Below are 57,671 nucleotides of genomic sequence, written 5' to 3'. Positions count from 1 at the left end.
AACTTGCATTTGTAGCCGCTGTCAATGTTGTGGTTAAACAGGCCGTTAAATTTCCAGTTATAGTCGCGGTCGGCAATGCATTTACGGTTACAATATGTGTAGTAGTCGCAGGTCCGTTACATCCCGCAGCACTTGCTGTGATTGTAGTTGTTCCTGACCAGTTTGCAGCGTACGTCACCACTCCCGTTGTAGCATTAATTGTATTACCCCCTGCGATACTTGCAGGATCCAGATTATAACTAATACTTGTTGAATTACTTGCAGTTGTGGTTCTTGTATCTGTTCCTGATCCTTGGCAACGAGAAGATGTTGTAGGAGAGAATGGTGAAATTGTCACATTTGGCGTTAAAGTTACAGTTCCTTGAATTGTTGCTTCTGTACAAGGTGCAGTATGTCCAACAGTTGTAATGGTGTAAGTGCCTCCTGCTGTTGGGTTTCCAGAAATTGTAATTGTTTTTGCATTAGTATCGACCGCAGCAGATAATCCTGCAGGCAAGTTAGATACTGTAGCATTTGTAGCACTTCCTCCAAAAGTGTAAACAGCACTAGGGACTGATGCTCCAGAACAAACCGTTGGATTTCGAGTGCCACTTGTAAATACAATGCTAGAAGGGGTATTTATAACCGCTGCAACAGCAATTCTTGATGTTGAAGTACAACCTGCAGCTGTTACTGCACCCACATAGTAAGTTGTAGTAGCTGATAAAGTTGGAGTGTTAAAAGTTGCTCCAGTTCCTAATACTGTCAAAGTCGTAGGATCTGCATACCAATTAATAGTTGCACCTGTTGAGGCGGTTGCTTTTAATTGTAATGATCCTGCACCACAATTTGAAGCCTCTGTTGTCGAATTTATTGTTGGTATTGTATTTATTGTTGCTTTAACTTCAGTTCTTGTTGACGTTGTACAGCCATTATCTGTTGCTTCAACATAATAAGAAGTTGTTGCAGATAAACTTGGCGTAGTAAAACTCTCTCCTGTCCCTAATGATACTCCTCCTGTTGATGCAGCATACCAATTGATAGTTCCTGCTGATGCTTCAGCGCCCAAAGTTACTTCTCCAGTTCCACATCTTGATGCAGGAGAAACTCCTGTTATTGTTGGTTTTGCATTAATAACGAAATTTACCGCTGCTCTACAATTTGAATTACCTGAACAAGCCGCATAATATGTTTTTGTTCCTTCAGTAGCAGTGTTTGTCAATCCTGATCCTGCAACTCCCACTGGGTTAAATGAAGAGCCAGTATAAATCGATGAACCTCCAGTTGATGTAGTATACCATTCAATTCCACCTATAGTATAATTTACAGTAATCTGCATATAATCTACATATGCAGTAATGTCATTACTTGATGTTCTAGTGATACTTGCAGATAGAGCAATTCCAAAATTTGAATTATTAATATCTGCAGGAGTCCAAGTGGTATTCCATAAATCTGATGATCCACCATAATTTGCTGCAGAAGTAGAACTTGTTGACCAATTAGATCCTGTGATACCTTTATTTTCACCAATAACATTTCCTGCTTTAATTAAACTAACAACATTATCTTTAACATTCACAGTAGAGCTGGCAGTACTACTATAACGACCAATTGTAACTTGAATTCCAGTAATTGCAGCATTCGTAGGAATATTAAAATCAAAATCTGTTCCTTGAAGAGACCTTGTCGCAACAGTGGTGTTCCCTCCACTATTAACAGTTGCAGATGCATAGCTTGAATCATTAGAAGTCACTCTCGAAGGATTAGACCAAGAAAGTGATGCCGTACCTACACTATTACCTAATCTTGCGATTTTTGCTCCTGAGCTATTAGACGTTCCACATGGAGAAGAAGCTGTTAATGACCCCGTTCCATCTTGACAAATAGCAACACCTGTAGCCGTTGGCGCTCCTGCAACAGCATTAACAACAATTCCTGCATTAGGTGCAGAAGTACATCCTTGCGCATTTGTTGTAGTTACAGAATAAGTTCCTGGTACCAATCCAGAAAAAATACCAGTTGTACTATTTACTGGAGCAGAAACAGGATTGGTTCCCGTTAATGTATAACTTATTCCTGAACCGTTTGCAGGTGTATTAACCGTTATAGTCCCAGTTGGAGATGCACAAGTTGTTTGCGTTACACTCACAGTTGGTGCTGCAGGCAAAGCTAAAATTGAGATATCATCAAGGGCAGTACTTGTTCCATTAAAATTTACACCAGGAACATTTGATTGCCCAGTTCCCTCATAAGTTTTATTTGCAGTGCCATAAGCATTTGTAAATGCGGTTATTCTTCTAGTAGAATTGGCAGTTGTACGTGTTGGGTCAAAGTACAATGCTTGAGCATTTGCACTATAAATTCCTGCCGCCATAGAAGCGGCAACTTTTCCAACTAAAGTTATAGTAACAACTGCATTTTGTGCAATATTAAATCCTCCAAAAACGGGATTATTAGCGGTAACTGTTGTCGAATTGGCTAAAGTTCCTGCTGGCCCCGAAGCTCCTGCAGAATAAGTTGCAATAGCCGAATCGAATTCAATACCTGTTGGAAAACTAAAATCCAACATCACTCCAGCCGCATTTCCAGCTCCCGTATTTTTTATTTCGATTTCATAAGAAACTTTTTCATCAATAGAATTACAAACTGCAGTGGTCGATAATGTTTTTACTTTTGTTTCAAGAACTGGAAAACAATTTGCATTAACCTGTAAATTTGGCGGTACGTCTGCTACTGTAAAAGTCGATACATAACCATCTGTTCCAGCTATAGCACCGTGAGTAATTCCTTTTCCTGCATTAGATTTACCAGCCGCTCCCCCAATTACTTTTGTTGTAATGGTTACTGAACTTGAAACATTGTGGCAGATAATTCCACCTCCTCCACCTCCACCTGGTCCGTGCTCGTTATTATTGTCGTTTTCAGTATTTCCTCCTGCTCCACCACTAGCTTGAATTTGAATGTTGGCAGTACTATTATTAGAAACATTCAATAAAACTGTTCCTCCTGCTCCTCCTCCTCCAGCACCATCTGGTGAGTTAGCATAAGTTCCTGGTGCTCCATTTCCCCCATTTGCATAAATAGTACCATTCCCTAAAACATTTCCAGCATTAATAAGGATAATTGCCCCTCCAACACCTCCTTTTACACCAGAAGAGGCATTATTTGCATCTCCGGCGCCACCGCCTCCCCCCATAATAAGCCTTGGAAATTTTTCAATTACAGTATACGATATTGATCCTGGTCTTCCTCCTCCTGTAAGATTATTAGAAAAGAGATCTCCTCCTCCTCCTTGCCATCCAGCTCCTCCAAGACCACCAAACCCGCCATTACCACCGCCACCTCCACCGGTGTTGTGGTCATTACCACCTCCTCCTGCATTGGCAGGAGCACCTCTTCCAGCAGAGCCTCCTGGCATTCCTTCCACTGTATTTGCTACCTGATTAAAGCCATCCCACATATACTTAGGCGTACCAGCTATTCCTTCCCCTTTTCCAGAAACATTACTTTTTGAAGAGTCATCAACATAAGTTTTAGAATCGTTAGTATTCGAATCTGCTTTTGGGCTATATCCTCCTCGAAACCCCCTTGCACTACCATCAATGCTAAAACCATTAAAATTGAATGTTCCAGAAACATTAAAAGCAATAATACCACCGGCAACTCCATTAAATGGTGGTGTAGTAATATTGGCTGTAAGGGTTAAATTAGAGTATTGAGGTACTCTCACTACTTGAAATGTTCTCTTTCCTCGTGTTGTTGTAGCATCTGCATTATAAAAACTATTCAGGACGCCATTGTTCGTGCCTGTGCCTTTAAATGTCAAATTCCCTCCAGTTAAGGGCACACTGTTTGTCGCAATTACATACTCAAAAACTCCAGTATTACCACGAGACGTAAATCCTGTACCCCCTTGACTATCTGGACCGCTATTTGTTGTTCCCGAACCATAACTATTTGTATTTGTATAATTTATGGTTGCATCCTGCATTTGAATAATTAAAATCAAGTCTCCAGCTGAAATCGGAATAGCTCCAAAATTATTCGAATATTGATCCGTTGCAGGCACTCCAGCTAACAAAATAGATTGAGCTCCCGCATTTAAAGTAATATTTCCTGAAATTGGATAATACGTATTTACAGATCTTGAAACGGCAACAGGTCCATCAACTCCAGGAGTTCCGCATACTTGTGCGAATGAAGTTATTGGTAATATGGCAAATAGGATAAAAAGAATTAGTCTAGAAAATCCAGACTTACAAAAAGTAGAGTTACGCATAGACGACTTGTGTTTGTGGAACAGAAATTTTGGATACTAAAAAACGGATGATCGTTTTTAGTATATGTGTGAGATACGTGAAAAAATATAAATTGGATTTTGAGAAACTTGAAAAAGTTTTCCCGAGACTTACACAAAAAAAGGACATTATGTAGACCATGACATTGTATAAAAAAGACTAAAAAAGTCTTTCTGGTTTTAAATTAAGTAGATTTGGAAAGTGCGAAAGTATATCGCGAAATCAAATCGAACCTTATTATTCCGACAAAGTGCACATAAAGTCGTCAAACAACAGTTTTTAACAATTGTTCATCGGTTGAAAATCAATTTTTTGTAAATATTTGACAACGAAATAGCTGAATTTTCTTAAATAATTATGACAATTTAGAATTCTTACAGAATTTATTGATAATTAAGTAAATTAACGTAAGAAATAAAAAAGACAAAGACAAAGCACACAACTAACAAAACAATTGACAATCAATACTTTAAAACAAAACCACAAATACCAAAATGCTATTTTAAAAAATTGATATTGCGTTTTAAACCTTCAAATTTGGTTCTTTTGATAGGGGAATTTTTAAAGACTGTTCGAAAAGTCTCCTCTGTAATTTCTAACCAGTCTTTTTTAGTAAAAGAAAGCAAGTCTGGATTCGGATTAAACAAAGGTTCTGAGTGCGGTTTTGAAAATCGATTCCATGGACAAACATCTTGGCAAGTGTCACAGCCAAACATCCATTCATCAAATTTTCCTTTCATTTCTTCTGGAAGATTTTCTTTTAATTCGATGGTATAATACGAAATACATTTACTGCCATCTACAATGTAAGGAGCTACAATTGCCTGCGTGGGGCAAGCATCGACACAAGCGGTGCAAGTGCCACAATGATCTGTTACAGCATGATCATATTCTAATTCTAAGTCAATAATAAGTTCGGCAATGAAGTAAAAAGAGCCTACTTTTTGAGTAATCAAATTACTGTTTTTTCCTATCCAACCCAAACCGCTTTTGGCTGCCCAAACTTTATCTAACACCGGTGCTGAATCGACAAAAGCACGTCCAGAAACTTCTCCAATGTTTTCTTGAATCGAGTGAAGAAACTCTTTTAGTTTATCTTTAATTACAAAATGATAATCCTGTCCGTAGGCATATTTAGAAATCTTAAAACTTTCATCATTTTGAAATGAATCTGGATAATAATTAAGCAAGAGGGATACGACACTTTTACCATCATCAACCAATAAAGTCGGATCTAAACGTTTGTCAAAATGGTTTTCCATATAAGCCATTTGACCATTTCGATTATTTTTTAGCCAATTTTCAAGTCGAGGCGCTTCTTCCTCCAAAAAACCAGCTTTAGAAATACCGCAAGAAAGAAAACCAAGTCTTTTGGCTTCTTCTTTTATAAATTTCGAATATTTTTCTTTAGAATTAATCATTATCTCTCAGAAAAAACAACTTCAATACCAACAGGTTTTAAGGTAATCAAAGGATTAAAATTGATCGTATTTCGTACTGAAACAACTTTATATTTTTTGATAATATGACAAATCGCTAAACACATTTCATAAATAGCAAAACCAGCACCAATGCACATTCTTGGTCCTGCTCCAAAGGGATAAAAATATTGCATAGACTGTTTTTTTTGTTCTCCTAAAAAGCGGTCTGGATTAAACTGATCTGGATTATCCCAATATTTTGGATTTCGATGTAATTCATAAAAAGAAACTCCAATCAAAGTATCTTTTTTGATAGTAAATTTTCCTAAAACGTCATCTTCTACGTTTTGTCGGTCTGTAATCCAAGCTGGCGGATATAAACGCATTGATTCATTCAAAACTGCATTTATATAAGTCATTTTTTGGAGCTGCTCTACAACATTCTCACTTTCCGATTCAACTTTAAGAATTTCTTCAAATACTTTTTGCTGTACATCTAAATGACTTCCTAACAATTGCAATGTAAAAGTCAAAGCATTTGCAGTTGTTTCATGTCCAGCAATAAATAGAATTTTTATTTCATCTATTAATTGTTCAACAGACATACCCTTGCCAGTATCTTCATAGCGAGTTTCCAAAAGCATGTTCAGTAAGTCATTCACTTCATTTTGAGAAGCAATTCTTTCTTCTATAATACCTCTAATAATTGCATCGTTTTCCTTTGCCAATTGAAGATGCTCTTTTACCTGTCCACTAATCGAAAACCACCATGTTTTATGTGGCAATCTAATTTCTTTAATTAGAAAATTCTGGACTGCTTCAATAATATATTTTATACGGTTAAGTTTTTCTTCTTCAATAGAAAATTGAAATAATGATTTAGCGACAACATTAAATGCTACCTCACTCATCATAGGAAAAAGATCAACTTTTTTATCAACAACAATTTCTTTTAGCTCAGAAACGATAGTTAGTTTCATATTATCAACTAACTGATTCATTTTTTGCTTATGAAAAGCAGGCTGAATAAGCCTTCTTTGTTTCAGCCAAAATTCTCCATCAACCGTTAAAAGACCTTTACCTAAATATTTAGAAAGATAAACAGACTGGAATTTAGATTTATAATAATTCTTCTGATTTTTCTGTAGTATATATTGAGCAACATCATTATCTCTTGATAAGATAATGTGTCTTGATTTTCCTATTCGTATAGAAAAAGAATCTCCAAAACGATCAAAATATTTTTCATGATAAGGTATAGGATTTCTACGGACTCCTTCTGCATCAACAAAAAATCTTAGAATAGAAAGTTTTGGCGGATAATTATATTTTTTACTTATAGACATTTCTATATGTGTTAAAATAATTCTCCCTGATTATTTGTATTTACTTTTCCAAGATGTTTATAAGCCTTATCCGTAACTTCTCTTCCACGAGGTGTTCTCATTATAAATCCTTCTTGTATTAAAAAAGGTTCGTACACTTCTTCAATAGTTTCACTACTTTCGCTAACCGCCGTAGCTAAAGTTGAAAGTCCAACCGGCCCTCCTTTAAACTTATTGATAATCGTAAGTAGTATTTTATTATCCATTTCGTCCAGACCGTGAGCATCTACATTAAGTGCTTTTAAGGCATATCTAGAAATTTCTATATCAATTCTTCCGTTCCCTTTTATCTGCGCAAAATCACGAACTCTCCTTAATAAAGCATTTGCGATACGAGGAGTTCCACGGCTTCTTCCTGCAATTTCAATAGCCGCCTCTAGATCAATAGGCATTTTTAATATAGAAGCGCTTCTTTCAACAATAGTAGTTAAAAGTTCAGTAGTATAATATTGTAATCGAGAAGATATTCCGAAACGGGCACGCATTGGAGCAGTCAATAATCCTGATCGCGTTGTCGCTCCAATCAAAGTAAAAGGATTCAAGTTAATTTGAACCGTTCTTGCATTTGGCCCCGATTCAATCATAATATCAATCTTGAAATCTTCCATCGCAGAATACAAGTATTCTTCAACAACAGGACTAAGTCTATGAATCTCATCAATGAACAAAACATCTCTTTCGTCTAAGTTTGTCAGCAAACCAGCCAAATCGCCAGGTTTATCCAATACTGGACCAGAAGTAATTTTAATACCAACTTGTAACTCATTGGCTAAAATATTTGCCAAAGTAGTTTTTCCTAGACCTGGAGGACCATGAAAAAGGGCATGGTCAAGCGCTTCTCCACGCTGGTTGGCGGCAGCAACAAAGACTTTCAAATTTTCCAAAACTTGATCTTGTCCGGCAAAATCATCAAATGACAGCGGACGCAATCTTTTTTCAAGATCTAACTCTTCTGAGTTATATCCTTTGGTAGTAGGATCTAGATTTTCATTCATCCCACAAAGATATATAAACTAATCAGTTTCTAAAATAGTTAAACTGAACGATTAAAACTTTAACTAAACAAAAAAGGCTGTCATTTCTGACAGCCTTTGATTATTTCTAGTGGTGTAAAACTTCTTCACCTTCTTTCATTGGTACATTTTGAGGAACAAAATCTACATCGTGATTAGGGTTACTGTAGTCATACGGCCAACGATATACGTGAGGAATTTCTCCTGGCCAGTTTCCGTGAATATGCTCAACTGGTGTAGTCCACTCTAAAGTTGTAGATTTCCATGGGTTTTGAGTTGCTTTCTTACCGTAGAAAATACTGCTAAAGAAGTTGTATAAGAATACTAATTGGAACGCACCTCCAACAAGAGCAAATGTTGTAATTAAAACATTCACATTTTGCAAATCATCAAATAATGGGAAGTTTGTATTAGTATAATAACGTCTTGGTAAACCAGCTAATCCGATAAAGTGCATTGGGAAGAAAACTCCATAAGCACAAACTGCAGTTACCCAGAAGTGGATGTAACCTAAGTTTTTGTTTAACATTCTTCCGTACATTTTAGGGAACCAGTGGTAAATACCAGCAAACATTCCGTAAAGTGCAGAGATACCCATTACTAAGTGAAAGTGAGCAATTACGAAGTAAGTATCGTGAACGTTAATGTCTAATGTACTATCTCCTAAAATGATTCCTGTTAAACCTCCAGTGATGAAAGTAGAAACCATTCCGATAGAGAATAACATCGCTGGGTTGAATTGTAAGTTACCTTTCCATAAAGTTGTAATCCAGTTAAATGCTTTTACAGCAGAAGGGATTGCAATCAATAAAGTTGTGAAAGTAAATACAGACCCTAAAAAAGGATTCATACCTGAAATAAACATGTGGTGACCCCAAACGATAGTTGACAAGAATGCAATTGCAAGAACTGACATAATCATCGCTCTGTAACCAAAAATTGGTTTACGAGCATTTGTTGCCATAATTTCTGAAACAAGACCCATCGCTGGTAAGATTACGATGTAAACCTCAGGGTGACCTAAGAACCAGAATAAGTGCTCGAACAATACAGGAGAACCTCCTTGGTAGTGTAAAACCTCTCCAGCAATATAGATATCAGATAAGAAGAATGAAGTACCAAAACTTCTATCAAAAATCAATAATAAAGCTGCAGATAATAAAACTGGGAATGAAATAACACCAATAATAGCTGTTACGAAAAATGTCCAGATTGTAAGAGGAAGTCTAGTCATAGACATTCCTTTAGTTCTTAAGTTAAGTACAGTAACTATGTAATTTAAAGATCCCATTAAAGAAGATGCAATGAAAATAGCCATAGATACTAACCATAAAGTCATACCAGTTCCAGATCCAGGAATTGCTTGAGGCAAAGCACTTAAAGGAGGGTAAATTGTCCATCCTGCAGAAGCTGGTCCAGCTTCAACAAATAAAGAACATAACATTACAACTGCTGATAAGAAAAACAACCAGTATGAAATCATATTCATAAATCCAGATGCCATATCTCTTGCTCCAATTTGAAGTGGAATCAATAAGTTACTGAATGTTCCACTCAAACCTGCCGTCAGTACAAAGAATACCATGATGGTACCGTGAATTGTAACTAAAGCCAGATAAATATCATTTGCCATTACACCATCAGGTGCAAATTTATCTCCTAATAAAACATTAAATATTTTGAAAGACTCTTCTGGCCACGCTAATTGCATTCTAAAAAGCAAGGACATTGCAATCCCAATTACTCCCATAACAATACCAGTAATCAAGTATTGTTTAGCAATCATTTTGTGATCAATACTAAAAATATATTTAGTAATGAACGTGTCCTTATGATGATGTTCGTGCTCGTGATCGTGTCCGTGATCGTGACCGTGCGCTTCTGCTGACATATATTTGTACTTTAAATTTTCTTAATAATATTATTTCATCGCAACTTTAGCTACAGCAGCTTTAACAGTATCAACAACTGTTTTAACAGTATCAATTACTTTTGCAGCAGTATCTGTAGTTGGTGCAGCTCCTTCAGCTGGTTTCTCAGCAGCAGCTGCCGCTTTAATATCTTGAGCTAAAGTAGTTTTCTCACTTAACCATTTTTTGTAATCCTCTGGAGTATCAACTACAACTTTCATTTGCATATTGTAGTGAGAAGCTCCACAAATTTTATTACATAATAATAAATAATCAAATGTGTAAGGATCTAAAGCTGTACCCCCTTTTGCAACTAATTCAGCGCTTTTTTCAGCTCTAAGTTTGTTGATGTGCGCAACTTTTTCAACCATAAATGGTAACTCTCTATATTCTGCAGTAGTATAAGTTGGAACGAAAGCAAATTCAGTAACCATACCTGGAACACAGTTCATTTGTGCTCTAAAGTGAGGAAAATAAGCAGAGTGCAATACATCCTGAGAACGCATTTTAAAGTGAACTTTTTTACCTTTAGGGATGTGTAATTCTGAAACTACAATATCATCTTGAGCATTAGGATCTGACATATCCACCCCTAATGTATTAACTCCTTCAATTAAACGTACGTTAGCTTTACCTAAAACATTGTCTTGTCCAGCATATCTAGCCGTCCATTTAAATTGTTGAGCATATAATTCGATTTCGATTACATCTTCATCTTTATCAACAAACATAATGTTATTCCAAGCATACAATCCGTAAAGGATCAAACAAGCTAAAACAACAGATGGAATAATACTCCAGATTGCTTCAAGTTTATTACTATCAGCAAAGAACAATGCTTTTCTATCTTTATTTCCTCTATTTTTAAAAGAAAACCAGTAAAGCAAACCTTGCGTAATAACTTGAACTGTAAAGATTAAAACCCAAGTAATATTCATTAAATTATCTACTAAACCACCGTGCTCAGAAGCAGGAGTATGAAGTACCAAATTACCCCATTTTAGTAAACCATAAATCGTAAATATATAAATGAAAGCTAAAAAGCCAAACATAATATATCCCTGAACGTTATTGTCATTATCTGATGCAACCTGAGAATCATCAGAAGACGATCCCACCTGAGTAAGATCAAATATCTTCGTCAATTGCCATAATGCAACCGCTAATAAAACTAAAACTATAATTACCAACAAACTTGTCATCTGTTTACTTCTTTAAATATTAATAATGAAAATGTTTACTTTCTTCGATGAAAGGATTTCTTTTTGCAAGCAAAGGAGATTTAGTTAATGCAGTAAATACAACAAATATAAATAAACCTAAGAAGAAAAGAATCGATGCAATTTCAGGAACTCCAATAAACCATTTGTCTCCTACTGTACCAGGCATAATCATATTAAAGAAATCAACATAATGACCTAATAATATTACAATACCTGCCATTACAACAACCCAGTTAAGACGTTTGAAGTCAGTATTGATTAATATTAATAATGGGAAAACAAAGTTCATAACAACCGCTCCAAAGAAAGGAAGGTTATATAATTGAATTCTTGTTACAAAATAAGTTACCTCTTCTGGAATGTTAGCATACCAAATCAACATGAATTGAGAGAACCATAAATAAGTCCAGAATACACTAATACCAAACATAAACTTAGCTAAATCATGGATATGACTTGTATTTACATACTCTAAATATCCTTTTGATTTTAAATAAATTGTTACTAATGCAATAGTTGTAATACCGCTTACAAAGAAAGAAGCAAATACATACCAAGCAAACAATGTACTAAACCAGTGTGGGTCAAATGACATAATCCAATCCCAAGCCATAATAGACTCAGATACAATGAAAAATACTAAGAATCCTGCAGAAGCTTTGAAGTTCTTTTTGTAGTAAAGATCATCATTTGCTTCGTCTTGAGCCAAACAGTTTTTTCTAGAAAAATAACGGTATAAATTCCAACCCCCTAAAAAGATGGCAGCTCTTACAATCCAGAAAGGAAAGTTCAAATACCCAGATTTTCCAGCAATAATAGCATCATAATTAGCGTTTTTAGGATCTGTTACCCCCTCGCCTAACCAAACAAAGATATGGTTGAAGTGCAATCCGCATAAAACTAAGATGATAAAGAAGATAACAGAACCAGCTGGTAAATAAGCTGTGATACCTTGCATAACTCTAAACAAAACTGGAGACCAACCTGCTTGAGCAACTTGTTGAATAGCATAAAAAGCTAAAACTCCCATTGAAAGCAGTAAAAAGAAAATACAAGCTACATATACAGCAGACCAAGGCTTATTTTGCAATTGGTGTAATACGTGCTCTAAATGTTTTTCGTGCTCATTTGCACCAGAAACTTCAGCATGTGCAGCTCCTTTGTGAGCGTCATGTCCAGCTTCAGCAGCTTCATGATGACCTGCTTCTTTGTGAGATGCCTCCGCTTTTTCTTCATGTGCAGCACCATGTGAACCATGTTCATCTGCAGCTAGTATTTTTTCAACTTCTTGAATATCTTTTGGTGCACTTAAAAAACCATACCCAATTCCTAATAAACCAACGGCCATTAAGATGATAGAAAAAGTTTTTAATTTACTTGAAAATGTATACATATCTATTACGATCAGTTTGTTCAACAATTATAATTGGCTTTTTAGTTTCAGAACATAGTCAGCAACTAACCAACGTTCGTGAGCACTTAATTGATTTGCATGTGAACCCATTGCATTTAAACCATAAGTCTCAACATGAAAAATACTTCCTTCAGTGATCTCTCTGTCTTTATAGCTAGGTACTCCAAGAAATTTTTCTCTTTCAACCAATTTACCTTTACCGTTACCAGCAGCACCATGGCAGCTAATACAGTAAATTTCGAAAAGTTCTTTCCCTTTTCCAGAGTTTTTCTCTTCTTCTGTCAATGGTGATTTTAAATTAGCTTTTGCTAATTCATAACCAGCCGTTGAATTTTCATATTCATAAGGTTCAAAACCTCTATTGATAGTTCCTGCAACAGGAAGCTGTCCTTCTTTTCCTCCCTTAAATATTTTTGCTTCTGAATATGGCTCGTAAGCAACAGACTCATACATATTTGGGAAATACTGATAGTTCGGTGCCGAATTATTGTGGCAAGATGAAACTAAAATAGTTATACCAACTAAAAGTGTTATTTTATATATCCTTTTCATAGCTACAATTAATTCTTTTCTATTACTTTAACTTCAACAGCTCCAGTTCCTTCAAAGAAAGAAACTAATTCAGCTTCGTTATCATTTACAGCAACCTCCATTAAAAAGTGGTCATCAGTTGTTCTTACATCCGGGTTTTCAGCTTCTTTAAAAGGCCATAATCTACTTCTCATGTAGAAAGTAATTACCATTAAGTGAGCTGCAAAAAACACAGTCATCTCAAACATAATCGGCACAAAAGATGGCATATTTTGGATAAAACTAAAACTTGGTTTACCTCCAATATCCTGTGGCCAGTCATGAATCATGATGTATCCCATCATTGTTGTTGCAACAGAAATACCAACACATCCATATAAAAAAGCACATATTGCTAATCTTGTTGGTGCTAATCCCATGGCTTTATCCAATCCGTGAACTGGGAATGGAGTAAAAACCTCTTCAATATGATGATGAGCAGCTCTAGTTTTCTTTACTGCATTCATCAAAACGTCATCGTCATTATAAATGGCGTATATAACTTTATTACTCATGATGTGAATCTTTACTGTTTGCTCTTTCTCTAATATAATTATCTCCTGTTCCTTTCAAAATTGTTTTAACCTCTGCCTGAGCAATTACAGGGAATGTTCTAGAGTATAATAAAAACAATACAAAGAAGAAACCAATTGTTCCAATGAAAATTCCAATATCAACAAATGTTGGTGAGAACATTGTCCAAGAAGATGGAAGGTAATCTCTATGTAAAGAAGTAACAATAATTACAAATCTTTCAAACCACATACCGATGTTTACTACAATCGAAATGATGAATGAGAACATGATACTTGTTCTTAATTTTTTGAACCACATGAACTGAGGAGAGAACACGTTACATGTCATCATTGACCAATATGCCCACCAGTAAGGTCCAGTAGCTCTATTTAAGAATGCATATTGCTCATATTCTACACCTGAATACCAAGCTACGAATAACTCAGTGATGTAAGCTACACCAACGATAGATCCAGTAATCATGATAATGATGTTCATTAATTCGATATGCTGTAATGTGATGTATGCTTCAAGGTTAGATACTTTTCTCATAATGATAAGCAATGTGTTTACCATCGCGAATCCAGAGAAAACCGCTCCTGCAACGAAGTATGGAGGGAAAATTGTTGTATGCCATCCAGGAATTACAGAAGTAGCAAAGTCCATAGATACAATTGTGTGTACAGAAAGTACAAGTGGAGTAGCTAAACCAGCCAATACTAAAGATACCTCTTCAAAACGTTGCCAGTCTTTTGCTCTACCGCTCCATCCAAAACTTAAGATAGAATAAACTCTTTTATTAAAAGGAGTAATTGCTCTATCACGAAGCATTGCAAAGTCAGGTAACAAACCAGTCCACCAGAAAACTAATGATACTGAAAGATACGTTGAAATCGCGAATACGTCCCAAAGTAAAGGTGAGTTAAAGTTTACCCATAAAGATCCAAATTGGTTTGGAATAGGTAATACCCAGTATGCTAACCATGGACGTCCCATGTGAATGATTGGAAATAAACCTGCTTGTACTACAGAGAAGATAGTCATAGCTTCTGCAGAACGGTTAATGGCCATTCTCCAACGTTGACGGAAAAGTAATAATACCGCAGAAATTAATGTTCCAGCGTGACCAATACCAACCCACCAAACGAAGTTAGTAATATCCCAAGCCCAGCCAACTGTTTTATTTAATCCCCATGTTCCGATACCGGTAGATACGGTGTAAATTATACAACCTAACCCCCAAAGGAAGGCTATTAATGCGATTGAAAATACAATCCACCATTGCTTGTTTGCAGGCCCCTCAACAGGTGCAGCTACATCTACAGTTACATCGTGATAAGATTTATCACCTATAACTAAAGGTTTTCTAATGGGTGCTTCGTAGTGAGACGACATAATCCTTTATATTGTTTCTTAATTAATAATTTTACTAAGTATTTCTAACTTTAACATGGTAAACCACATTAGGTTTTGTACCTACATGCTCTAATAAGTGGTATGATCTTTCATCAGCAGCTAATTTAGCCACTTTACTTTCTTTATCATTTACATCACCAAATATCATCGCTCCTGAAGAACAAGCACTAGAACAAGCTGTTTGGAATTCACCATCTCTTACTGGACGGCCTTCGTTTTTAGCTTTCAATTTAGTTGCTTGTGTCATTTGGATACACATAGAACATTTCTCCATAACACCACGAGAACGTACGTTAACGTCTGGATTAAGAACCATACGTCCTAAATCATCATTCATATGATAATCGAACTCGCTGTTTTTGTTGTATAAGAACCAGTTAAAACGACGTACTTTATATGGACAGTTGTTTGCACAGTAACGAGTACCAACACATCTGTTGTAAGCCATATGGTTTTGCCCCTCACGACCGTGAGAAGTTGCAGCAACAGGACAAACTGTTTCACAAGGTGCGTGGTTACAGTGTTGACACATTACAGGTTGGAATGCAACTTGAGGATTATCTCCTGCTTTTTCCATTTCATTAAATGTAGATAATGAACTAGATAAACCGGCAATTCCTTCTTTTCTTTCATTATCACCTTCAAAAGTACTTTCAGAAGAATAGTATCTATCGATACGTAACCAGTGCATATCACGGCTTCTTCTTACCTCTGCTTTACCTACAACAGGAACGTTGTTCTCAGCGTGACAAGCGATAACACAAGCTCCACATCCAGTACAAGCATTTAAGTCAATTGAAAGATTGAAGTGGTGACCAGTTGTACGATCAAATGATTCCCATAAATCTACAGTAGTAGCCTCAACCTCTTGGTGATCTAAAGATACCATTGGTTTTTCATTCCAATGTTCAGCATCTTTAGTATTGAATATTTCTAAAGTAGTTTCTTTAATAATATCTCCTCTACCCATTAAAGTTTTCTGACCTTGAACACAAGCAAACTCGTGTACTCCTCCAGCTTTTGCAATAGACACAGATTGAACATTATTGAAACCTTTATATAAAGCGTAAGCGTTTAAACCTACTTGCATTTCTTCTTTAAGAGCAGCTTTACGTCCGTAACCAAGAGCTAGACCTAAAGTCCCAACTGCTTGACCTGGCTGAACAATAACTGGAACGTTTTCCAATTTAGTTCCGTCTACTGTAATAGTAGCATAACTACCATTTAAACCTCCGTTTGCAACAATTTCGTTAGTCAAACCAAGTTTTTTAGCATCTGCATTAGAAACTGTTATATAGTTATCCCAAGAAACTCTTGTGATTGGATCTGGAAACTCTTGCAACCATGGGTTGTTAGCATGTTGTCCATCTCCTAATCCTGTTTTAGTATATAATACTAATTCAAAATCACCAGCAGATTTAGATTTTGCAACCGCATTTGCAGCAGTAGCAGCATCAATAGCTCCTCCTGATAATGCTGAAGCTCCTAAAACAGCAACACCATCGTGCAACACTTTATTCCAAGAAGCACCTGCAGTATAAGCTCCAGAATTTGCTTTTAAATAGTCATAATAAGTACCAGCAGTACCGTTAACTGACAATAAAACATCTTGAAATTGTTTTGTATTGAAGATAGGACGAATTGTAGGCTGAGTTAAGCTATATGTTCCGCTTGTAAGCTCAAGATCTCCCCAAGACTCTAAATAGTGAGGAGCTGGCGCAGCAATTGAAACAATTGATGCAGTCTCATCTTCTTTTAATGAAAATGCAACTGATGTTTTAACTTTTTTCAATCCAGATACAAAAGAAGCTGAATCAGCTAAAGTATAAACTGGGTTAACTCCACTCATAATTAAAGTATGAACACTTCCTGCATTCAAATCTTTAATTAATTGTGCAACTGCAGCATTAGAACCTTTTCTAATTTGTCTTGCTCCAGCAGTACTAAAAGCTTCACTAGCCAATACTTGATTGATAGCTAAAACTAATAATTGAGCATTTTTATCTTCAATTCCAGATACTAAAACTCCTTTTGAACCAGCAGCTTTAAGCTGTTGTGCAGCTTTTACTACTTCAGTTTTAAAGTTTCCTTCTAAAGTCACAGGAACAGAAGCACCTACAACAATATTATAAATTTGAACTAAAGCTTGCTTTTGAGCAGCTACAGTCATTGGAACACGCTTATCAGCAGCAGCTCCAGATAATGTCATGTTTGATTCAAACTGAAAGTGACGAGACATTTTTCCGTTTTGAGGAATACGTCCTTGTGCATATCCAGCATCATATCCTCCACCTTGCCAGTCTCCTAAGAAATCAGCTCCAACAGAAACGATTAAAGAAGCTTTTGAAAAATCGTAATCAACTAAAGCTCTTTGACCATAAACAGCTTCAAAAGCATCTAAAGCTTCAGATGAAGAAACTGCATCATATACAACGTGCTTAGCGTTTGGATTTTTTGCAATAAACTCGCCAATTAATTTTTCTGTAGATGGACTTGCTAAAGTATTAGTTAATAATACTACTTGACCGCCTTTAGCTTTAGCATCTGCTAAACTTGATTTGATTTTCAAATCAACAACTGACCAAGAAGAATTTTGACCGTCTACTTTTGGCTCTTTCAAACGAGCGCTATCATACAGACCTAAGATAGATGCATGAATTCTAGCATTCGCAGAAAATTTAGCTCCAGCAATTGTATTGTTTTCAATTTTAATTGGACGACCCTCACGAGTTTTCACCAAAAGATTCGCAAAATCAAATCCATCAAAAACTGTAGTTGCATAGTAATCTGCAACACCAGGAATGATTTGCTCTGGTTGTAATACATAAGGGATAGACTTGTGAACCGGACCTTCGCAAGCAGCTAATGTTACAGCCGCCGTACTAAACCCTACGTACTTTAAAAAGTCACGACGTGAAGTTCCTGAAGTAGATAAAGCCTCAGCATTACCTAAAAACTCATCAGTAGGAATTTCTTCAACAAATTCGTTATTTCTAAGCGCCTCAACAATAGAGCTATTTTCTAGCTCCTCAACACTTTTCCAGTATTTTTTGTTTGATGACATTGTATATATATATTAAAATCTTAATAAATCGATTAATAGTGGCATTTACCACACTCTAAACCTCCCATTTGCGCTGCAGTTAATTTCTCTACACCGTATTTTTTAGAAAGTTCAGCATGAATTTTGTCATAGTAAGCATTACCTTCCATCTTAACATCAGTTTTTCTATGGCAATCAACACACCATCCCATTGTTAATTTAGAATATTGCTTCATGATTTCAAATTCTTGAACTGGTCCATGACAAGTTTGACATTCAATACCAGCAACAGAAACGTGTTGAGAGTGGTTGAAGTAAACGAAGTCAGGCAAGTTGTGAATACGAACCCATTTTACAGGCATTGTTTTTCCAGTATAAGCTTGTTTAGTCTTATCCCATCCAACAGCATCATATAATTTTTGGATTTGAGCATCGTAGAACGCTTTGCTGTACTCAGGAGTAGCAGTAGTTTCAGCAACCTCAGAAATGTTTTTATGACAGTTCATACAAACATTTAAAGAAGGAATACCAGCTGTTTTACTTACACGAGCAGCAGAGTGGCAATATTTACAATTGATTTCGTTATCACCAGCGTGAATTTTGTGAGAGTAGTGAATTGGCTGAATTGGCTCATAATTTTGATCTACACCTACCTGCATTAAGTATCCGTAAACAAAATAACCACTAGCCAAAAGCAAGAAGATTGCAGTTACTAAAACCAAGAATTGATTTTTAGCGAAAGCTTTCCAAATTGGAAGTCTTGCTTCTTTTGGAGCAATCTCAATACCGTTTTTATTTGCAACTTTAGTTAAAACTTTGTTTACCATAAACAACATCACAACTAAAATAGCCATTACAAGAGCAAGAGCTCCTAAAATAATGTTATTTGAAATAGCACCATCCTGAACATTTGTTCCAGGAGGAGTTGCAGCACCTCCCGCAGCCGCAGCAGGTTCAGCTTTAGGCTCAGAAGTATACGCTATGATGTTATCAATATCTCCTTCAGACAATTGAGGAAACGAAGTCATAACAGCTTTGTTATTTTCCTCAAAAAGTTTAACAGCAACAGGATCACCTGACTTAATCATGTCAGAACTGTTATGCACCCACTTGTAAATCCAAGCCATATCATGCTTAGAAGCAACTCCCCTTAAAGCAGGACCAGTTGATTTAGCATCTAATTTGTGACATGCAGCGCAATTTGCATTAAAAAGTTCCTTCCCTTTTACTGGATCACCGCCTCCTGCAGCTGGAGCAGCCGCAGCAGCCTCAGGCGCCGCCGGAGCAGCAGCATCTTGAGCAAATGAAGTTAGGGAGAAAATTAACGTTAGCGATAAGCCAAGCAGCAATTTTCTTGAGATCGAATTATGGTTACCCACCTTTTTCATATAGTATAAATAATTGTCTACTAATTTTTGGTATGATTTTTTCTGTACTAAATCCAGCAAAAACCTATACCCTCTTTTAAAACTTGCACAAAAATACGACTTATGAGCTATTCTCAAAACCTTAAAATAGTCTTAATTATCAATTTATATCAATTCTAAATAATATTAAAATTTTACACTCAAACTTTAAATAGTATTTTTGCATAAAAACCATCACATTATGAGAATTTTAAGTCCTTCAAAAAGCCTTTTATTAACAATTACAACGATTGCTTTTGCACACAATATTAATGCTCAAGACCAAAATTTAACACTAAATCAAGATCCTAAATTTGAGCAATTATTAAACGAGAAGCGCAAAATTAACACGTCAATAAATACAAACGATACTTACAGAATCCAAATCTTTAGCGGCAAAAGTGACGAGGCAAAAAAAACGTTATCGGATTTCAAAAGAGAAAATTCAGACATAGACGGAACTATCATTTTTAGCACTCCAAATTACAAGGTAATTGTCGGGAATTTCAAAACCAGAATAGAAGCTGAAAAAAATTTAGTAGAAATAAAAAAAAGATACAAAAGTGTTTTCTTGCTTAAACCTGGCAAATAATCTGAAATTGAAATAAAAAAAGCGAGATTTACCATCTCGCTTTTTTATTAAATCTTTTTTAAGTTTAAATCAATTGATTTACAATTTTTCTAGATCTAGTTCACAACCTTGATCCTACTAGCTAAAAAACGTATTTCTTCTTTTGGCATTTTAATCGCATCTATTTCTGCCTTTGTTTTTTTAGCATCTTTTGCATAATGCTTAAGTTCTTCAACCGATGTTACTTTCTTTTCAGCATTTCCTTCCAAAACTACATTTTTACCTTTTAATGCAGTAGGCACAAAAAAAAGCGTAATCTTTCATTTTCACAAAGAAAGATGAACCATCTTCTGTTTTAAGAGTTATCCAGCATCCCCTTTTCTCACAAACATCGGTTACTTCCCCTTTTACCGCAATTGCTTCTAGCTTTTTAGCATTGCCTAATTTGCTTTCAAGTTTGTCAACCGAAATTGCCTTATTTAAAACAGCTTCTGAAACATCCGCCCCATAATAATCTCCAACTAAAGCATTTCCAGATGGCGGCGCAGGTTTCTCAACACTCTCTTGCGAAAAAGATACTGTTGAAAAACTTATAAAAAACAAGGTAGCATATATTAAAGCTCTTTTCATATCTATATTATTTACACCCAAAAATAATATAAAATTTAAAACAATACCCTTAATTTTAAATCACTAGACTTTTATTTTGAATTCGAATCTAAAATCTGCTGTATTTCTTTTTTAACACCATCCCAATCAGCCAGAAAATTTGAATTACCCCAAAGACAATCTACAGCCGCCTGCCCCATAACTCTACCCATTTTCACATCACTATCCCAATGTGCATTACAAATAACTCGACTTTCACCAAAGTCATGCCCACGTTCCAAAATCTCCTTCTCCTTTTCAGGAAAAAGTTTAATTAAAACCAATGACCACGCCCAACCAACAGCAGCATGACCAGAAGGAAATGAACCCACTTTATACAAAATATTTTCTTGATCCGGAGTACAAGTCTTTTGATTATTAACCATAAATGGCCTTTCACGCTTATAGTGATTTTTAGCCGCATAAGTTGACAATCCTGCATCTGTCATAACTCTGCGCATTAGTATATAAAGCTTAGGTGTTTTTGACTCACTAATTGATATACCTATAATTGGTTCAAATGATTTAACTGCAAAAGGAAAAGACAAATCTGCATCTCTTGCTGCTTGCAAAAAACGTTCGTTATCCTTGGATTCTAAAGCATTTTTGGCACGTTCTAAGTCAAGCTCAAAAAGACTCGAGTTCTGTTCCGGAGGAGGTGACAACAAAAGAAGACTATTTGGCATTTCTGCTTCAGTCAAATACCCCTCAAGCAAAGCAGGCATTATTTCCCTTAACTGCTGAACATTCGTAAAATTACTAATGGCATTATCTGATTTAAAACGTCTGCCAAAAATCATATTAACAATATGAATTATTCTTATCCTCATATCAGTACAAATATTCTATTCAACAAACTATTTTCCCACCTGGACCTATTTCAAAAAACAAAAGAAAATTACTACACAAAGAAACAAACATTCTACGAACCAGACTGCAGCTAAATCTCTCATTTATGTTTCATATTATAAAATGAAACACATTTACAATGACTAATTTTCCAACACCACATTTCATTAATATCATAATTTTAAAACAAAAAAAGTCCCAATTTTCATCGGGACTTTTAAATATATCATTGAATTTTATTTCAATTTCTTTTTGATTGCTACTTCATGGTAAGCTTCGATGACGTCATTAATTTCGATATCATTAAATCCTTTTATTTGGATACCACAATCGTAACCTTTAGTTACTTCTTTCACATCGTCTTTGAAACGTTTCAAGGCAACTAACTCTCCTGTATGAACCACAACTCCATCTCTAATAACTCTAATTTTAGAAGTTCTCAAGATTTTACCATCAGTCACCATACATCCAGCAATTGAACCCACTTTAGAAATTTTGAAAATCTCACGAATTTCAGCATTACCTAAAACTTCTTCTTTCATCTCTGGCGCTAACATTCCTTCCATCGCATCTTTCAAGTCATCGATTGCCGCATAAATAATAGAATAGTAACGGATATCAATTTCTTCTTTATCGGCAAGCTGTCTTGCATTTCCTGCAGGACGAACGTTAAATCCGATAATGATTGCATCTGATGCAGAAGCCAAGTTAACATCGGTTTCTGTAATTGCACCAACACCTTTATGGATAATATTAATTTGAACTTCTTCTGTAGAAAGTTTAGAGAACGAATCTGATAATGCTTCAACAGAACCATCCACGTCTCCTTTAAGGATTACGTTCAATTCTTTAAACTGACCAAGAGCGATACGACGTCCAATTTCGTCAAGTGTAATATGTCTTTGAGTACGAACAGACTGCTCACGCATTAATTGAGAACGTTTAGATGCAATTTGTTTTGCTTCTTTTTCGTCTTCAAATACATTAAACTTATCACCTGCAGTTGGCGCTCCGTCTAAACCTAAAACTGATACTGGAGTTGAAGGACCAGCAGATAAAACAGTATGTCCTCTTTCATCATGCATCGCTTTAACTTTACCATGATGCTTACCAGCAAGCATATAATCTCCAATTTTCAAAGTACCTTGCTGTACTAAAATTGTAGAAACATATCCTTTTCCTTTATCTAAATAAGCCTCAACAACAGTTCCCTGAGCCGCTTTATTTGGATTTGCTTTAAGATCTAAAATCTCTGCTTCTAATAAAACTTTCTCCAATAATTCTTTAACCCCTGTTCCGACTTTTGCAGAAATATCATGTGATTGAATTTTTCCACCCCAATCTTCAACAAGTAAATTCATACCAGCCAAACGCTCTTTAATTTTATCAACGTTAGCATTTGGTTTATCAATTTTATTGATTGCAAATATAATTGGCACTCCCGCAGCTTGCGCGTGAGAAATTGCCTCTTTTGTTTGTGGCATGATATCATCATCCGCCGCAACTACGATAATTGCAATATCTGTAACTTGGGCTCCACGTGCACGCATCGCTGTAAACGCCTCGTGACCCGGAGTATCTAAGAATGCTATTTTTTGTCCGTTATCCAAAGTAACTCCATACGCTCCAATGTGCTGAGTAATACCTCCAGACTCACCAGCGATAACATTTTCTTTACGAATATAATCTAGTAAAGATGTTTTACCGTGGTCAACGTGACCCATTACTGTCACAATTGGCGCCCTTGTCACTAAGTCTTCTTCTCTATCTTCTACAACTTCTATTGCTTCTTCAATATCTACTGTAATGAATTCAACATCGTAACCAAATTCATCTGCCACAATAGTTAATGTTTCAGCATCTAGACGCTGGTTCATGGTAACCATGATACCAAGAGACATACAAGTTCCAATTACTTTAGTAATCGGCACATCCATCATGATTGCAATTTCACCTACAGTAACGAATTCCGTAACTTTAATCGTTTTACTTCCTTCGTCAAGAGCTCTTTGCTCATCATCAGATTTCTGACGGTGTGTTTCTCTTTTATCTCTTCTATATTTAGCCGCTTTAGATTTTCCTCCTTTACCTTGAAGTTTTTCAAGAGTTTCTCTAATTTGGTTTTTTACTTCTTCTTCTGTTGGCTCAACTTTAGCCACAATTGCAGGACGGTTTCCTTTTACAAAACCTGGTCTTTGGCTTCTGTTAGCATTAAAGCCTCCGCCATTGTTACCTTGAGCAGGTTTATTATTTGGATTTGGTGTTCCAGGCGCATTTCCTGTTGCAGCTTTTGGCGCACCAGGCGTACCCGGTTTTGGACCAATTCTTTTACGCTTGTTTTTATTTGCGTTATTATTATTTCCAACTCCAGGAGCTCCAGGTTTATTCTGAGCCGCTTTAGGATCTTCTTTCTTTTTCTTAGGTTTATTAAATTGAGACAAATCAATTGTCTGACCCGTAAGAGTTGTTCCTGTAAGCTTTTGATATTGAGTAGTAATAGTCTCCTCCGAAGTCATTGGATCAGTAGACACGATTGGCTCCTGAGCAACTTTAGATTCTGCTTTAACTTCTTTTTTCTCCGTAATAATAGGTTCTTCTTTTTTCGTTTCAGAAACAGGAGTTGAAACAACTGGTTCAGATTTTACTGTTTCATTTTGAACAGGTTTTTCTGGCTGCACTTGAGCAGCAACAACTTTTGGCTCTTCAGCTTTAGCTGTTTCCTCAGAAGGAGTAATCGCAGGCTTTTTTGGATTCAAGTCAATTTTACCAACTTGTACAGGTCCCGAAACAACTGCTCTTGCTTTAATTATTTCTTGCTGTTTTTGACGCTCTTCTTCTTGTCTGCGTTTGTCTTCAATTTCTTTCTCACGCTCTACACGTAATGCTTCTTTTTCTTTTCTTTTTTCTTCTCCAACCTCTTTAGAAGCCTCCTTGTTCCCCTTATCGCCCGCAAATTGGCTTTGAAGGATATTAAATTCGCTATCAGAAATTTTTGCATTTGGATTTGCATCAATAGCAATTCCCTTATCTTTTAGATAATCTACAGCTCTTTCTAACGAAATATTTAATTCCCTTAAAACCTTGTTTATTCTTATTACTCTCTCTTCAGACATATAACCTTTTTATTATTACCTTTTTCGTTGTGTTGTTAGAGCAGATGTAAGCTATTGCTTAATTATCAAACTCTTCTTTTAGTATCTTCATAACATCTAGAATTGTTTCCTCTTCTAAGTCTGTTCTTCTTACTAAATCTTCTACGTCGTGTTTCAAGATACTTTTTGCAGTATCTAAACCGATTTTTGCAAACTCTTCAATTACCCATTCTTCGATCTCATCTGAGAACTCTGTTAATTCAACATCGTCTTCATCTGCAACAGTACCGGCAACATCTCCTTCACGAATAACATCTAACTCATAACCTGTCAATTGACCAGCTAATTTGATATTGTGACCACCTCTACCAATTGCTTTAGAAACCTCTTCTAATTTCAAGAACACTTCAGCTCTTTTGTTATCTTCATCAATTTTGATAGAAGAAACTTTGGCAGGGCTTAAAGCTCTTGTTATAAATAATTGAATATTGTTTGTATAATTGATTACATCAATATTTTCATTTCCTAATTCGCGAACAATTCCATGAATACGAGAACCTTTCATTCCGACACAAGCTCCAACTGGATCAATTCTATCATCATAAGAATCTACCGCTACTTTTGCTTTTTCACCTGGAATACGAACTACATTTTTCACTGTAATTAATCCGTCGAAAACTTCTGGAATTTCTTGCTCAAATAATTTTTCTAAAAACTTCTCTGAAGTTCTAGACATAATAATCTGAGGTTTGTTTCCTTTTAATTCTACGCTTTCAATAATTCCACGAACATTATCTCCTTTACGGAAGAAATCTGATGGAATTTGTTTTTCTTTTGGAAGTACAATCTCATTTCCTTCATCATCAACCAAGATAACTACTCTTGGACGCACGTGGTGTACTTCAGCTGTATAAATATCACCGATAATGTCTTTAAACTGTTTGTATAAGTTTGTATTATCGTGTTCGTGAATTTTAGATATTAGATTCTGACGAAGCGCTAAGATAGCTCTTCTTCCTAAATCAATCAATTTTACTTCTTCAGAAACTTCTTCTCCAATTTCAAAATCCGCTTCAATTTTTCTTGCTTCAGTCAATGTAATTTCCTCATTTTCAAAATCAAGATCCTCATCAGCAACAATTACTCTTCTTCTCCAAATTTCCATATCACCTTTATCAGGGTTTATAATGATATCGAAATTTTCATCTGAACCGTATTTTTTCTTTAATGCATTTCTAAATACGTCCTCTAAAATTGCCATAAGCGTTACACGATCAATAAGTTTATTATCTTTAAACTCTGAGAATGAATCGATTAATGCTAAATTTTCCATGCGAATTTTTTAATTAAAATTAAAATGTTACCGTAACAACTGCCTCTTTAATTTCTGTATAAGGTATTTGTTGCTCTTTTTGAACTGTTTCTTTTCCTTTTCCTACTTTTTTCGGTTCTCTTGCTTTCCAAGACAAAATTATGAAAACATCATTAGCTTCTACCAATTCTGCTTCTATTTTTTCTGTATTTGTGGTAACAATCAACGTTCTACCAACATTTTTTTTGTATTGTCTTATCATTTTAAGAGGAGTTCCTACTCCAACTGATGCTACTTCAAGCGAAAAATCCTGCTCTTCACGATCAAGATTATTCTCGATTGCACGACTAATATCAATACAATCTTGCAGCGCCACTCCATTATCTCCGTCTAAACCGACACTAATTTTAAAAGAATCCGAAACAGCCAAATCAACCAAAAAGACTGATGGCTTTTCCAGAAGAGCTTCCGTAATTAATCCGTTTACTTTTTCTTTAAATGTCATAATTTTATAAAAAGAGGGGACACTTAGTCCCCTCATTATTTAGATTTTAATAAATAACAGTGCAAATATAGTGTTTTTTTTATAAATCAAATAAATTGATTGCTCTAAAATAATTTCTTATCTTTATATAGCATTAAAAACGCGAATTATTCATAATTTTTAACCCTCAAAATCATGAAACGAATTTTAGTACCTACCGACTTCTCAGAACATGCAGAAGACGCTTTAAAAGTTGCCGCTCAAATTGCTAAAAAGAACAATTCTGAACTCATTCTTCTTCATATGCTTGAATTACCACAGCAGTCAAACGACGCAATAATGGGCGGAACCAGCATTCCTGAAACGATGCTTTTTATGAAAAAAGCAAACGAAACACTAGACGAAGTTGCCTCTAGAGACTACCTAGAAGGAATTCCGGTAACTGAAATCGTAAAAATGGACAAACCTATACACGGTATCACTCAAATTAGCAAAGATTACGACATTGATCTAATTGTCATGGGATCCCACGGATCTTCTGGTGTTGAAGAACTACTAATAGGCTCAAATACAGAAAAAGTAGTTAGAAACTCTGAAATTCCTGTTTTAGTCATCAAGAAAAACATTCCAAATTTTAATGCCGCAAACATTGTTTTTGCCTCTGATTTTTCAGACGAAGCAAAAAAACCATTCGAAAAACTCTTAAATTTCACCAAACTATTTGATTCAAAATTGCACTTAGTCACCATTTGCACACCTAACAGTTTTAAACCAACTCATATTAGCGAGGAAGCAATGAATGATTTTATAGAAGAATTTGATATCTCCAATTACACCACCCAAATTTACAACGACACCAATATCGAAAAAGGAATTATAAATTTCTCCAACAAAATAGACGCAGATGTTATTGGAATGTGCACACATGGCAGAACTGGTTTTGCACACTTCTTCAATGGCAGTATAAGTGAAGGTTTGGTAAATCATGCTATAAAACCAGTAATTACTTTTAAAATTTAAGAACAAAAAAAATATAAACTACAAAAGCTTCTCAATTGAGAAGCCTTTTTTTTTAATTATTAAACTCATAGAAGTGAATATCACAACTTATTTTTTTTTAATCTCACCCTCCAATGGCTTTAATTAAAGGATCAATTATTGGCGCGAGACTCTTAATAACTTCATTCAAATCATCAAGAACACCTCCACCTTGCACTTCTTTCATTTCAGAGGCACTTAATTTTTCCGAATTGAATTTTTCAAAATTATCCATAACTTTAATTTTTTAGGATTATTACTCTATTAAAAAACAAAAATACACTGCAGTATTCCTATTATATCAAATATACATAAAATACTGATATACAATTAAATAAAAACAAACCCATACCAATAAAAAACCTTCAGCCTTAAAAAAAACCTCATTCATGAGCTTTTAAACAAAGTTTATTTGAGCTTCACAACAAAGCCTCTAGCTAGCTTTATCCAGAACTTTGTCAAATAAAATTTAAAAGCTTATAACATGAAAACAATAGACAAAATTTACATTAATGGAGAATTCGTTACTCCAAACGGGACCGAGTATTTTGATTTAATTAGCCCTACAACAAACGAAAAATTAGGGAAAGTTCGTTTAGGAAACACTGAAGACACTCAAAACGCTATTGAAGCAGCCAAAAATGCTTTCAAAACTTTTTCTAAAACAACCAACTTAGAAAGAATTGAATACCTGAAAAACATCAAATCTTCTGTTGAAAAAAGAAAAGACGACTTTATCAATATAATGACAGAAGAATATGGAGGAACATTTCAGTTTGCAAGCGTAAGCTACGATTACATGCTAAAAAGTTTTGACTCTGCAATCAACCTGCTTAACTCTTACAGTTTTATTAAAACAATGGGAGAATCTGAAGTTCAAATGACACCAATTGGTGTTGTCGGCATCATCATTCCATGGAACTCAAGCAATGGTTTTATCTGCAGCAAACTATCTACTGCAATTGCAGCTGGTTGCACAACTGTAATTAAACCTAGCGAAATGAGCGCTCAACAAACACAATTAATCTTAGAATGTCTTCACGAAGCAAATCTTCCGAAAGGCGTTTTTAATATTGTAAACGGATTAGGAGAAATTGTTGGTGCCGAAATAAGCAGAAATCCAAATATTGCAAAAATATCTTTCACAGGATCTACAAACGTTGGAAAAATAATTGCAAAAGAAGCAGTTAATACCATGAAAAGAGTCACTCTTGAACTTGGCGGAAAGTCTCCAAACATTATTCTAGACGATGCCGATTTCTCGAAAGCTATTCCGCTTGCCATTGGCGCAGCATTTATGAATAGCGGACAAGCTTGTATTGCCGGAACTAGATTATTGATTCCAGAAAACAAATTGAACGAAGTAAAAGCTCTTATTAAAGAAACAATTCCAAATTTCATTGTTGGAGACCCAAAAAATCCCAACACAGCAGTAGGCCCAATGGTTAGCGAAAAACAATTTAATCGCGTTCAAGATTATATTCAGACAGGAATTAATGAAGGCGCAGAAATATTAAGTGGCGGACTTGGAAAACCTGAAGGATTAGAAAACGGAAATTTCGTAAAACCAACGGTTTTCATCAACGTAAACAATCAGATGCGCATTGCTAGAGAAGAAATATTTGGCCCTGTTTTATCTGTCATCACTTATAAAACAGAAGAAGAAGCCATTGAAATTGCCAACGACACCACTTATGGATTGCAAGCTTATGTAAGTTCTTCAGATTCAAAAAGAGCCCACAATATTGCCTCACAAATTAATGCTGGCCGTGTTCAGATTAACGGAATTGGCCACGATCCAATGGCACCTTTCGGCGGATTTAAACAATCTGGAATCGGACGTGAATTTGGAACTATTGGCCTTGAAGCTTATTTAGAGCCGAGAGCATTGATTCAGCCAAAATAATCTTCATCAATCTGGAAATCTTTAGGCTAAAGATTTCCAGATCTTTTAGTATTTTTACAATATGAGCACTAAACCAAATACAAAGCCCAAAATTCTTTACTCGTGCTATTATTCACGCAGTCGAGAAGGCGAGCATTTTATACCCGAACATGTTTTCAGCTATCAGATTTCTGGAGAAATGATCGCTTCAGACAGTAAAAACACCTTTCATTCAAAAGCAGGAGATTTTCGCTTTAGCAGAAGAAATCATTTGGCAAAATTTACCAAGATTCCGCCAGAAGGAGGAGAATTTAAAACCATTTCTCTTTTTCTTGATCAGGAAATTTTAAAAGAAATTAGCAAGGAGTACAACTTGAAAGCTGATAAAAAAGCAGACACAGACGCTATGTTTTCACTAGCTCCCAACCCACTCTACAAATCTTTCATGGAATCGCTTATATCTTATCTTGAAGTCGAAGAAGAAAAGAACGAAGCTTTATTCAATTTAAAAATCAAGGAAGCCATTCATCTTTTATTAAAAGTAAACCCCGAACTGAAAGACATTTTATTTGATTTTAATAAACCTGGCAAAATCGACTTGGAAGCTTTTATGAATAAGAATTTTCATTTCAACGTCCAAATGCAGCGATTCGCGTATCTTACAGGAAGAAGTTTGGCAACTTTCAAAAGAGACTTTCAAAAAGTATTTCAAGAAACACCTGGAAAATGGCTTTTAAACAAAAGACTCCAAGAAGCATATTATTTAATCAGCCAAGGAAATCCGCCATCAGAAGTATATATTGGCGTTGGTTTTGAAGATCTTTCGCATTTTTCATTTTCATTTAAAAAGAAATTCGGAATTGTTCCCTCTTCTTTAAATCACAAATAAGCTTTCACAATAAGCCTCCTCAAAAATACGTCTTTCGCAATAAGTTTCGCGTGGTTGAAACCACGGGCTATATTTAAAACAAGACACATAAAGCTTTGAGAACTTTGCCTTCATTATAAAATATCTTTGCATACTTTGCGTATACCTTTGTGTGCTTTGCGCTAAAAAAAACCTAAATTTAAAGCATAAAAAAAAGCCTCTCATTCCTGAGAGGCTTTTCTGTTGGTCTACTAGGACTCGAACCTAGAAAGACGGCACCAAAAACCGTAGTGTTACCATTACACCATAGACCAGCAGTGCGGTTAAGCGGGTGCAAAATTAAAACTTTATTTAATTTATGCAAATTTTAAATGAAACTTTTTTAAATAAAAAAAAGTCTCTCATTTCTGAGAGACTTTTCTGTTGGTCTACTAGGACTCGAACCTAGAAAGACGGCACCAAAAACCGTAGTGTTACCATTACACCATAGACCAGCAGTGCTGTAAAGCGAGTGCAAATTTAAGTCTTTATTTAGTTTGTGCAAACTTTTTGACCAAAAAAAATCATTTTTTTTGATTTTTTTCACATTGAAATCTGCTTCCACTTCGAAAACTTCTCAGAAACAACACGTTACTTTAAACTTATAGTTTTATAGAATTTTTTGTTAATGCTCGTTTCTTTACATAAAAAAACATTTTCTTTGTAGGATAGAAAAACATTCAAATTTTTAACACCTAAATATGGCACAATTCAATTTCAATAAATGGAATACAATTATTGGTTGGTTTGCATTTGCAATCGCTTTAATCACTTATACATTAACAGTTGAACCTACAATGAGCTTTTGGGATTGCGGAGAATATATTGCTACCGCAGCCAAACTTGAAGTAGGGCACCCGCCGGGAGCTCCGCTTTTCCAGATGATGGGTGCATTTTTTGCCATGTTTGCGATAGATGCTCAACATGTGGCTGTAATGGTTAACATGATGTCTGTTTTCTCTAGCGCATTTACCATATTATTTATGTTCTGGTCATCGACTATGATTTTGAAAAAGATTGTGGCTCGTTTTGCTGAAATTGACCAAAACAATTCGATTGTTATTTTAGGAAGTTCTTTTGTAGGCGCTTTGGCTTACACTTTCTCTGATAGCTTTTGGTTCAATGCCGTAGAAGCCGAAGTTTATGCAATGGCTTCTTTATTAATCGCATTGCTTTTCTGGCTTGGTTTACGTTGGGAGCAAGACATGGACAAACCAAAAGGAAATAAATGGCTTTTAATTATTTCACTAGTTGTTGGTCTTTCGTTTGGAGTTCACTTTATGGCTCTTTTGACTATTCCATCTATTGGATTTTTATACTATTTCAAACATTACGAAAAAGTTACCATCAAAAACTTCCTTATCGCCAATGTAGTTGTTATTGGAATTTTATTATTCATTTTCAAATTGCTTCTTCCTCTTACTATGGCATTTTTCGGAAAAACCGAGATTTTCATGGTAAACAGTATGGGACTTCCATTTAACTCAGGAACTATATTTGTAGCATTATTATTTGTTGCCTTTTTCTATTTTGGTTTAAAATACACTAGACAAAAAGGTTTAATATTCTACAACACTATTATATTGTGTATTTTATTCATTTTGATTGGTTTCTCAACTTGGTTAATGCTTCCTGTTCGTGCAAACGCCAACACAGTTATTAACGAAAATAAACCATCTGATGCTACTGAGGTTTTAGCTTATTACAATCGTGAGCAATATGGAGTGAATCCTTTGTTTTACGGACCTCAATACACTGAACTTTTTGCTGGTCTTGATGCTAAAACGCCTTATTTAGATAAAAAACCAAACTACGAAAGAGATTATAAAACAGGTAAATATATTATTACCAATAATTATAAAAATGCAGAACAAAATTCTGATGACAATCAGAAAGCAATTCTGCCAAGAATGTGGAGTACAGAAACGGGACACATTCAAAACTATATCAACTTTACAAATCCTCCAAAGTTCCGAATCAATCCTAATTATAATTATGATGAAGATTTGGCTAAATACGGAATCGACGCTAGTCAATTAAGTGAAGATGAATACAACAAAGCTACAGCTCAATTGCGCAATGAAGTTGAAAAAACAGTTTCTGAGTTTAGAAGAGCTTATGCTCAAAAGCAAATTGACAATGAGGGTTATATAAAATTCTTAAGAAGTTACGGAGAATATTTACTTATTGAGAAGCCTTCTACAGCTGACAACTTCAGTTTCATGTTTGAATATCAATTTGGATATATGTACTGGAGATATTTGATGTGGAATTTTGTTGGACGCCAAAATGATGTTCAAGGTAAATATGATAATTTAGACGGAAACTGGATCAGCGGTATCAAAGCTTTAGATTCTGTACATTTAGGCTCACAAGACAACCTTCCAACAGATGTTTTAAACAACAAAGGCCGTAACGCTTATTATTTCCTTCCTTTTATTTTAGGATTAATTGGTATTATGTACCACGCAAACAAAGATCTGAAGAGCTTCTATGTACTTTTGGCTTTGTTTTTATTTACAGGAATTGCACTAAAAATATATTTAAATGAAAGACCTTTTGAGCCTCGCGAAAGAGATTATGCTCTTGTAGGTTCCTTCTATGTCTTTGCCATCTGGATCGGATTTGGTGTTTATTCACTCTATGAAAGTTTGTACAAATACTTGGCACCAAAAATTGCCGGACCAGTAATTATTGCCGGAAGTTTATTGGCTGCGCCTGTTTTAATGGCTTCTCAAAACTGGGATGATCACGATAGATCTGGAAGATATACCGCAGTTGCAATGGCAAAAGCTTATTTAAGTTCTTGCGACAAAGATGCAATCTTATTTACCATTGGAGACAATGATACCTTCCCTCTTTGGTACGCGCAAGAAATTGAGCATTTTAGAACAGATGTCAAGATTGTAAATACGAGTTTATTTATGACAGACTGGTACATTGACCAGATGAAGGCGAAGTCTTATGAATCAAATCCGTTGCCTATTTCTTTTGTGCATAGCCAATATGTGGGAGATAACTTGGATTACACAGCTTACATTCAGAAAATCGATACACGTTGGAACATTAAAGATTTTATCGATTTTATCAAAAACCCTAAATCGACTGTTGGTTTACAAAACGGACAAACTATCCATTTCTATCCAACAAACAAGATTAGAGTGAATGTGGACAAAAACACTATTATCCAAAATAAAGTAGTAAATCCTAAATATTACGATTCTATTGTTCCTTATTTAGACATTGATATCAAAGGAAGCGCATTATACAAAAACCGTTTAATGATGCTTGATATCTTGGCTAATAATAACTGGAAGAGACCAATTTACTTTAGTGGTGGAGCTTTTGATGATGAAGATTATTTATGGTTAAAAGATTACCTGCAATTGGACGGAATGGTGTATAAATTGGTTCCAATTAAAAATACTCCTTCTAAAGATGGCGGACCATTAGATATGGGACAAATCGATGCAGATAAAATGTACGATATTGTAATGAAATGGGATTGGGGCAATAGCAATGGAAACATTTATCATGATCCTGAAACTAGAAGAAACAGTATTACGTACCGTACTAATCTTTCTAGATTAATGAACCAGCTTATTGCTGAAGGTAAAATTGACAAAGCTAAAAACGTAATTAATTTAGCAATGACCAAAATGCCTTTAGACAAATATGGATATTATTCATTGGTTGAGGCTTTTACTGATGGATATTATAAAGTTGGTGAAAAAGCTAAAGCACAAGATCTTTTAAACAAATTGGTTCAGAAATATAAAGAGAACTTAAACTATTACAGTACGTTGACTCCTTCTGACCAGACTGATTTGGCCGTAGATATCATTACAGATATTGAGCGTTATAGAAGTTTGTTGCATGTAATGGACGATAATAAAGACACTGCTTTTTACAACCAGCACAAAAAAACATTTAATACTTATGTGAATGTTTTTGAGCGCTTTGGACGTGAAAAAGAATAAATAATATACGAAAATCTTACTTATTAAAAAAATGCAGCGCTGTTTGATAAATAGCACTGCATTTTTTAATTTTATACATACTAATACAATTTTAATTCAAAATGAGCTTCTATTGGGTAAAAACTAACGCATTTATTAAAAAGGTGTTTTCTAAATATTGCTGGGACATTCCTAACAACGAAAAGAAAATATACCTGACTTTTGATGATGGCCCTACTCCAGAAATTACAGATTGGGTTTTATCTGAATTAAAAAAGTTTGATGCAAAAGCTACTTTTTTCTGCATCGGAAAAAACATTAAAGCCAATCTGGCTTTATTTGAAAAGTTAATTATCGACGGACATTCAATTGGCAACCATACCATGAACCATGTGAACGGATGGAAAATCGATACGAATGATTATATTGAAAATGTAAAAAACTGTGCTGCTGTTTTAGATGAGCAAGAAAAAGCTCCTCACCGCTTATTGTTTCGTCCTCCTTATGGCAAAATCAAAAAAGCGCAATCTAAAATCCTTAGAAGTTTAGGTTATAAAATAGTAATGTGGGATGTTTTAAGCGCTGATTTCGATCAAAGCATTACTCCAGAAAAATGCCTTGAAAATGTTACCAAAAATGTAAAATCAGGAAGCGTAATTGTATTCCATGACAGTATTAAAGCTTCTCCAAATTTAAGATTTGCTTTGCCTAGAACACTGCATTTTTTAAAAGAAAACGGATATAAGTTTGACATTATTCACTAAATAACATCAACAAAAGAGAAGTTATTTAGACGTTAAATTGTTCCTGAACAATTCCGATTATAGTATTGGCATCAAGCTCTCCAGATTGTCTCCAGATCATTTGGCCTTCTTTGTAAATCATTAAAGTTGGAAGTCCTTTAATACGAAGTGCTTCTGCTAGTTCCTGATTTTTATCTACATCAATTTTGATTACTTTGGCTTTATCGCCAAGCGCAGCCGCTACGTCCTTAATAACAGGATGCATAGAAACTGAAGATTCATTCCAATCTGTGTAAAAATCAATTAACACTGGAACTTGGGCATTTATTAGTTCTCCAAATTTTGACATAAAACCAAAAAATTAAGTTTTTTAAATCTCTTAAAAGAAATAAATATTATACAAATGTAGCATTTTTAACGAATTAACCGACATTACGGCCTTTTTTTAGTTCAATTACTGTTATTTCAGGCATAATTCCAACTCGTCCCGGATAAGCATGAAAACCAAAACCGCGGTTAACATAAACGTATCTTCCGACGTTTTCGTACAATCCTGCCCATTGTTTGTAAATGTATTGTGCTAAACTCCATTTAAAATAGCCCGGAATCTCAATTCCGAACTGCATACCGTGAGTGTGGCCAGCAAAAGTTAGATGAAAATTCTTTGGGTGGTCTTTAATTTCGGCATCCCAGTGGCTTGGATCATGACTCATCAAAACTTTAAAATCGTCTTGATGCACATCTTTTGAAGCTTTATTCAAATCACCTGCCTTCTTAAAATTCACACCCCAATTTTCAACCCCAATTAAAGCAATTTTATCATCGCCTTTCTGAATATAAGTATGTTCGTTCAGCATTAATTTGAAACCAATTTGGCCATACAAATTTTTAATAGCTTTAAAATTTTCGTCTTTTTCTTTTTCAGAAGGCCAAGTCACATATTCGCCATAATCATGATTTCCTAAAACCGCAAACTTTCCATATTTATAATCTTTAATACGGCTAAAAGTTTCCAGCCAAGGATGCATTTCTTTGGCATGAGTGTTCACAATATCCCCAGTAAACAAAATCAAGTCCGATTCTTGTTCATTGATCAGATCAATGGCATAATTTATTTTCTCAGGATTATCAAAACTTCCGCTATGAACGTCTGAAATCTGAGTAATTTTAAATCCATCAAAAGCATCTGGAAGATCAGGAAAAAATACAGTTTGTTTGATTACTTTGAAATTATACTTCCCTTCAAAAATTCCGTAAATAATAGAAAGAAATGGAATTGCAGCCAAACCTAAAGCGATCTGACTAACAAACTTTCGCCTGTCGGGCATCATTTCTTTTCGAGGAGCATTATAAACAAAATAATTTAAGATACTGGCTCCTACTCTAAAAATATCTTCACCAAACATTATTAGCGTAAGCACAATTTTTGGCACATATACGGTCAGCATCAACCCAGTGGTAAACATAAATTGTCTAGTCTGGCCAACAGAACGATCTAGTTGCGAAAAAGAATAGATAATAAAGATTAAAACCAGTAAGCTTATAATTTGGTAACTAATCAAAACCCAGCGTGCTTTGATTAAAGTTCGAAAAGCCTGATATGAATAGAACTCAATAAATAATAAAAGAGCACATAGAATTATAAAACGAAAAATCATTTAATATATAGTTTTAAACAAAGTAACAAAGAATGAAAATTCTATTTCTTTTTATTATAAAAAATTTAACGCTGTAAAACATAAAAAAGCTGAAAGATGACTCTTTCAGCTTTAACCTACCAACCTTTAAAACTATTTAATCTTAAGACTTAAAATCTCGTATTATTTTGCTTTTGGAGTTTCTGTTTTTGCAGCTTCTGCTTTTTTCTCTCCTTTAGCTTTTTTGCTTGCTTTTTTTTCAGTTTTCACCTCTTTTGTTTTTGCTGGTGCTGGAGTTGTTTGTGCGCTTGCCATTGCAACTGTTCCTAAAACTGCTACTGCTAAAATTGCTAATTTTTTCATGACTTTAAATTTTTATGATTTGTTATTTTCATTATTTATAAGTCAAAGGTATAATCGTAAAATGAAGACAAAATGAAGAAAAAGTCTTACAGAAGATTTTAACTTTTAATTATGAATTTGAAACCATAATTTAAAAGAAGCTCCTTCTCCTACTACAGATTCTACCGTAATTTCTATATGATGAAAAGAAGCAATGCTTTTTGCAATTGCAAGCCCTAGACCCTGCCCTTCCTGATCGGAGCTGATTCTGGCAAAACGACTAAATATTTTGTCGAGCTGTGATTCATCCATTCCAATTCCGGAATCTTTTACAGAAATAAAATAATGGTGATCTGCAAAACCATCTTCTACAATAATCTTTCCTTTTGGCTTATTATATTTAATGGCATTGGTTACCAAATTATAAATCAGGATATGAATTAAAGTTTTGTTTCCAGTAAAAACAAAGCTGTTTTGCATTCTATTTTCGAACTGAATTTCCTTGTCGTCAATACGATCTTGAAGATCTTCCTGCAAGTCAGTAACAATTTCACGAAGATTAATCTCTTCATTTGCTAGATATTGATTATTATCTATTCTGGAAATCAGCAATAAATTATTGATGATTTTTTTTAGCATATCCAATGTTTTTAGCGAGCCTGCAATTTTATCGATTGCGTTGTCATCTAAAGATTCATTTTGCAACAAATTTTCGAGTTTGTTTTTAAGCAGCGCAATTGGCGTTAAAAGCTCGTGTGAAACATTAGATATAAACTGCTTTTCTTTTTTAAAAACCTCTGCAATACGATCCATCATTTGATTCAAAACAAAATCTAATTCCCTAAAATCTCGAGAAGCCGCTTTTATCGGAGTATGGTCAAATGTTTCAGGTTCGTTTACACGCCTAATTTTGGTATCAATGATTTTATAAAATGGTTTTAAAAGGTATTCGATATAAAAAGTATCTGCCAAAAAAGTAATCAATAGAATGATTACAAAAACAATGATAATAAAAAGCTTTATTACAAAAGTTAAATCGTTTACCTCGCTTAAACTGCTTCCAATTTCAAGCTGATAATCTTGCCCTTCGTAAGTAAAATGATGCTGTAATATTCTGTATTCGCTTTCTTCATTTTCAATTTTACGATATTCGTTTGTAAAAGTTGTTTTTTTCTGATGCGGTTTTATCGGCATTTTTGAAAGCACCAAAAACTCGCTGTGGAGTGTCGAAAATTCAGAAAAAGTTTGAGTCGAATCATCTTGATTTTCCATAAAATCATTGATTTCCGCTTGGTTAAGATGCTCGATAAATTTTTTCTTTTTCTCTAGCAGACTATTATTAATATGATGATAGACCACATTTTCTACCAAAATAGGAAGCATTAGCCATAAAATTAAAATGACCAGCAGTCTGGTCAATGCATTAAAAATGGCTAATTGATGTTTTATTTTCACAAGAATAGTTTTATTCGTTTATACGATAACCAACATTTCGAACCGTCTCAAACCAATCTATAGCAGTATGTTTGTCTAATTTTTTGCGAAGGTTTCGAACATGAACATCGATAAAATTAGAATCTGAATTAACTTCTAAAATATCTCCCCAAATATGTTCGGTCAATTGCAGTCTTGTAATTACACGGTTTTTGTTGAGGACTAAATACTGAAAAACATCAAATTCTTTTTTGGTAAGACTTAACGGAATTTCATTAAAACTTACTTTATAATCCTGAAGCTGCAACAAAAAACCATGAATACTCAAATTGTTTAAAGTAAAACCATGAATCCTGCGAATCACGGCAAACAATCTCGCCGCCAGTTCTGTCAAGGCAAAAGGCTTCGTCAAATAATCATCGGCTCCAAGATGAAGTCCGTTAATCCTGTCATCCAATTCTCCTCGAGCAGTAAGCACAATTACTGCAATTTTTGATTTAGTTTTTCGAACAGCCTGCAAAACTTCAAAACCATCACCATCAGGCAAACCCAAATCGAGCAGCATCACGTCATAATCATTACTACCAAATTCTTCAAGAGCATCTGCACAATTATGCGCAATTTTACAGATGTAGCCAGCGTTGCATAAAAAATCGTAAACTTCTACAGCAAGTTCTTTATTATCTTCAACAATTAAAACATTCATAAACAAAGCATTTAAGCACAACTAAAATTAATCAATTATCAAAAATCCAGCTGTACATTATTAAAAAATTAACGAATGAAAAAAGCTGACAAATTTCTTCATCAGCTTCTTCAATCGCATTCTCATAATCATTATTCCTGTTTTGCTTTCGTTACAATGCTACAAAAACAAAACGAGAGCAATTTTTATTTTTTCATTTTAGCGGTTTCTGGTTTAGCAGCTTCCGTTTTTGAAACTTCATTTTTTCCTGATTTTACTTTTTTATCAGATTTGTTTTTTGGGTGTTTTGTTGCTTTTACTTCTTTTGCAGGAGCCTCTTTACCATCTTTTGCAGGAAATGCATGAACCATTGCACTTGTTCCTAAAACTGCCACTAATACCATTAATAAATTTCTCATGATTTCTAAGATTTAAGAATTAATACCTTTTATTTTACAGATCAAAATTACCTTCGCAACATGAAGAGAAAATGAAGAAATCCCTGAATAAAAAATTTTAACTTGATATTAACTTTTGTGGTTTTTTCTACCATATAAGTTATATAAGTTCATTTAAAAACTCTTCACAAATATGTAGACGCACTGCAGTGTGTCTCTACAAGCACGTCTCTACGGGTGCGTCTCTACTAAAATGAACTTATATAACTTATATGGTGGAAAAAAAATCTTGTTAGTCTAATTTTTGAGAACCCAATTGTTTATTTTTACAGACTAATATTTTTAATATGTCAACTCAAAAACGCCTTTTTCTTCTAGATGCTTATGCACTAATTTTTCGTGGTTATTATGCTTTTATTAAAAACCCGAGAATCAACTCAAAAGGAATGGATACATCTGCAATTATGGGTTTTATGAACTCGCTTTTGGATGTTATTAAAAGAGAAAAACCAGATCATTTGGCCGTTGCTTTTGATAAAGGAGGAAGCCATGTGAGAACCGAAATGTTTGTAGAATACAAAGCAAACCGAGACGAAACTCCAGAGGCAATTAAGATTGCTGTTCCGTATATTCAAGAATTATTAAGAGCCATGCATATTCCGATTATTGAACTTGAAGGCTGTGAAGCCGATGATTTGATTGGAACAATTGCAAAACAAGCCGAAAAACAAAACTATCAGGTATTTATGGTAACGCCCGACAAAGATTTTGCTCAATTGGTTTCTGAGAATATTTTTATGTACAAACCTGCCCGAATGGGTAACGGAATCGAAATTTGGGGAGTTCCTGAGGTTTTGGCAAAATTTGAAGTGGAAAGGCCAGAACAAGTAATTGATTTTCTTGGAATGATGGGTGATGCTGTCGATAATATTCCTGGACTTCCTGGTGTTGGTGAAGTAACTGCCAAAAAATTCCTGAAAGAATTTGGCACTATGGAAAACCTTTTAGCAAATACTGATAAGCTTAAAGGTAAAATGAAAGAGAATATAGAAGCCAATAAAGAAAAAGGAATTCTTTCTAAAAAGCTGGCAGCCATTATTACCGATTGTGATGTTACTTTTAATGAAGAAGATTACGAACTTTCTCGTCCAGATATCGAAAAAACAGATGCTATTTTTCAGGAATTAGAATTCAGAAGAATGGCTGAGCAGTTCGATAATTTATTTAGAACAGATGGCGGCCAGACAGCTGCTACAACTCCAGATGCAAAACCAGCTAAAAAAGCGGCTGCTAAAAGTCAAGACCAATTTGATCTTTTTGGAGGTACAGAAGATGAAGATACAGATACTCCAAGAACTTCTTTCTATAACACTTTAGAAAATACAGAGCATTTTTACCAAACCATTCAAGGCGATTTAGGTATTAAAATGCTTTTACAGAATTTACAAAAACAGACTTCAGTTTGTTTTGATACTGAAACCACTGGAATTGATGCTCTACACGCAGAATTGGTTGGAATGTCTTTTGCTTATGAAAAAGGAAAAGCATTTTATGTTCCGTTTCCTGAAAATCAGGAAGAAGCAAAAGCTTTGGTAGAAAAATTTGTCCCGTTTTTTGAAAATGAAAATATTGAGAAAATCGGACAGAATTTAAAATACGATTTAAAAATCCTTTCTAATTATGGCGTTAGTGTAAAAGGAAAGCTTTTTGATACTATGATTGCGCATTATCTGATTAACCCAGACATGCGTCATAATATGGATATTTTGTCAGAAACTTATTTGAAATATTCTCCAAAATCTATTGAAACTCTTATTGGTAAAAAAGGGAAAAATCAGCTTAATATGCGCGATGTTCCTTTGGAAGATATTAAAGAATATGCAGCTGAAGATGCCGATATTACGTTACAATTAAAAGAAATCTTCACAACTCAATTAGACAAAACCGAAACTAAAAAGTTATTTGATGAAATCGAAATTCCGTTAGTCAGTGTTTTGGCTGATATGGAAATGGAAGGTATTCGTTTAGATGTTGATTTTCTAAAAGAAATGTCTAAAGAAATGGATGTCGAAATCAAATCTTTGGAGCAGAAAATATACGAAACAGCTGGTGAGAAATTCAACCTAGCTTCTCCAAAACAATTAGGCGATATTTTATTTGATAAACTTAAAATTGGCGGAGCTAAGCAAAAGAAAACCAAAACGGGACAATATGCAACCGGCGAAGAAGTTCTAACTTATTTGGCAAATGACAACCCAATTGTAAAAGATATTTTAGATTGGCGCCAGATGGTAAAACTGCAAAGCACTTATATTTTAGCTTTACCAGAACAGGTTGACAAAAAGACTTTACGCGTTCATACTGATTATATGCAGGCGGTTGCTGCAACTGGGCGTTTGAGTTCTAATAATCCGAACTTGCAAAACATTCCAATTCGTACTGAGAGAGGGCGCCAGATTCGTAAAGCTTTTGTCGCACGCGATGAAAACCATACTTTAATCTCTGCCGATTACTCGCAAATTGAATTGAGAATTATTGCCGCTTTAAGTGGTGAAGAAAATATGATTGCCGCTTTCCAAAACGGTGAAGATATTCACAGAGCAACAGCTGCAAAGGTTTTCAATGTTGCTTTAGAAGAAGTTTCCCGCGAACAAAGAAGTAATGCTAAAACGGTAAACTTCGGAATTATATACGGTGTTTCTGCTTTTGGATTAAGCAGCCAGACTTCACTTTCTAGAAGCGAAAGTGCCGCTTTGATCGATGCATATTACAAAACTTATCCGCGTTTGAAATCTTATATTTCAGAACAAGTCGAATTTGCACGCGAAAAAGGTTATGTACAAACTATTTTAGGCCGTCGTCGTTACTTAAAAGACATTAATTCTGCTAACGCCGTTGTAAGAAGCGCCGCTGAGCGAAATGCTGTAAACGCGCCAATTCAAGGAAGCGCTGCCGATGTGATTAAAATTGCCATGATCAATATTCATAAAAAACTTCGTGACGAAAACTGGAAGTCTAAAATGCTTCTTCAGGTGCATGATGAGCTTGTGTTCGATGTTCACAATGATGAACTCGAAAAAATCCAGCCTATGATCAAACACGAAATGGAAAACGCTTTTAAAATGTCGGTTCCCTTAGAAGTTGAACTTGGTTTAGGTAAAGACTGGCTAGAAGCGCATTAATTATAATTTTAGATTGCAGATTGTTGATTTTAGACTTTACAACTCTTGAAAACAATCCAATTTTACAATTCATAAAAAAAACCATCAGTTTTTGCTGATGGTTTTTATTTTTTTATTTTTTTCGAGTTGATTCTCTTTCTTTCAATTTTGTTTTGATTACGATTGTTTCATAATCTGAAACTGTTCCTTCTGGCTCTTCTAATCTTTCGATCAATCTTTTGGCAGCAACTTCTCCAATTTCAACTCCATGCTGGCTTACTGTAGTCAAACTTGGCGATAAACGTCTTGAAGCTAAAATTCCGTCGGCAAAACCAATAATCGAAATATCTTCTGGAACTCTATATCCTTTTTTCAAACTTACTCTTAACGCTGCAACCGAATCATTTTCGTCCAAAGCAAAAATTCCGTCAATTTTATTATCAAAAAGAGAATCAATTTTAGCTTTCATATCTTCTTCAGAATCGGTACGAAGAATGATTTTTTCATTAACCGGAATATTATTGTCTTTTAAAGCTTTCAAATATCCGTCGGCTCTTAATTTTCCAACACTTAAATTATCTACAGACGATATTAAAGCAATGTTTTTGCATCCAAGATTAATCAAATGCTGTGTCGAGTTTAATGCCGAATCAAAATCATCTACGACAACCTTATCGCAATCTACTTCATCAGCAATACGATCAAACATCACGATTGGAGTTCCGTCGTTAATTATTTCAGAAAAATGATTGTAATCTTGAAGTTTTTGAGCTTCTTCTGAAACCGAAAGAATAAATCCGTCAATAGTTCCATTACTCAACATTTCAAGCGTGTGGATTTCTTTTTCTAAAGATTCGTTAGAAATACAAGTAATTACATTATATCCTTTTTTATCGGCGACTTTCTCAATACCGCTAAAAACTTTCGCAAAGAAAGAATTTAGAATATTAGGAATAATTACTCCTATCGTTTTGGTTTTACGATTTTTCAAATTTAGACCAATAACATTCGGCTTATAATTTTTGAGTTTGGCATACTCCTTAATCTTAACCTTCGTTTGCTCACTAATTTCCGGACTGTCATTCAATGCTTTAGACACTGTTGACACAGAAACTCCTAGTTCTTTCGCAATTTGTTTTAGAGTTGCTTTAGCTTTCATCTATAAAAGTTTATGTAATTAATACAAATATAGTAGAATTACCGAAAATAAAACAAAAAACAGCCTTTTGTCTTTTAAATTATACCACCTATTCGAAAAAAATCCATAAAAGAAGATTTTTATAAAACCGTATCCCTTAAAATTTCGTTAATAATAAAATACCAAACAACTAAGACCAATGTTGTTAACCTAATAAAAAACTTGATTATGAAAAACGAAGTTAAAATTCATGAAGTTGATCCTTCACTGAATAGCAGAAGGAGCTTTCTTAAGCTCAGTGGATTAACATTAGTAACCACAGGTTTGGTTCTAGCTGGCTGCAGCGATAATGATAATGACAACAATATGGAAGACACTTCTCTCCCTGGAGTAAGAAATGGTGTTTTCGATTTGGGTTCGGGAGATTTTGGAGTGTTAACCTATGCGTACGCCCTAGAGCAGCTAGAAGCAGACTTTTATACTAAAGTTGTAAATTCTACAAGCTTTAATACAGTATTTAATGACACTGAGCGTCAAGTTTTGACTGACTTATATCATCACGAAGTAGTTCATAGAGATTTTTTTAAAGCAGCTTTGACTGGTGCACTTCCAGATCCTAGTTCACAACTGCTTCCTTCTTTAGCCTTTAATTACGGTTCTTTAAATTTTAATAGCCGTACAGAAGTTCTTGCCACTGCAAAAGCTCTTGAAGACACAGGCGTTGCCGCTTACAATGGAGCTGGAAGATTAATTAAAACTGCCGATTACTTATTATTAGCAGGGAAAATTGTTTCAGTTGAGGCCAGACATGCATCGGCCATAAGAAGTTTGATCAATCCGAATTCTAAAGATTTTGCTGGAGACGATATCGTAAATATGTCAACAGGGTTAGATGATGCAAAAGATCCATCTAAAATTCTGCCGATCGCTGCTGGTTTTATTACCACAAAATTTACAGCTAAATACTTGCCTTAATCTTAACCGCTAAAACTTAGAAATTATGAACATTTTAAAATTTATAGAATCCTTTACTGATGACAATTTAATGAACAGTACTGGTTCACGCAGAGACAGTTTTTCTCATTTTGGAAATATTGGAAAAAATTTAGCATTAGCGTCAATTCCTTTCGGATTGTCGGCTCTTACCAATAAAGCTTTCGCTAAAGACATAACAGCAACGCCAGCAACACCAATTGGAGCTCTTCAGTTTGCTTTAACCTTAGAGTATCTTGAAAATGAATTTTACGCAATGGCATTGGATTCTGGTGTTATTCCAGCTTCTGAAAATGGTGGACGCGATTTAAAAGTCTTTCAACAAATTGCAGATCATGAATCTGATCACGTCAAATTTTTAATTGCTGGATTGGGCGGTACAATGAGCCCTAACTTTGTTCCTAAACCCACTTTTGACTTTACTGTAGGAGGCGCATTTGATCCTTTTAATGATTATCCGACCTTTTTAGCTTTAGCGCAAGCTTTTGAAGATACGGGAGTCAGAGCGTACAAAGGGCAAGCCGCAAATTTGATAACAACGCCAGATTTATTGACAGCAGCATTGCAGATTCATTCTGTAGAAGCTCGCCATGCTTCTGAAGTAAGAAGATTAAGAGGTTTAAAAGGATGGATTTCCAATTCTGACCGAGGTGCTGGAATGCCAGCAGCCACTCAACCTGTTTATGATGGTGAAGGCGTAACGGTACAAGCAGGATTTAATACCGCTGCCGCATTTGGTGCCGCGGCCGGTTCAGAAGCTTATGATGAACCACTTACAACGCAACAAGTAGTCGATATTGCCAATATATTTATTGTATAATCGATTTCCTATCTAAATATTTAACCGTCTTTACTTTATTGTAGAGACGGTTTTTTTATACATTAATTAATTCAAAAACTGAGTCCCTGATTTTCAGCAGATAAAATATTCTTTCAGGTATTTGGTTTTAAAATAATTAATTGTACTTTTGCATCCCCTTTATTGGGGATGGAATGTTTAATTAAAATAATATTATGGACGCATTAAGCTACAAAACAGTTTCAGCAAGCAAAGCCACTGTAACTAAAGAGTGGATTGTTGTTGACGCTGAAGGTCATAACTTAGGACGTCTTGCTTCTAAAGTTGCAATGATCTTAAGAGGTAAGTACAAGCCAAGTTACACACCGCACGTTGACTGTGGAGATAACGTAATTGTTATCAACTCAGAAAAAATTAACCTTACAGGTACAAAAATGAATGACAAAATTTACATGCGTCATACAGGTTACCCAGGAGGACAAAGAACTTTAACTGCTAAAGTATTGCAAGCTAAAAATCCAGCTGCATTAGTAGAAAAAGCTGTAAAAGGTATGTTACCTAAAAACAAATTAGGTGCTGAACTTTTTAGAAATCTAAATGTTGTTGTAGGATCTGAGCACAAACACGGAGCTCAAAAACCTAGAACTGTTAACCTAAATGATCTTAAGTAATGGGAGTTATTCACAAAATCGGTAGAAGAAAAACCGCTGTTGCACGTGTATACGTTTCTGAAGGAACTGGAAACATCACTGTAAACAAAAAAGAATTCGCAACTTACTTTCCAACTGCAACTTTACAATACAAAGTTTTACAACCATTGTCTATGACAGAAAATGTAAACAACTTTGACGTAAAAGTAAACGTTTACGGAGGTGGTACAACTGGTCAGGCAGAAGCTGTAAGAATGGCATTAGCACGCGTAATGTGTGAAGTTAACGCTGAAAACAGAGGAATCCTTAAACCAGAAGGTTTATTAACAAGAGACCCTAGAATGGTTGAACGTAAGAAATTCGGTCAGAAGAAAGCTCGTAAGAGATTCCAATTCTCTAAACGTTAATATTACCTGTCTTGTTCAGATGGGACAAGACATTATCAATTATTTATTGAAATTAAAAAACACAGTTATTGTTGCTCTCCTATCGAGGTAGGATATAGTTTAGCATCTAAATGTATGAAGCCTGGGAAACCGCCATTCAGACATTGCTAATCAACAGAACGTAAACTAGTACAAAAATGGCAAACAAAATAGAAGTAAAAGAATTACTAGAAGCAGGTGTTCACTTCGGACACATGACTAGAAAATGGGATCCAAACATGGCTCCTTACATTTATATGGAGCGTAATGGTATTCACATTATCAATCTATATAAAACTGCAGCTAAAATTGAAGAAGCTAATGAAGCTTTGAAAAAAATCGCTGCATCAGGTAGAAAAATCTTATTCGTAGCTACCAAAAAACAAGCAAAAGACATCGTTGCTGATAAAGCAAAAGCTGCAAACATGCCTTACATCACTGAAAGATGGCCAGGTGGAATGTTGACTAACTTCGTAACTATCAGAAAGGCAGTTAAAAAAATGTCTTCTATCGATAAAATGAAGAAAGATGGTACTTTCAACACTTTATCTAAAAAAGAGCGTTTACAAGTTGATCGTCTACGTGCTAAATTAGAGAAAAACTTAGGTTCAATTGCTGATATGTCAAGACTACCTGCAGCATTGTTCGTAGTAGATATCAAAGCTGAACACATCGCAATAAAAGAAGCTCAAAAATTAAACATTCCAGTTTTCGCAATGGTTGATACGAATTCAGACCCAAGAGAGGTTGATTACGTGATTCCTGCAAATGATGACGCTTCTAAATCAATTGACAAAATTTTATCTTTAGTAACTACTGCAGTAATCGAAGGTCTTTCTGACAGAGGTGCTGAAAAAGAAGTTGAAGCTGCTGAAGAAGCTCCTGCTGTTGAGGCTGAAGCTGCTCCTGCAACTGAAACTGAAGAATAAATCAAATTTTAAATTCCAAATTTTAAATTCCAAATTCCAAATACAAAATTAAAAACGTTATGTTGATAATTTAATAAAATTGGAGTTTGGGATTTAAAAGCTGGAATTTTTTACTTTTAACATTAAAAATTCAAAATATTATGTCAACAATTACTGCTGCAGACGTAAATAAATTAAGACAATCTACAGGTGCCGGAATGATGGACTGTAAAAAAGCTTTAGTTGAAGCTGAAGGAGATTTCGATAAAGCGATACAAATCCTTAGAGAAAAAGGACAAAAAGTTGCTGCTAACCGTTCTGACCGTGAGTCTGCTGAAGGAGCTGCTGTTTCTTTTATCAATGCTGACAACACTAAAGGAGCTATCATCACTTTAAACTGCGAAACTGACTTCGTAGGTAAAAACGAAGCTTTCGTTGCTTTAGCTAAAGATTTAGTAGAAAGAGCTATCAACTTCTCTACAAAAGAAGAATTATTAGCTTCTGATTTCAACGGAATTACAGTTGCTGAGAAATTAATCGAGCAAACTGGAGTTATCGGTGAGAAAATCGAAATCGGTGGTTTCGAAATTTTAGAAGGTGCTTACGTTGGATCTTATGTTCACGTTAATAAAATTGCTGCTTTAACTGCAATTTCTGCTCCCGTTGCTAACGCTGAAGCTTTAACAAAAGACATCTCTATGCAAGTTGCTTCTATGGGAGCTGACACATTATCTTACAAAGATTTTGATCCTGCTTTCGTTGAATCTGAACTTGCTGCTCGTATTGCTGTAATTGAAAAAGATAATGAAGAAGCAAAACGTTTAGGAAAAACTTTGAAAAATGTTCCTAAATACATCTCTTTCTCTCAATTAACTCCAGAAGTTATCAAACAAGCTGAAGAAGATGCTAAAGCTGAATTAAAAGCTGAAGGTAAACCAGAGCAAATCTGGGACAAAATTCTTCCAGGAAAAGTACAACGTTTTATCTCTGATAACACAACTTTAGATCAAGAGAAAGCTCTTTTAGATCAAAACTTCATCAAAGATGACAGTAAAAAAGTTGGTGATTACGTAAAAGGATTCAATGTTGAAATCACTGGTTTCAAAAGAGTTACTTTAGGTTAATATATTATTTTCAATATTAAAAAGCCCGAATATTTATTTATTCGGGCTTTTTTATTCTTACATAAATTAACTTTCAACTGGAAAATTTCTTGCTCTCATCAATGCATCAGATTTCGGGGCATGCCCTCTAAAATTCTCATACATTTCTTCATTATCAATAGTATTTCCAACACTTAAAACTGTTTTATAAAGTCGCTCGGAAACATTTTTATCAAACGGCCCTTCTGCTTCCAAAAAAGCCTCATAAGCATCTGCATTGATAACATCTGCCCACAAATAACTGTAGTAACCAGCCGCATAACCGTCACTTGAAAAAATATGTGCAAATTGCGGAATTCTGTGCCTCATTGCAATTTCCGAAGGCATATTAATTTCAGTTAAGACTTTCTCTTCAAATGCATGCGGATCAATTATATCAGTTGTTAAATGCAATTTCATATCGACAAAAGAACTAGAAATCGTTTCGACCGTTGCAAAACCTTCGTTAAAGTTAGCCGCTTTTCCTATTCTTTCTACCAATGACTGCGATAATGGTTCGTTTGTTTTATAATGAAGCCCAAACTTGTTTAAAACCTCAGGCGTTGCCAGCCAATGCTCTAATAGCTGAGATGGAAACTCGACATAATCTCTTGCAACAGAAGTTCCTGAAAGGCTCGGATACGTAACATTAGAACACAATCCATGAAGTGCATGTCCAAATTCATGAAATAAAGTCGTGGCATCATCCCACGAAATCAAAACAGGCTCACCACTATTTCCTTTAATAAAATTGCAATTGTTTGACACAATAGGAAGCACATTACCTGTTATTCTCTGCTGATCTCTATGCGAATTCATCCAAGCTCCGGAACGCTTTCCTGTACGTGCATAAGGATCAAAATACCAAAGTCCTATCGCTTCTCCTGTATTTTTATTATTCACTTCCCAAACTCGAACATCAGGATGATAAACCGGAACATCAAATAATTGCTTAAAACCTAAGTTAAACAATTCACCAGCCGTCCAAAACATTCCTTCTCGCAAATTTTCCAGCTGCAAATATTGTTTAATTTCATTCTGATCTAAATCATATTTCGCCTTTCGTACTTTTTCTGCGTAATAACGGTAATCCCAAGGCTGAATTTTAAAATCTCCACCTTCTTCATCCACCATTTTTTGCATAGCCGAAACGTCATTTTTTACTTTTTCTACAGCAGGTTTCCAAACAGAATGCATCAAATCGAGCGTTTTCTGCGGATCTTTAGCCATTTTATTTGACAAACTCCACTCGGCAAAATTCGAAAAGCCTAAAATCTTTGCTTTTTCAGCCCTTAATTTTAGAATTGACACAAGTGTTTCATTTGTATCATTTTCGTTCTTATTATCGCCTCGTTTCACGAAAATATCAAAAGCTTTTTCTCTTAAATCTCTTCTGTTTGAGAAAGTCAGAAAAGGTTCAATGGAAGATCTAGTGTTTCCAATACAGCCTAAAGCAGTAAGATTTCGCTCTTTTGCTTCGGCAATAGCTGCATTCTTAAATTCTTCAGGCAAACCGTCAAAATCAGCTTCTGTATTTAGCTCTATATATTGATTGTTTTCTTCTGCAAGTAACTTTTGACTAAAAGCAGTAAAAAGTCCCGCTAATTCCTGATTAATCTTAGCTACTTTCTCTTTATCTTGAGCTTTTAGCTCTGCTCCTTCTCTAACAAAATCGGTATAATAAAGCCATAATAAACGTTGCTGTTCTTTCGTTAAATTCTTCTTTTCATCTGATTTGTACAAGGCTTCAATTCTAGAGAATAGTTTTTCATTCTGATACAGTTTATCATTAATCTCTGCTAATTTTGGCGACATTTCGGTATCTACTACGTTAAATTCTGGAGTGCTCAAATTAGATCTGTAAATACCGTAAACAGCCTGAATTTTATCTAATTTTTCTCCTGATAACTCCAACGCTTCAATTGTATTTTTAAAAGTCGGTTTTTCTACATTATTTGCAATTGCATCAATTTCTTCTAATTTTTCTTTAATTGCGAATTCTATTGCGGGCTTAAAATCTGAAACTTTATAGGCCGTAAAATCTGGAACTCCTCCGTAAGGCCCAGACCAATCTTTTAACAATGGATTATCTAATTCTATCGGTGTTTTCATAACAAATGCATTAATTAATTTTGTGCAAAATCTGACTGCCAAAAAATGCAACAGAATCTCAAAATTAACCAATCGAAGGCAAACTTCATACGCTAACGAATTATAGTTTCAAAGATTTAAAAGAAATAGTTTATTTTTGAAATATCAATACCAAAAATCAAATGTTTAGAACCAGAAAAGAAATTGTTTTTGTAATTTTAGCAGGAATATTTATTACCAATGCTGTTGTTGCTGAGTTAATTGGAGGAAAGTTAATTCAAATTGGGCCTTTTGTCATGAGTATAGGAATTCTACCTTGGCCAGTTGTATTTCTAACTACCGATTTGATTAACGAATATTTTGGCGAAAAAGGCGTAAAAAAACTTTCTTTCATAACTGCATGTCTGATTGCATATGCTTTTTTAATACTTTTTATGGCGATTACTATTCCAGCTGCAAAAGGAATTAGCCCAGTAAACGACGATCAATTTCAAGCCGTTTTTGGGCAGAGTATGTGGATTATTGTTGGAAGTTTAATCGCTTTCATGGCATCACAGCTTATTGATGTGTGGATATTTTGGTTCTTTAAAAACAGAACCGGCGAAAAGAAAATATGGCTGAGAGCAACCGGTTCTACTGTTATTTCGCAATTATTTGATTCGTTTATTGTTTTAGGAATTGCATTTTGGCTTCCCGGAAAAATTGATTTCGACACCTTTATATCTTCAGGATTAATAGGATACACTTTTAAACTAGCAATAGCTATCTTATTAACTCCAGCAATTTATTTAGGACATCATTTGATTAAAAAATATTTGGACGAAGATCCTGCACATAAAGGATAAAGAATAAAAAAATATTTAGGTCATGAAAAAAAATTACTTGCTTATTTTATTCTCTGCTACCTATCTCTTTTTAAGCTGTGGCAATGATGAAAAAAGACAGTCCCAAAAAGTCATTCAGTCTGTCAATAACCTGACACCTGCTACTGTGAAAGTAAATCCAAAGATTTCTTCAAAAACTATCACAGCACCAAAAGAATTTGAGTCAAAAAAGACTGTTGTCCCAAAAAATCCTTTTTCAGTCAAAAATCCAATAGATTTTAAACCGATAAGTTCCCAAACTACAAATAACACAGCCATTCCCCCAACTTCTATAAAAAAAGAAGTTAACGACAAGCTTTTAAATTTTGTCAATGTCCGTAAAATATTAGACAATTGTAAAATGGGTCAGACCATGACTCAGAAAGAACTAACAGAACACTTTGAAATTCCAGCGGAAGCAGTAAAATTAGTAAAAAGTGTAACTAAAACAGCCGAAAACGAGTTGGCTGTAAAATGGCAATCTACTTGGCTAGTGGAGCGAATATCTGATGCAGAATTGGAAGATGGCAAAATGAAGGTAGTTTTTAAAGCCAATAAAATGTATACTTCTGGAAATGCGATTGGCATTAAATACAACAGGAAAATTTATAATAATTTAGTAATAATTGGTCGTTCAGCTTATATTCCGAGCGTAAAAGGATATAGCTGGCAAATTGGAAGATAATGGAAAACTAAACAAAAAAAGACAGATTCACCTGACACACAGTCAATTACAAATCAATAACAAAAAATACGAAAAAACTTATTAGAAATCCTTGGTTTTATCTTAAAAGATTTTACTTTTGCCAAACATTTAACAAATAAAATCTACCAAAAATGAAAAAACTAAGCATTCTTTTTGTGTCAATCTTGACATTAGGTTTAACAGCGGTTTCTTGCAGCAGTGATGATGACAAGGACGGCGGATCAATTGAAGGAAAATGGGAAGTAACTCACCAAGGAGCAATTCTAAATGGCCAAGAGGTGATACAACCTTATGATAGTGAAGGCTGTGAAATTCCATCAATGACTTTTACTAATGATGGAAAATTCATCGATATCACATCAGAATATTGGGATTCAAAATGTAGCACCTATACTGAAGATGGAACTTGGAAAAAAGATGGAAATACATTAACTCTAAAATATAGTGATGAGGAGGTTAAATGGGAAATCTCTGAATTAAGCAGTAGTACGTTAAAAGTAAAAATGACATATTCTGAAGGAGGCATATCAGTAAGTGCTGTTTCTATATACAAGAAAAAGTAATTCAAAAAAATAAGTTTACCAAAAGCTTCAGACTTCATAGTTTGAAGCTTTTTTTATACATTTAAAATAAAAAATGGAACCAATAAGATGCGGCTGGTGTTCTGCCAGCGATTTATATAAAAAATATCATGATGAAGAATGGGGAACTCCAGTTTATGACGACCCGACTATTTTTGAGTTTTTAATTCTAGAAACTTTTCAAGCAGGTTTAAGCTGGATTACTATTTTAAACAAAAGAGAAAACTTCAAAACTGCTTTTGATAATTTTGACCATAAAAAAATTGCTGATTATTCTGAAGAAAAAATAGAAGAATTGATGCAAGATACAGGAATCATCCGCAATAAACTTAAAATTAAATCGGCTGTTACAAATGCTCAGGCTTTTATGAAAGTCCAAGAAGAATTTGGAACTTTTTCTGATTACATCTGGAAATTTACTGACGGAAAACCGATTGACAATAAGCCAAAAATGCTAAAAGATATTCCAGCAACCACTCCAATTTCTGATGCCATCAGTAAAGATTTAAAAAAACGCGGTTTCAAATTCGTAGGTTCAACAGTCATTTATGCTCACATGCAGGCGACTGGAATGGTCAATGATCATGTGGAAGATTGCTGGACAAGAAATAAATAGTTTTCAGTTGCAGTTTCATTTTTTTTGAACCTGAAACATGAAACCTGAAACTTTTAAACAAAAATTCATTACATTTGCTTCACACTTTAGGGGTGTCTGCATCACGCAGGCTGAGATTTTACCCTCTGAACCTGATCTAGTTCATACTAGCGTAGGGAAAAGTAAGATGACTTCTTGAACGCATTTCTATGCGTTATTGCAGCCATTCCTAACGTGTATCTATACACTAAACTTAAAAGGAATGGAACTAAAAATCAATCAACAAACTAAAAAATTCAATGCTGAATCGCTAAGCGTTCAATCATTGCTCGATCTCGAAATTCCGCACAAACAAAACGGAATTGCCGTTGCTGTTAACAATACTGTTGTTCCAAAAACCAATTGGAACGAATTCCTCGTACAAGAAACCGACGAAATTTTGATTATTTCTGCTACGCAGGGTGGTTAAATTCCAATTTGCCAACCTTACGTAGACGCATTGAAATGCGTCTCTACAGTAAACCTGAAACCTGAAACAAAAAACACTATGACTAAAGAAGAACAAATATCCAGAACCCCATTTCCCAATTCTAAAAAGGTTTATATCGACGGAGAAATTCATCCGATAAAAGTCGCTATGCGAGAAATTGCTTTGAGCGATACTAAACTTTCCAACGGCGGCATTGAAAAAAATCCTCCTGTAACAGTTTACGACACTTCTGGGCCTTACACTGATCCAAATATTGAAATCAATATTCGAAAAGGATTACCACGCTTACGCGAAAGTTGGATTCTTGATCGAAATGATGTTGAAATTTTAGATGAAATCACTTCAGATTATGGTCAAAGTCGATTAAAAGATGAAACACTAAATCATCTTCGTTTTGAATATTTGCATCAGCCAAAACGTGCCAAAAAAGGCGCTAACGTAACACAATTGTATTACGCCAAACAAGGAATTATCACGCCAGAAATGGAATATATCGCGATTCGTGAAAACCAGCGAATCGAGCTTTTAAACGAACAAACCAAAGCAATGCAATGCCAGCATGGCGGACAAAGTTTTGGCGCAAATACTCCAAAAAGCAAAATCACTCCAGAATTCGTTCGATCAGAAGTGGCCTGCGGAAGAGCTATTATTCCAAACAACATCAATCATCCAGAAAGTGAACCGATGATTGTGGGTCGTAATTTCTTGGTAAAAATCAATGCCAATATTGGAAACAGCGCTGTGACTTCAAGCATTGAAGAAGAAGTCGAAAAAGCCGTTTGGGCTTGTCGCTGGGGCGCTGACACCATTATGGATTTATCTACAGGAAAAAATATTCACGAAACCAGAGAATGGATTATTAGAAATTCTCCTGTTCCAATCGGGACTGTTCCGATTTATCAGGCTCTTGAAAAAGTAAAAGGAATTGCAGAAGATTTGACTTGGGAAATTTTCCGTGATACGCTAATCGAGCAGGCAGAACAAGGGGTTTCGTATTTTACAATTCACGCCGGAGTTTTGCTTCGTTACATTCATTTAACCGCAAATCGTGTTACTGGAATTGTTTCGCGCGGTGGATCAATTATGGCAAAATGGTGCTTATTTCATCATAAAGAAAACTTCTTATATACACATTTTGAGGAAATTTGCGAAATCATGAAACAATATGATGTGGCTTTTTCTCTTGGAGATGGTTTACGTCCGGGATCGATCGCAGATGCTAATGATGCTGCACAATTTGCAGAATTGGAAACTTTAGGTGAATTGACAAAAATTGCTTGGAAACATGATGTGCAAGTTTTCATAGAAGGTCCAGGGCACGTACCAATGCACATGATTAAAGAAAACATGGACAAACAGTTAGAACATTGTCACGAAGCGCCATTTTATACTTTAGGGCCTTTGACAACAGATATTGCACCAGGCTACGACCATATCACTTCTGCAATTGGAGCGGCCATGATTGGCTGGTACGGTTGCGCAATGCTATGTTATGTAACTCCAAAAGAACATTTGGGTTTGCCAAACAAAAAAGACGTAAAAGACGGCGTAATCACGTATAAAATTTCGGCTCATGCTGCCGACTTAGCAAAAGGTCATCCGGGAGCGCAATATCGTGATAATGCATTGAGTAAAGCACGTTTTGAATTCCGTTGGGAAGATCAGTTTAATTTGGCCTTAGACCCAGATACCGCAAGAGAATTTCATGATGAAATACTTCCAGCTGATGGTGCAAAAGTGGCACATTTCTGTTCGATGTGCGGGCCAAAATTCTGCTCTATGAAAATATCACAAGAAATTAGAGATGTCGCTGCAGCAGAAAAAGGAATGCAGGAGAAATCAGAGGAATTTATTGAGCAAGGGAAAGAGATTTATATTTAAGTAAAAAGACAAAAGAATCAAAAAGAAAGATATGATTGTGATTACAAATCCTTTTTTTATTGAAGATGAAATTGAAATGCTGAATTCTCTATTAGAAGAAGGATTGTCTTTGCTTCATATTCGGAAACCTAATTTTTCCGAGTTGGAAATGGCTCAATTTATTAACCAGATAAAACTAGAATTTCGAAATAAACTGGTTTTACATAATCATCATCATTTAGCAGAAGATTTTGGCATTGACCGATTTCATTTTTCTGAGAAAGAAAGAAAACAGAATTCAGCCTTTCCTGCAAGGTTTTCAAAACCTTGTAGATCTAAATCAACGTCAACACATTCAATTGAAGATTTTAACTCATTAGAAAATGATTTTGATTATGCATTCTTAAGTCCAGTTTTTAAAAGCATTTCAAAAGAAAATTATCATCCAAAAATTGATCTTTTTGAAGCATTAAAATTGCGAAAAAATCACAAAACTAAAGTTATTGCTTTAGGCGGAATTGATTCTCAAAACATACACAAGACTCTTAAAAATGGTTTTGATGATATCGCTCTTTTAGGAAGTATTTGGAACCATGAAAATCCTGTAAAACAATTTAAATTATGTCAGAAAATCGTCCTTTCGTACTCACAATCGCAGGTTTAGATCCGTCTGGAGGCGCTGGGATTTTGGCTGATATCAAAACATTTGAACAGCATAAAGTCAGCGGTTTTGCCGTTGTGACTGCTAACACCATTCAAACAGAAAATGAGTTTTATAAAATAGAATGGATTAATATCAATTTTGTTATCAGATCTATTGAAGTCTTGTTTCAAAACTATAAAATCAGCGCTGTCAAAATCGGAATTGTACCTTCTCTGTCTTATTTAAATCGCATTCTTTCGAGCATAAAACTAGTTTCACCAGGCACAAAAATTGTCTGGGATCCAGTTTTAAAATCGACAACAGAATTCGATTTTTTAAATATCGAAGATCATTCGAACTTACACCAAGTACTATCCAAAATAGATTTGATTACCCCCAATTACATCGAAATTGAACAATTGCTTCCTGGTTTTATAAAAGATAATCTTTGGATTGAAAATGAAATTTCGACTGCAATTCTGCTCAAAGGCGGACATAATTTAAACCAAGTCGGAAAAGATCAATTGTTTTTAAAAAATAAGATTATCGATTTATTTCCAACAGAAAAAAAATGTTCTGAAAAACATGGCTCTGGCTGTGTACTTTCTTCTGCAATCGCTTCAAATTTAGCACTAAATCAAACTATGGAAACTGCTTGCATAAATGCTAAAATCTATATCGAAAATTACCTGAGTTCAACACCAACTTTAATCGGATATCACCATGTATAGCAAACTTCAATATATCTCACAGGGCGAAACCATCGAAAAACAATTGCACAATATTCATCAGGCGCTCGACTCAGGCTGTAATTGGGTGCAAATGCGCTTTAAAAACCAGACACCAAAAGACGCTTTTACTTTAGCAGAAGCGGTAAAACCTTTATGTGAAAAGTACACAGCCAATTTTATTGTAAACGACGATTTGCAACTTACTAAAGAAATAGATGCTGACGGCATTCATCTAGGTCTAACCGATACTAAAATCGACGAAGCTAGAGCTTTTTTAGGCGCTTCAAAAGTAATCGGAGGAACTGCTAATACTT

Annotated in this window: 47 protein-coding genes, 2 tRNA genes, 1 pseudogene and 1 riboswitch (2 of these 51 cut by a window edge); of the genes and pseudogenes, 22 read left to right on the top strand and 28 right to left on the bottom strand. The window is 34.9% G+C overall.

Translation table 11 applies throughout. The annotated features are described in order from the left end of the window. The 12 genes from NU08_RS22555 to NU08_RS18315 form a co-directional block, all read right to left on the bottom strand. On the bottom strand, positions 1 to 4,261 hold part of the coding region annotated (locus NU08_RS22555) for a hypothetical protein (protein ID WP_165352482.1) (this coding region is incomplete at its 3' end). Its footprint begins 423 nt before the window's first position; 4,261 of 4,684 annotated nt are visible. A gap of 516 nt (positions 4,262 to 4,777) precedes the next feature. After that, a complete protein-coding gene (queG, locus tag NU08_RS18365) occupies positions 4,778 to 5,701 on the bottom strand; it encodes a tRNA epoxyqueuosine(34) reductase QueG (RefSeq protein WP_129748552.1) in 924 nt (307 codons plus the stop codon). Then, positions 5,701 to 7,047 carry a cytochrome P450 gene (locus NU08_RS18360; RefSeq protein ID WP_129748551.1) on the bottom strand — a complete coding sequence of 449 codons (1,347 nt, stop codon included), beginning with the start codon at positions 7,045 to 7,047 and terminating at the stop codon, positions 5,701 to 5,703. Before NU08_RS18360 ends, queG begins: the two co-directional genes overlap by 1 nt. Before the next feature lie 11 nt (positions 7,048 to 7,058). After that, the gene (ruvB, locus tag NU08_RS18355; RefSeq protein ID WP_111379234.1) at positions 7,059 to 8,081 is read right to left on the bottom strand and encodes a Holliday junction branch migration DNA helicase RuvB; all 1,023 of its coding nucleotides are present in this window, start codon (positions 8,079 to 8,081) and stop codon (positions 7,059 to 7,061) included. Positions 8,082 to 8,187: 106 nt separating this feature from the next. Next, positions 8,188 to 9,990, bottom strand: a complete 1,803-nt coding sequence (locus tag NU08_RS18350; RefSeq protein ID WP_008466848.1) for a cbb3-type cytochrome c oxidase subunit I — start codon at positions 9,988 to 9,990, stop codon at positions 8,188 to 8,190. Positions 9,991 to 10,020: 30 nt separating this feature from the next. Next, positions 10,021 to 11,211: a cytochrome c oxidase subunit II gene (locus NU08_RS18345; RefSeq protein ID WP_129748550.1), complete on the bottom strand. Its 1,191-nt coding sequence runs from the start codon at positions 11,209 to 11,211 to the stop codon at positions 10,021 to 10,023. 19 nt (positions 11,212 to 11,230) lie between these two features. Continuing rightward, entirely contained in the window at positions 11,231 to 12,625 is a 1,395-nt protein-coding gene (locus tag NU08_RS18340) for a quinol:cytochrome C oxidoreductase (RefSeq protein ID WP_129748549.1), read from the bottom strand. Positions 12,626 to 12,652: 27 nt separating this feature from the next. Continuing rightward, positions 12,653 to 13,198 carry a c-type cytochrome gene (locus tag NU08_RS18335; RefSeq protein WP_129748548.1) on the bottom strand — a complete coding sequence of 182 codons (546 nt, stop codon included), beginning with the start codon at positions 13,196 to 13,198 and terminating at the stop codon, positions 12,653 to 12,655. A gap of 8 nt (positions 13,199 to 13,206) precedes the next feature. Continuing rightward, positions 13,207 to 13,731, bottom strand: a complete 525-nt coding sequence (locus NU08_RS18330; RefSeq protein WP_008466841.1) for a DUF3341 domain-containing protein — start codon at positions 13,729 to 13,731, stop codon at positions 13,207 to 13,209. After that, the gene (gene nrfD, locus NU08_RS18325) at positions 13,724 to 15,127 is read right to left on the bottom strand and encodes an NrfD/PsrC family molybdoenzyme membrane anchor subunit (protein ID WP_129748547.1); all 1,404 of its coding nucleotides are present in this window, start codon (positions 15,125 to 15,127) and stop codon (positions 13,724 to 13,726) included. Before nrfD ends, NU08_RS18330 begins: the two co-directional genes overlap by 8 nt. 34 nt (positions 15,128 to 15,161) lie before the next feature. Next, entirely contained in the window at positions 15,162 to 18,212 is a 3,051-nt protein-coding gene (locus tag NU08_RS18320) for a TAT-variant-translocated molybdopterin oxidoreductase (protein ID WP_129748546.1), read from the bottom strand. Between the two features lie 32 nt (positions 18,213 to 18,244). Further along, complete coding sequence (locus NU08_RS18315; RefSeq protein WP_129748554.1) at positions 18,245 to 19,579, bottom strand: c-type cytochrome; 1,335 nt, start codon at positions 19,577 to 19,579, stop codon at positions 18,245 to 18,247. Positions 19,580 to 19,799: 220 nt separating this feature from the next. Here NU08_RS18315 and NU08_RS18310 point away from each other — a divergent pair, with 220 nt between their 5' ends. Beyond that, a complete protein-coding gene (locus tag NU08_RS18310) occupies positions 19,800 to 20,189 on the top strand; it encodes an SPOR domain-containing protein (RefSeq protein ID WP_129748545.1) in 390 nt (129 codons plus the stop codon). 95 nt (positions 20,190 to 20,284) lie between these two features. On the opposite strand, the pseudogene NU08_RS18305 reads toward NU08_RS18310, so the two are convergent. From NU08_RS18305 to rimP, 5 genes and pseudogenes are all read right to left on the bottom strand, one after another. Further along, positions 20,285 to 20,798, bottom strand: a pseudogene (locus NU08_RS18305) (DUF4920 domain-containing protein). Between the two features lie 71 nt (positions 20,799 to 20,869). Continuing rightward, a complete protein-coding gene (locus NU08_RS18300; RefSeq protein WP_129748544.1) occupies positions 20,870 to 21,646 on the bottom strand; it encodes an acid phosphatase in 777 nt (258 codons plus the stop codon). A gap of 255 nt (positions 21,647 to 21,901) precedes the next feature. Next, on the bottom strand, positions 21,902 to 24,778 hold the full coding sequence (gene infB, locus NU08_RS18295; protein WP_129748543.1) for a translation initiation factor IF-2: 2,877 nt from the start codon (positions 24,776 to 24,778) through the stop codon (positions 21,902 to 21,904). A 58-nt stretch (positions 24,779 to 24,836) separates the two neighbouring features. Beyond that, positions 24,837 to 26,090, bottom strand: coding sequence for a transcription termination factor NusA (nusA, locus tag NU08_RS18290; RefSeq protein WP_095927936.1), 1,254 nt, complete (start codon positions 26,088 to 26,090; stop codon positions 24,837 to 24,839). A gap of 19 nt (positions 26,091 to 26,109) precedes the next feature. Further along, positions 26,110 to 26,574, bottom strand: coding sequence for a ribosome assembly cofactor RimP (rimP, locus tag NU08_RS18285; protein ID WP_162536295.1), 465 nt, complete (start codon positions 26,572 to 26,574; stop codon positions 26,110 to 26,112). A 174-nt stretch (positions 26,575 to 26,748) separates the two neighbouring features. On the opposite strand from rimP, the gene NU08_RS18280 reads away from it, so the two are divergent. Beyond that, positions 26,749 to 27,573, top strand: a complete 825-nt coding sequence (locus NU08_RS18280; protein WP_129748542.1) for a universal stress protein — start codon at positions 26,749 to 26,751, stop codon at positions 27,571 to 27,573. 103 nt (positions 27,574 to 27,676) lie between these two features. Here NU08_RS18280 and NU08_RS22390 read toward each other — a convergent pair whose 3' ends face one another. Continuing rightward, positions 27,677 to 27,826, bottom strand: a complete 150-nt coding sequence (locus NU08_RS22390) for a hypothetical protein (RefSeq protein ID WP_165352481.1) — start codon at positions 27,824 to 27,826, stop codon at positions 27,677 to 27,679. Positions 27,827 to 28,075: 249 nt separating this feature from the next. Here NU08_RS22390 and NU08_RS18275 point away from each other — a divergent pair, with 249 nt between their 5' ends. Beyond that, complete coding sequence (locus NU08_RS18275) at positions 28,076 to 29,497, top strand: aldehyde dehydrogenase family protein (protein WP_129748541.1); 1,422 nt, start codon at positions 28,076 to 28,078, stop codon at positions 29,495 to 29,497. 61 nt (positions 29,498 to 29,558) lie between these two features. Continuing rightward, entirely contained in the window at positions 29,559 to 30,365 is an 807-nt protein-coding gene (locus NU08_RS18270; protein ID WP_129748540.1) for a helix-turn-helix domain-containing protein, read from the top strand. A gap of 222 nt (positions 30,366 to 30,587) precedes the next feature. Here NU08_RS18270 and NU08_RS18265 read toward each other — a convergent pair. Beyond that, positions 30,588 to 30,658 (bottom strand) — tRNA-Gln (locus tag NU08_RS18265). A gap of 109 nt (positions 30,659 to 30,767) precedes the next feature. Continuing rightward, positions 30,768 to 30,838: transfer RNA gene (locus NU08_RS18260), tRNA-Gln, on the bottom strand. Positions 30,839 to 31,084: 246 nt separating this feature from the next. Here NU08_RS18260 and NU08_RS18255 point away from each other — a divergent pair. Beyond that, complete coding sequence (locus NU08_RS18255) at positions 31,085 to 34,363, top strand: DUF2723 domain-containing protein (RefSeq protein WP_129748539.1); 3,279 nt, start codon at positions 31,085 to 31,087, stop codon at positions 34,361 to 34,363. Between the two features lie 101 nt (positions 34,364 to 34,464). Further along, positions 34,465 to 35,106, top strand: coding sequence for a polysaccharide deacetylase family protein (locus tag NU08_RS18250; RefSeq protein ID WP_129748538.1), 642 nt, complete (start codon positions 34,465 to 34,467; stop codon positions 35,104 to 35,106). 25 nt (positions 35,107 to 35,131) lie between these two features. Here NU08_RS18250 and NU08_RS18245 read toward each other — a convergent pair whose 3' ends face one another. The 6 genes from NU08_RS18245 to NU08_RS18220 all read right to left on the bottom strand — a co-directional run bounded on the left by NU08_RS18245 (position 35,132) and on the right by NU08_RS18220 (position 39,602). Further along, positions 35,132 to 35,434 carry a thioredoxin family protein gene (locus NU08_RS18245; RefSeq protein ID WP_008466807.1) on the bottom strand — a complete coding sequence of 101 codons (303 nt, stop codon included), beginning with the start codon at positions 35,432 to 35,434 and terminating at the stop codon, positions 35,132 to 35,134. Between the two features lie 73 nt (positions 35,435 to 35,507). After that, positions 35,508 to 36,743 (bottom strand): metallophosphoesterase, encoded by a 1,236-nt coding sequence (locus NU08_RS18240; RefSeq protein ID WP_129748537.1) that lies wholly within the window; start codon positions 36,741 to 36,743, stop codon positions 35,508 to 35,510. A gap of 162 nt (positions 36,744 to 36,905) precedes the next feature. After that, entirely contained in the window at positions 36,906 to 37,085 is a 180-nt protein-coding gene (locus tag NU08_RS18235; RefSeq protein ID WP_129748536.1) for a hypothetical protein, read from the bottom strand. A gap of 105 nt (positions 37,086 to 37,190) precedes the next feature. Further along, on the bottom strand, positions 37,191 to 38,519 hold the full coding sequence (locus NU08_RS18230) for a sensor histidine kinase (protein WP_242502593.1): 1,329 nt from the start codon (positions 38,517 to 38,519) through the stop codon (positions 37,191 to 37,193). Between the two features lie 10 nt (positions 38,520 to 38,529). Beyond that, positions 38,530 to 39,204: a response regulator transcription factor gene (locus NU08_RS18225; protein WP_129748535.1), complete on the bottom strand. Its 675-nt coding sequence runs from the start codon at positions 39,202 to 39,204 to the stop codon at positions 38,530 to 38,532. Positions 39,205 to 39,389: 185 nt separating this feature from the next. Further along, positions 39,390 to 39,602, bottom strand: a complete 213-nt coding sequence (locus NU08_RS18220; protein ID WP_129748534.1) for a hypothetical protein — start codon at positions 39,600 to 39,602, stop codon at positions 39,390 to 39,392. Positions 39,603 to 39,928: 326 nt separating this feature from the next. On the opposite strand from NU08_RS18220, the gene polA reads away from it, so the two are divergent. Next, positions 39,929 to 42,763, top strand: a complete 2,835-nt coding sequence (polA, locus tag NU08_RS18215) for a DNA polymerase I (protein WP_129748533.1) — start codon at positions 39,929 to 39,931, stop codon at positions 42,761 to 42,763. A gap of 112 nt (positions 42,764 to 42,875) precedes the next feature. Here the strand turns inward: polA and NU08_RS18210 are convergent, their stop codons facing one another. Beyond that, positions 42,876 to 43,901 (bottom strand): LacI family DNA-binding transcriptional regulator, encoded by a 1,026-nt coding sequence (locus tag NU08_RS18210; protein WP_129748532.1) that lies wholly within the window; start codon positions 43,899 to 43,901, stop codon positions 42,876 to 42,878. Between the two features lie 207 nt (positions 43,902 to 44,108). Between NU08_RS18210 and NU08_RS18205 the strand changes: the two genes are divergently transcribed. The 6 genes from NU08_RS18205 to tsf all read left to right on the top strand — a co-directional run bounded on the left by NU08_RS18205 (position 44,109) and on the right by tsf (position 48,779). After that, a complete protein-coding gene (locus NU08_RS18205; protein WP_129748531.1) occupies positions 44,109 to 44,855 on the top strand; it encodes a ferritin-like domain-containing protein in 747 nt (248 codons plus the stop codon). Between the two features lie 25 nt (positions 44,856 to 44,880). After that, positions 44,881 to 45,693: a ferritin-like domain-containing protein gene (locus NU08_RS18200; RefSeq protein WP_129748530.1), complete on the top strand. Its 813-nt coding sequence runs from the start codon at positions 44,881 to 44,883 to the stop codon at positions 45,691 to 45,693. A 194-nt stretch (positions 45,694 to 45,887) separates the two neighbouring features. Next, positions 45,888 to 46,343 (top strand): 50S ribosomal protein L13, encoded by a 456-nt coding sequence (gene rplM, locus NU08_RS18195; RefSeq protein WP_008466793.1) that lies wholly within the window; start codon positions 45,888 to 45,890, stop codon positions 46,341 to 46,343. Next, positions 46,343 to 46,729 carry a 30S ribosomal protein S9 gene (gene rpsI, locus NU08_RS18190; protein ID WP_012023687.1) on the top strand — a complete coding sequence of 129 codons (387 nt, stop codon included), beginning with the start codon at positions 46,343 to 46,345 and terminating at the stop codon, positions 46,727 to 46,729. Before rplM ends, rpsI begins: the two co-directional genes overlap by 1 nt. Positions 46,730 to 46,905: 176 nt before the next feature. Then, positions 46,906 to 47,676, top strand: a complete 771-nt coding sequence (gene rpsB / locus NU08_RS18185) for a 30S ribosomal protein S2 (RefSeq protein WP_008466790.1) — start codon at positions 46,906 to 46,908, stop codon at positions 47,674 to 47,676. Positions 47,677 to 47,816: 140 nt separating this feature from the next. Beyond that, the gene (gene tsf / locus NU08_RS18180; protein ID WP_073413567.1) at positions 47,817 to 48,779 is read left to right on the top strand and encodes a translation elongation factor Ts; all 963 of its coding nucleotides are present in this window, start codon (positions 47,817 to 47,819) and stop codon (positions 48,777 to 48,779) included. 66 nt (positions 48,780 to 48,845) lie between these two features. On the opposite strand, the gene NU08_RS18175 is transcribed toward tsf, so the two are convergent. Next, on the bottom strand, positions 48,846 to 50,909 hold the full coding sequence (locus tag NU08_RS18175; protein ID WP_129748529.1) for a M3 family metallopeptidase: 2,064 nt from the start codon (positions 50,907 to 50,909) through the stop codon (positions 48,846 to 48,848). Positions 50,910 to 51,070: 161 nt separating this feature from the next. Between NU08_RS18175 and NU08_RS18170 the strand changes: the two genes are divergently transcribed. From NU08_RS18170 to NU08_RS18130, 9 genes are all read left to right on the top strand, one after another. Further along, positions 51,071 to 51,733 (top strand): queuosine precursor transporter, encoded by a 663-nt coding sequence (locus NU08_RS18170; protein ID WP_129748528.1) that lies wholly within the window; start codon positions 51,071 to 51,073, stop codon positions 51,731 to 51,733. A gap of 22 nt (positions 51,734 to 51,755) precedes the next feature. Continuing rightward, the gene (locus NU08_RS18165) at positions 51,756 to 52,436 is read left to right on the top strand and encodes a hypothetical protein (protein WP_129748527.1); all 681 of its coding nucleotides are present in this window, start codon (positions 51,756 to 51,758) and stop codon (positions 52,434 to 52,436) included. A 152-nt stretch (positions 52,437 to 52,588) separates the two neighbouring features. Next, positions 52,589 to 53,020, top strand: coding sequence for a lipocalin family protein (locus NU08_RS18160; protein WP_129748526.1), 432 nt, complete (start codon positions 52,589 to 52,591; stop codon positions 53,018 to 53,020). Between the two features lie 73 nt (positions 53,021 to 53,093). Then, entirely contained in the window at positions 53,094 to 53,654 is a 561-nt protein-coding gene (locus NU08_RS18155) for a DNA-3-methyladenine glycosylase I (protein WP_129748525.1), read from the top strand. A gap of 78 nt (positions 53,655 to 53,732) precedes the next feature. Further along, positions 53,733 to 53,829: riboswitch (TPP riboswitch) on the top strand. Positions 53,830 to 53,895: 66 nt separating this feature from the next. After that, positions 53,896 to 54,102 (top strand): sulfur carrier protein ThiS, encoded by a 207-nt coding sequence (thiS, locus tag NU08_RS18150; protein ID WP_129748524.1) that lies wholly within the window; start codon positions 53,896 to 53,898, stop codon positions 54,100 to 54,102. Between the two features lie 78 nt (positions 54,103 to 54,180). Next, complete coding sequence (gene thiC / locus NU08_RS18145; RefSeq protein ID WP_129748523.1) at positions 54,181 to 56,004, top strand: phosphomethylpyrimidine synthase ThiC; 1,824 nt, start codon at positions 54,181 to 54,183, stop codon at positions 56,002 to 56,004. Between the two features lie 31 nt (positions 56,005 to 56,035). Continuing rightward, entirely contained in the window at positions 56,036 to 56,647 is a 612-nt protein-coding gene (locus NU08_RS18140; protein ID WP_129748522.1) for a thiamine phosphate synthase, read from the top strand. Further along, positions 56,605 to 57,357, top strand: coding sequence for a hydroxymethylpyrimidine/phosphomethylpyrimidine kinase (locus NU08_RS18135; protein WP_129748521.1), 753 nt, complete (start codon positions 56,605 to 56,607; stop codon positions 57,355 to 57,357). The genes NU08_RS18140 and NU08_RS18135 overlap by 43 nt, the downstream gene beginning before the upstream one ends. Then, positions 57,350 to 57,671: the 5' portion of a thiamine phosphate synthase gene (locus NU08_RS18130; RefSeq protein WP_129748520.1), read on the top strand. Its footprint extends 317 nt past the window's final position; only the first 322 of its 639 coding nucleotides appear in the window; the start codon lies at positions 57,350 to 57,352; its stop codon lies off the right edge, out of view. Before NU08_RS18135 ends, NU08_RS18130 begins: the two co-directional genes overlap by 8 nt.

It is taken from the genome of Flavobacterium anhuiense (assembly GCF_004151235.1).
In the GTDB taxonomy this organism is placed as follows: Bacteria; Bacteroidota; Bacteroidia; order Flavobacteriales; family Flavobacteriaceae; genus Flavobacterium; species Flavobacterium anhuiense_A.
The sequence above is the reverse complement of the archived record's forward strand: the minus strand, read 5'-3'. Positions and strand labels throughout refer to the sequence as shown.

Bases quoted from the DNA above. Each gene is read 5' to 3' on its own strand.
- NU08_RS18245 (WP_008466807.1), bottom strand. From the start codon at position 35,434: ATGTCAAAATTTGGAGAACTAATAAATGCCCAAGTTCCAGTGTTAATT.
- rplM (WP_008466793.1), top strand. From the start codon at position 45,888: ATGGACGCATTAAGCTACAAAACAGTTTCAGCAAGCAAAGCCACTGTA.
- NU08_RS18275 (WP_129748541.1), top strand. From the start codon at position 28,076: ATGAAAACAATAGACAAAATTTACATTAATGGAGAATTCGTTACTCCA.
- NU08_RS18220 (WP_129748534.1), bottom strand. From the start codon at position 39,602: ATGAGAAATTTATTAATGGTATTAGTGGCAGTTTTAGGAACAAGTGCA.
- NU08_RS22390 (WP_165352481.1), bottom strand. From the start codon at position 27,826: ATGGATAATTTTGAAAAATTCAATTCGGAAAAATTAAGTGCCTCTGAA.
- NU08_RS18300 (WP_129748544.1), bottom strand. From the start codon at position 21,646: ATGAGGATAAGAATAATTCATATTGTTAATATGATTTTTGGCAGACGT.
- nusA (WP_095927936.1), bottom strand. From the start codon at position 26,090: ATGGAAAATTTAGCATTAATCGATTCATTCTCAGAGTTTAAAGATAAT.
- ruvB (WP_111379234.1), bottom strand. From the start codon at position 8,081: ATGAATGAAAATCTAGATCCTACTACCAAAGGATATAACTCAGAAGAG.
- NU08_RS18310 (WP_129748545.1), top strand. From the start codon at position 19,800: ATGAGAATTTTAAGTCCTTCAAAAAGCCTTTTATTAACAATTACAACG.
- rpsI (WP_012023687.1), top strand. From the start codon at position 46,343: ATGGGAGTTATTCACAAAATCGGTAGAAGAAAAACCGCTGTTGCACGT.
- NU08_RS18235 (WP_129748536.1), bottom strand. From the start codon at position 37,085: ATGAAAAAATTAGCAATTTTAGCAGTAGCAGTTTTAGGAACAGTTGCA.
- NU08_RS18280 (WP_129748542.1), top strand. From the start codon at position 26,749: ATGAAACGAATTTTAGTACCTACCGACTTCTCAGAACATGCAGAAGAC.
- NU08_RS18315 (WP_129748554.1), bottom strand. From the start codon at position 19,579: ATGAAAAAGGTGGGTAACCATAATTCGATCTCAAGAAAATTGCTGCTT.
- NU08_RS18200 (WP_129748530.1), top strand. From the start codon at position 44,881: ATGAACATTTTAAAATTTATAGAATCCTTTACTGATGACAATTTAATG.
- NU08_RS18360 (WP_129748551.1), bottom strand. From the start codon at position 7,047: ATGTCTATAAGTAAAAAATATAATTATCCGCCAAAACTTTCTATTCTA.
- NU08_RS18210 (WP_129748532.1), bottom strand. From the start codon at position 43,901: ATGAAAGCTAAAGCAACTCTAAAACAAATTGCGAAAGAACTAGGAGTT.
- NU08_RS18240 (WP_129748537.1), bottom strand. From the start codon at position 36,743: ATGATTTTTCGTTTTATAATTCTATGTGCTCTTTTATTATTTATTGAG.
- NU08_RS18350 (WP_008466848.1), bottom strand. From the start codon at position 9,990: ATGTCAGCAGAAGCGCACGGTCACGATCACGGACACGATCACGAGCAC.
- NU08_RS18250 (WP_129748538.1), top strand. From the start codon at position 34,465: ATGAGCTTCTATTGGGTAAAAACTAACGCATTTATTAAAAAGGTGTTT.
- thiS (WP_129748524.1), top strand. From the start codon at position 53,896: ATGGAACTAAAAATCAATCAACAAACTAAAAAATTCAATGCTGAATCG.
- NU08_RS18135 (WP_129748521.1), top strand. From the start codon at position 56,605: ATGTCAGAAAATCGTCCTTTCGTACTCACAATCGCAGGTTTAGATCCG.
- NU08_RS18170 (WP_129748528.1), top strand. From the start codon at position 51,071: ATGTTTAGAACCAGAAAAGAAATTGTTTTTGTAATTTTAGCAGGAATA.
- NU08_RS18140 (WP_129748522.1), top strand. From the start codon at position 56,036: ATGATTGTGATTACAAATCCTTTTTTTATTGAAGATGAAATTGAAATG.
- polA (WP_129748533.1), top strand. From the start codon at position 39,929: ATGTCAACTCAAAAACGCCTTTTTCTTCTAGATGCTTATGCACTAATT.
- NU08_RS18175 (WP_129748529.1), bottom strand. From the start codon at position 50,909: ATGAAAACACCGATAGAATTAGATAATCCATTGTTAAAAGATTGGTCT.
- NU08_RS18340 (WP_129748549.1), bottom strand. From the start codon at position 12,625: ATGTATACATTTTCAAGTAAATTAAAAACTTTTTCTATCATCTTAATG.
- NU08_RS18270 (WP_129748540.1), top strand. From the start codon at position 29,559: ATGAGCACTAAACCAAATACAAAGCCCAAAATTCTTTACTCGTGCTAT.
- nrfD (WP_129748547.1), bottom strand. From the start codon at position 15,127: ATGTCGTCTCACTACGAAGCACCCATTAGAAAACCTTTAGTTATAGGT.
- infB (WP_129748543.1), bottom strand. From the start codon at position 24,778: ATGTCTGAAGAGAGAGTAATAAGAATAAACAAGGTTTTAAGGGAATTA.
- NU08_RS18255 (WP_129748539.1), top strand. From the start codon at position 31,085: ATGGCACAATTCAATTTCAATAAATGGAATACAATTATTGGTTGGTTT.
- NU08_RS18320 (WP_129748546.1), bottom strand. From the start codon at position 18,212: ATGTCATCAAACAAAAAATACTGGAAAAGTGTTGAGGAGCTAGAAAAT.
- NU08_RS18330 (WP_008466841.1), bottom strand. From the start codon at position 13,731: ATGAGTAATAAAGTTATATACGCCATTTATAATGACGATGACGTTTTG.
- rpsB (WP_008466790.1), top strand. From the start codon at position 46,906: ATGGCAAACAAAATAGAAGTAAAAGAATTACTAGAAGCAGGTGTTCAC.
- NU08_RS18165 (WP_129748527.1), top strand. From the start codon at position 51,756: ATGAAAAAAAATTACTTGCTTATTTTATTCTCTGCTACCTATCTCTTT.
- NU08_RS18335 (WP_129748548.1), bottom strand. From the start codon at position 13,198: ATGAAAAGGATATATAAAATAACACTTTTAGTTGGTATAACTATTTTA.
- NU08_RS18225 (WP_129748535.1), bottom strand. From the start codon at position 39,204: ATGAATGTTTTAATTGTTGAAGATAATAAAGAACTTGCTGTAGAAGTT.
- NU08_RS18345 (WP_129748550.1), bottom strand. From the start codon at position 11,211: ATGACAAGTTTGTTGGTAATTATAGTTTTAGTTTTATTAGCGGTTGCA.
- rimP (WP_162536295.1), bottom strand. From the start codon at position 26,574: ATGACATTTAAAGAAAAAGTAAACGGATTAATTACGGAAGCTCTTCTG.
- queG (WP_129748552.1), bottom strand. From the start codon at position 5,701: ATGATTAATTCTAAAGAAAAATATTCGAAATTTATAAAAGAAGAAGCC.
- tsf (WP_073413567.1), top strand. From the start codon at position 47,817: ATGTCAACAATTACTGCTGCAGACGTAAATAAATTAAGACAATCTACA.
- NU08_RS18205 (WP_129748531.1), top strand. From the start codon at position 44,109: ATGAAAAACGAAGTTAAAATTCATGAAGTTGATCCTTCACTGAATAGC.
- NU08_RS18160 (WP_129748526.1), top strand. From the start codon at position 52,589: ATGAAAAAACTAAGCATTCTTTTTGTGTCAATCTTGACATTAGGTTTA.
- thiC (WP_129748523.1), top strand. From the start codon at position 54,181: ATGACTAAAGAAGAACAAATATCCAGAACCCCATTTCCCAATTCTAAA.
- NU08_RS18155 (WP_129748525.1), top strand. From the start codon at position 53,094: ATGGAACCAATAAGATGCGGCTGGTGTTCTGCCAGCGATTTATATAAA.